Source organism: Methylobacterium sp. Leaf93, from assembly GCF_001422345.1.
Classification (GTDB): domain Bacteria; phylum Pseudomonadota; class Alphaproteobacteria; order Rhizobiales; family Beijerinckiaceae; genus Methylobacterium; species Methylobacterium bullatum.
In genome coordinates this window covers 56,090-113,760 of the sequence record NZ_LMMS01000003.1, presented here as the reverse complement: position 1 = coordinate 113,760, position 57,671 = coordinate 56,090, and the positions used below count along the sequence as shown (strand labels likewise).

At 67.9% G+C, this 57,671-nt stretch carries 50 protein-coding genes (2 of these 50 running past the window's edge); 28 read left to right on the top strand and 22 right to left on the bottom strand.

What is annotated here, in order from left to right; translation table 11 throughout:
• The 5 genes from argF to ASF26_RS04885 all read left to right on the top strand — a co-directional run.
• Positions 1–652 carry the 3' portion of an ornithine carbamoyltransferase gene (gene argF / locus ASF26_RS04905; protein ID WP_244475829.1) on the top strand. Its footprint begins 317 nt before the window's first position, so the window shows 652 of its 969 coding nt (coding positions 318–969); the start codon falls outside the window, past its left edge; its stop codon occupies positions 650–652.
• Positions 653–1,051: 399 nt separating this feature from the next.
• Positions 1,052–2,056 carry an Hsp33 family molecular chaperone gene (locus ASF26_RS04900; RefSeq protein ID WP_056250525.1) on the top strand — a complete coding sequence of 335 codons (1,005 nt, stop codon included), beginning with the start codon at positions 1,052–1,054 and terminating at the stop codon, positions 2,054–2,056.
• Between the two features lie 415 nt (positions 2,057–2,471).
• Positions 2,472–2,687 (top strand): hypothetical protein, encoded by a 216-nt coding sequence (locus ASF26_RS23035; protein WP_200925883.1) that lies wholly within the window; start codon positions 2,472–2,474, stop codon positions 2,685–2,687.
• A gap of 531 nt (positions 2,688–3,218) precedes the next feature.
• A complete protein-coding gene (locus ASF26_RS04890; protein ID WP_156462867.1) occupies positions 3,219–4,628 on the top strand; it encodes a calcium-binding protein in 1,410 nt (469 codons plus the stop codon).
• Positions 4,629–5,269: 641 nt separating this feature from the next.
• Positions 5,270–6,118, top strand: a complete 849-nt coding sequence (locus ASF26_RS04885; protein ID WP_082477515.1) for a hypothetical protein — start codon at positions 5,270–5,272, stop codon at positions 6,116–6,118.
• A gap of 99 nt (positions 6,119–6,217) precedes the next feature.
• On the opposite strand, the gene ASF26_RS04880 is transcribed toward ASF26_RS04885, so the two are convergent.
• Both ASF26_RS04880 and ASF26_RS04875 read right to left on the bottom strand, forming a co-directional pair.
• On the bottom strand, positions 6,218–7,348 hold the full coding sequence (locus ASF26_RS04880; protein WP_056250334.1) for a 2'-deoxycytidine 5'-triphosphate deaminase: 1,131 nt from the start codon (positions 7,346–7,348) through the stop codon (positions 6,218–6,220).
• A 102-nt stretch (positions 7,349–7,450) separates the two neighbouring features.
• A complete protein-coding gene (locus ASF26_RS04875) occupies positions 7,451–7,864 on the bottom strand; it encodes a hypothetical protein (RefSeq protein WP_056250333.1) in 414 nt (137 codons plus the stop codon).
• A 132-nt stretch (positions 7,865–7,996) separates the two neighbouring features.
• Between ASF26_RS04875 and apaG the strand changes: the two genes are divergently transcribed.
• The 3 genes from apaG to speG are packed head-to-tail and all read left to right on the top strand — an operon-like array spanning position 7,997 to position 10,150.
• Complete coding sequence (gene apaG, locus ASF26_RS04870; RefSeq protein WP_018044100.1) at positions 7,997–8,389, top strand: Co2+/Mg2+ efflux protein ApaG; 393 nt, start codon at positions 7,997–7,999, stop codon at positions 8,387–8,389.
• Between the two features lie 4 nt (positions 8,390–8,393).
• Positions 8,394–9,569, top strand: coding sequence for an acetylornithine deacetylase (gene argE, locus ASF26_RS04865; protein ID WP_056250331.1), 1,176 nt, complete (start codon positions 8,394–8,396; stop codon positions 9,567–9,569).
• Positions 9,566–10,150 carry a spermidine N1-acetyltransferase gene (speG, locus tag ASF26_RS04860; protein ID WP_018044098.1) on the top strand — a complete coding sequence of 195 codons (585 nt, stop codon included), beginning with the start codon at positions 9,566–9,568 and terminating at the stop codon, positions 10,148–10,150. Before argE ends, speG begins: the two co-directional genes overlap by 4 nt.
• Before the next feature lie 60 nt (positions 10,151–10,210).
• On the opposite strand, the gene ASF26_RS04855 is transcribed toward speG, so the two are convergent.
• From ASF26_RS04855 to ASF26_RS04820, 8 genes are all read right to left on the bottom strand, one after another.
• A complete protein-coding gene (locus tag ASF26_RS04855; protein ID WP_056250329.1) occupies positions 10,211–10,534 on the bottom strand; it encodes a type II toxin-antitoxin system PemK/MazF family toxin in 324 nt (107 codons plus the stop codon).
• Positions 10,531–10,755 (bottom strand): antitoxin MazE family protein, encoded by a 225-nt coding sequence (locus ASF26_RS04850; RefSeq protein ID WP_056142461.1) that lies wholly within the window; start codon positions 10,753–10,755, stop codon positions 10,531–10,533. Before ASF26_RS04850 ends, ASF26_RS04855 begins: the two co-directional genes overlap by 4 nt.
• 94 nt (positions 10,756–10,849) lie before the next feature.
• Positions 10,850–11,581, bottom strand: a complete 732-nt coding sequence (pgl, locus tag ASF26_RS04845) for a 6-phosphogluconolactonase (protein ID WP_056250327.1) — start codon at positions 11,579–11,581, stop codon at positions 10,850–10,852.
• 48 nt (positions 11,582–11,629) lie between these two features.
• Positions 11,630–12,604, bottom strand: coding sequence for a phosphogluconate dehydrogenase (NAD(+)-dependent, decarboxylating) (gene gnd, locus ASF26_RS04840; protein WP_056250325.1), 975 nt, complete (start codon positions 12,602–12,604; stop codon positions 11,630–11,632).
• A gap of 223 nt (positions 12,605–12,827) precedes the next feature.
• Complete coding sequence (locus ASF26_RS04835) at positions 12,828–15,680, bottom strand: bifunctional transaldolase/phosoglucose isomerase (protein WP_056250323.1); 2,853 nt, start codon at positions 15,678–15,680, stop codon at positions 12,828–12,830.
• Positions 15,681–15,900: 220 nt separating this feature from the next.
• A complete protein-coding gene (gene tkt / locus ASF26_RS04830; protein ID WP_056250321.1) occupies positions 15,901–17,976 on the bottom strand; it encodes a transketolase in 2,076 nt (691 codons plus the stop codon).
• 36 nt (positions 17,977–18,012) lie between these two features.
• Positions 18,013–19,917, bottom strand: a complete 1,905-nt coding sequence (locus ASF26_RS04825) for a glycoside hydrolase family 15 protein (protein ID WP_082477514.1) — start codon at positions 19,915–19,917, stop codon at positions 18,013–18,015.
• A 160-nt stretch (positions 19,918–20,077) separates the two neighbouring features.
• A complete protein-coding gene (locus tag ASF26_RS04820) occupies positions 20,078–20,737 on the bottom strand; it encodes a hypothetical protein (protein ID WP_056250318.1) in 660 nt (219 codons plus the stop codon).
• Positions 20,738–20,986: 249 nt separating this feature from the next.
• On the opposite strand from ASF26_RS04820, the gene ASF26_RS04815 reads away from it, so the two are divergent.
• From ASF26_RS04815 to cysG, 10 genes are all read left to right on the top strand, one after another.
• Positions 20,987–21,574, top strand: a complete 588-nt coding sequence (locus tag ASF26_RS04815) for an ANTAR domain-containing protein (RefSeq protein ID WP_056250316.1) — start codon at positions 20,987–20,989, stop codon at positions 21,572–21,574.
• Positions 21,571–22,587, top strand: coding sequence for a CmpA/NrtA family ABC transporter substrate-binding protein (locus ASF26_RS04810; protein ID WP_056250314.1), 1,017 nt, complete (start codon positions 21,571–21,573; stop codon positions 22,585–22,587). The genes ASF26_RS04815 and ASF26_RS04810 overlap by 4 nt, the downstream gene beginning before the upstream one ends.
• 321 nt (positions 22,588–22,908) lie before the next feature.
• On the top strand, positions 22,909–24,198 hold the full coding sequence (locus ASF26_RS04805; protein ID WP_056250312.1) for a CmpA/NrtA family ABC transporter substrate-binding protein: 1,290 nt from the start codon (positions 22,909–22,911) through the stop codon (positions 24,196–24,198).
• Positions 24,198–25,064, top strand: a complete 867-nt coding sequence (gene ntrB / locus ASF26_RS04800) for a nitrate ABC transporter permease (RefSeq protein ID WP_056250311.1) — start codon at positions 24,198–24,200, stop codon at positions 25,062–25,064. The genes ASF26_RS04805 and ntrB overlap by 1 nt, the downstream gene beginning before the upstream one ends.
• A gap of 75 nt (positions 25,065–25,139) precedes the next feature.
• Positions 25,140–25,934: an ABC transporter ATP-binding protein gene (locus ASF26_RS04795; RefSeq protein ID WP_056250305.1), complete on the top strand. Its 795-nt coding sequence runs from the start codon at positions 25,140–25,142 to the stop codon at positions 25,932–25,934.
• Positions 25,935–25,950: 16 nt separating this feature from the next.
• Entirely contained in the window at positions 25,951–27,174 is a 1,224-nt protein-coding gene (locus tag ASF26_RS04790; RefSeq protein ID WP_056250303.1) for an FAD-dependent oxidoreductase, read from the top strand.
• 11 nt (positions 27,175–27,185) lie between these two features.
• Entirely contained in the window at positions 27,186–28,973 is a 1,788-nt protein-coding gene (locus ASF26_RS04785; RefSeq protein ID WP_056250520.1) for a NirA family protein, read from the top strand.
• Entirely contained in the window at positions 28,970–30,568 is a 1,599-nt protein-coding gene (locus ASF26_RS04780) for a sulfite reductase subunit alpha (protein WP_056250302.1), read from the top strand. Before ASF26_RS04785 ends, ASF26_RS04780 begins: the two co-directional genes overlap by 4 nt.
• 315 nt (positions 30,569–30,883) lie before the next feature.
• Positions 30,884–33,562, top strand: a complete 2,679-nt coding sequence (locus tag ASF26_RS04775; RefSeq protein WP_056250300.1) for a nitrate reductase — start codon at positions 30,884–30,886, stop codon at positions 33,560–33,562.
• 15 nt (positions 33,563–33,577) lie between these two features.
• A complete protein-coding gene (gene cysG / locus ASF26_RS04770; RefSeq protein ID WP_056250298.1) occupies positions 33,578–35,071 on the top strand; it encodes a siroheme synthase CysG in 1,494 nt (497 codons plus the stop codon).
• Between the two features lie 9 nt (positions 35,072–35,080).
• Here the strand turns inward: cysG and ASF26_RS04765 are convergent, their stop codons facing one another.
• A complete protein-coding gene (locus ASF26_RS04765; protein ID WP_056250297.1) occupies positions 35,081–35,563 on the bottom strand; it encodes a hypothetical protein in 483 nt (160 codons plus the stop codon).
• A gap of 78 nt (positions 35,564–35,641) precedes the next feature.
• Entirely contained in the window at positions 35,642–36,544 is a 903-nt protein-coding gene (locus tag ASF26_RS04760) for an acyl-CoA desaturase (RefSeq protein WP_056250295.1), read from the bottom strand.
• 102 nt (positions 36,545–36,646) lie between these two features.
• Here ASF26_RS04760 and ASF26_RS04755 point away from each other — a divergent pair, with 102 nt between their 5' ends.
• The 3 genes from ASF26_RS04755 to ASF26_RS04745 all read left to right on the top strand — a co-directional run bounded on the left by ASF26_RS04755 (position 36,647) and on the right by ASF26_RS04745 (position 38,926).
• Positions 36,647–36,970 (top strand): metalloregulator ArsR/SmtB family transcription factor, encoded by a 324-nt coding sequence (locus ASF26_RS04755; protein WP_056250293.1) that lies wholly within the window; start codon positions 36,647–36,649, stop codon positions 36,968–36,970.
• A 145-nt stretch (positions 36,971–37,115) separates the two neighbouring features.
• Positions 37,116–38,231 carry a D-alanyl-D-alanine-carboxypeptidase/endopeptidase AmpH gene (gene ampH / locus ASF26_RS04750; protein WP_056250286.1) on the top strand — a complete coding sequence of 372 codons (1,116 nt, stop codon included), beginning with the start codon at positions 37,116–37,118 and terminating at the stop codon, positions 38,229–38,231.
• Between the two features lie 116 nt (positions 38,232–38,347).
• A complete protein-coding gene (locus ASF26_RS04745; RefSeq protein ID WP_056250283.1) occupies positions 38,348–38,926 on the top strand; it encodes an SCO family protein in 579 nt (192 codons plus the stop codon).
• 4 nt (positions 38,927–38,930) lie between these two features.
• On the opposite strand, the gene ASF26_RS04740 is transcribed toward ASF26_RS04745, so the two are convergent.
• Complete coding sequence (locus ASF26_RS04740) at positions 38,931–40,799, bottom strand: glycosyltransferase family 2 protein (protein WP_156462866.1); 1,869 nt, start codon at positions 40,797–40,799, stop codon at positions 38,931–38,933.
• Between the two features lie 137 nt (positions 40,800–40,936).
• On the opposite strand from ASF26_RS04740, the gene ASF26_RS04735 reads away from it, so the two are divergent.
• A complete protein-coding gene (locus ASF26_RS04735) occupies positions 40,937–41,785 on the top strand; it encodes a transporter substrate-binding domain-containing protein (RefSeq protein ID WP_056250517.1) in 849 nt (282 codons plus the stop codon).
• Between the two features lie 37 nt (positions 41,786–41,822).
• On the opposite strand, the gene ASF26_RS04730 is transcribed toward ASF26_RS04735, so the two are convergent.
• Complete coding sequence (locus tag ASF26_RS04730) at positions 41,823–42,887, bottom strand: nitronate monooxygenase family protein (protein ID WP_056250280.1); 1,065 nt, start codon at positions 42,885–42,887, stop codon at positions 41,823–41,825.
• A gap of 249 nt (positions 42,888–43,136) precedes the next feature.
• On the opposite strand from ASF26_RS04730, the gene ASF26_RS04725 reads away from it, so the two are divergent.
• Genes ASF26_RS04725 through uraD form a run of 4 tightly spaced genes read left to right on the top strand, consistent with a single transcriptional unit; the run spans position 43,137 to position 46,015 of the window.
• Positions 43,137–44,504 carry an MFS transporter gene (locus tag ASF26_RS04725; protein ID WP_056250277.1) on the top strand — a complete coding sequence of 456 codons (1,368 nt, stop codon included), beginning with the start codon at positions 43,137–43,139 and terminating at the stop codon, positions 44,502–44,504.
• Between the two features lie 46 nt (positions 44,505–44,550).
• Positions 44,551–45,087: a hydroxyisourate hydrolase gene (gene uraH, locus ASF26_RS04720; RefSeq protein WP_056250275.1), complete on the top strand. Its 537-nt coding sequence runs from the start codon at positions 44,551–44,553 to the stop codon at positions 45,085–45,087.
• A 51-nt stretch (positions 45,088–45,138) separates the two neighbouring features.
• Positions 45,139–45,492: a hydroxyisourate hydrolase gene (uraH, locus tag ASF26_RS04715; RefSeq protein ID WP_056250273.1), complete on the top strand. Its 354-nt coding sequence runs from the start codon at positions 45,139–45,141 to the stop codon at positions 45,490–45,492.
• A 4-nt stretch (positions 45,493–45,496) separates the two neighbouring features.
• Positions 45,497–46,015: a 2-oxo-4-hydroxy-4-carboxy-5-ureidoimidazoline decarboxylase gene (gene uraD / locus ASF26_RS04710; protein ID WP_056250272.1), complete on the top strand. Its 519-nt coding sequence runs from the start codon at positions 45,497–45,499 to the stop codon at positions 46,013–46,015.
• 52 nt (positions 46,016–46,067) lie between these two features.
• Here the strand turns inward: uraD and ASF26_RS04705 are convergent, their stop codons facing one another.
• Complete coding sequence (locus tag ASF26_RS04705; RefSeq protein ID WP_056250270.1) at positions 46,068–47,573, bottom strand: calcium-binding protein; 1,506 nt, start codon at positions 47,571–47,573, stop codon at positions 46,068–46,070.
• Positions 47,574–47,850: 277 nt separating this feature from the next.
• Here ASF26_RS04705 and ASF26_RS04700 point away from each other — a divergent pair, with 277 nt between their 5' ends.
• Positions 47,851–49,554, top strand: a complete 1,704-nt coding sequence (locus ASF26_RS04700; protein ID WP_056250268.1) for a lysine--tRNA ligase — start codon at positions 47,851–47,853, stop codon at positions 49,552–49,554.
• On the opposite strand, the gene ASF26_RS04695 is transcribed toward ASF26_RS04700, so the two are convergent.
• Positions 49,479–50,441, bottom strand: a complete 963-nt coding sequence (locus tag ASF26_RS04695) for a LysR family transcriptional regulator (protein ID WP_056250266.1) — start codon at positions 50,439–50,441, stop codon at positions 49,479–49,481. The genes ASF26_RS04700 and ASF26_RS04695 overlap by 76 nt on opposite strands.
• A gap of 114 nt (positions 50,442–50,555) precedes the next feature.
• On the opposite strand from ASF26_RS04695, the gene ASF26_RS04690 reads away from it, so the two are divergent.
• On the top strand, positions 50,556–50,960 hold the full coding sequence (locus ASF26_RS04690; protein ID WP_056250264.1) for a DoxX family protein: 405 nt from the start codon (positions 50,556–50,558) through the stop codon (positions 50,958–50,960).
• Between the two features lie 16 nt (positions 50,961–50,976).
• On the opposite strand, the gene ASF26_RS04685 is transcribed toward ASF26_RS04690, so the two are convergent.
• From ASF26_RS04685 to ASF26_RS04660, 6 genes are all read right to left on the bottom strand, one after another.
• Positions 50,977–51,837 carry an SDR family oxidoreductase gene (locus ASF26_RS04685; RefSeq protein ID WP_056250261.1) on the bottom strand — a complete coding sequence of 287 codons (861 nt, stop codon included), beginning with the start codon at positions 51,835–51,837 and terminating at the stop codon, positions 50,977–50,979.
• Between the two features lie 46 nt (positions 51,838–51,883).
• On the bottom strand, positions 51,884–52,063 hold the full coding sequence (locus ASF26_RS04680; RefSeq protein WP_018044058.1) for a DUF1328 domain-containing protein: 180 nt from the start codon (positions 52,061–52,063) through the stop codon (positions 51,884–51,886).
• A 48-nt stretch (positions 52,064–52,111) separates the two neighbouring features.
• Positions 52,112–53,482 (bottom strand): chloride channel protein, encoded by a 1,371-nt coding sequence (locus ASF26_RS04675; protein WP_056250260.1) that lies wholly within the window; start codon positions 53,480–53,482, stop codon positions 52,112–52,114.
• Positions 53,483–53,755: 273 nt separating this feature from the next.
• Positions 53,756–55,174 (bottom strand): deoxyribodipyrimidine photo-lyase, encoded by a 1,419-nt coding sequence (locus ASF26_RS04670; protein WP_056250257.1) that lies wholly within the window; start codon positions 55,172–55,174, stop codon positions 53,756–53,758.
• Positions 55,175–55,613: 439 nt separating this feature from the next.
• On the bottom strand, positions 55,614–56,711 hold the full coding sequence (gene dctP, locus ASF26_RS04665) for a TRAP transporter substrate-binding protein DctP (RefSeq protein ID WP_156462865.1): 1,098 nt from the start codon (positions 56,709–56,711) through the stop codon (positions 55,614–55,616).
• A 121-nt stretch (positions 56,712–56,832) separates the two neighbouring features.
• Positions 56,833–57,671, bottom strand: partial view of a branched-chain amino acid ABC transporter substrate-binding protein gene (locus tag ASF26_RS04660; RefSeq protein ID WP_056250252.1) — the 3' portion only. 253 nt of this gene lie beyond the right edge of the window; 839 of the gene's 1,092 nt are visible here — the last part of the coding sequence; its start codon lies off the right edge, out of view; it ends in the stop codon at positions 56,833–56,835.

Here is a 57,671-nt window from a genome sequence, read left to right as displayed (position 1 = left end):
GGGCGACACCGCCCGCGTGCTGTCGCGCTACGTCGACGCGATCATGATCCGCATCCTCGACCACGACACGATGCTGGAACTGGCCGACTTTGCCGAGGTACCGGTGATCAACGCCCTGACCAAGGTCTCGCATCCCTGCCAGATCATGGCCGACGTGCTGACCTTCGAGGAGCATCGCGGGCCGATCCAGGGGCGCACCATCGCCTGGTCGGGGGACGCCAACAACGTGCTGGCCTCCTGGGTGCACGCGGCGGCGCGGTTCGACTTCACCCTCAACATCGCCGCCCCCCTCGAACTGTCGGCGCCGCCGGCCCTCCTCGCCTGGGCCAGGGCCGAGGGCGCGCGCATCAACGTCACCACCGACGCCTTCGAGGCGGTGGACGGGGCGGATGCCGTCGTCACCGATTGCTGGGTCTCCATGGGCGACGACGACGAGCATTACCGCCACAACCTGCTGTCGCCCTATCAGGTCAACGCCAAGCTGATGGCGGCGGCCAAGAACGATGCGATCTTCATGCACTGCCTCCCCGCCCATCGCGGCGAGGAGGTGACCGCCGAGATCATGGACGGCCCACGCTCGGTGGTGTTCGACGAGGCCGAGAACCGGCTCCACGCGCAGAAGGGCATTCTGGCTTGGTGCCTGGGGGCGTGAGGAACGGCCCGGACGCGCTCGCCCATATCCGCTGACGACGATCTCGGTCGAGACCTTCCGACTGCGCCGGTGGCGGATGTGGTGTTCGCGCGGGGCGGAAGGCCGTGTGAAACGGCGAGCTCATCCCTATATCCGGTCCTGGATGCACGGTAGGCGGTCGAGTGCCATACTCGACGATGCAGACAGTCGCGATCCTCGCAGCGTTGCTCATCCCCCGCGCGACGTCACCCTGAGGTGCCGCGAAGCGGCCTCGAAGGAGATTTCCAGTGTTCGTCGCGCGAACTGGAGGCCTCCTTCGAGGCCTTCGCTTTGCTACGGCGCCTCAGGATGAGGTCGAGATCGAGAATCGGGCCAATGCGTTCGGTCCGCGGACCGGATGGCAAGAGACATGGAGAGGCCATGACCTCCGGACACGAGATTTCCCCCACGATCATCGAAGGCGCCGACGACGTCGCCCTGCCGTTCTCTGTGGAGGCGCTGGACGTGCGAGGTCGCGTGGTCCGGCTCGGCCCCAGCGTCGACACCATCCTGCGCCGCCACGGCTATCCCGACCCGGTGGCGCGTCTGCTGGGTGAGGCGGCGGCGCTCACCGTGCTGCTGGGCTCGTCCCTGAAGTTCGAGGGCCGGTTCCAGCTCCAGACCAAGACCGATGGTCCGGTGGAGATGATCGTGGTGGATTTCGAGGCGCCGGACCGCCTGCGCGCCACGGCGCGGTTCGACGCCGCGCGGATCGAAGCTCTGGGGAGCGCCCCTCTCAAGGATGCCGACCTGATCGGGCAGGGCCACCTCGCCATGACCATCGACCAGGGCAACGAGTTCAGTCGCTACCAGGGCGTGGTGGCCCTGGACGGCCAGAGCCTGGAAGAGGCGGCCCACCAGTATTTCCGCCAATCCGAGCAGATCCCGACCCAGGTCCGCCTCGCGGTGGCCGAGCAATTCGCGGGCGGCGACAAGACCTACCGCGCCGGCGGGCTGCTGATCCAGTTCCTGCCGCAATCCATCGACCGCGCCCGCCTCGCCGACCTCCCCCCCGGCGACATCCCCGAGGGCCACGCCCATTTCGATCCGGGCGCGGCACCGGAGGACGATGCCTGGGTGGAGGCGCGCAGCCTCGTCAACACGGTGGAAGACCACGAACTGGTCGATCCAGAGGTCTCCTCCGAGCGGCTGCTCTATCGGCTCTTCCACGAGCGCGGCGTGCGAGTGTTCGAGCCGCAGGGCATCCACGAGCGCTGCCGGTGCTCGCCGGAGCGTGTGATGGGGATGATCCGCTCGTTCTCGCCCCAGGAACGCCGGGACATGATCGCCGAGGACGGGCGCATCGGCATCACCTGCGAGTTCTGCTCGCGCCGCTACGACATCGACCCGGCCGACATCGAAGCTGGGACCGACGATCCCGCCTGAGGCGTTTTCGCGATGGGGTCACAGGCACCGTGGACCTGAGTAGATGCGTACGACGGGTAACCGCCAACGAAATGTCGTGTCACCGCAAGTCGGCTTTCGATTCAGGGCGCCGCTCCGCAGGCCCGGAATCCAGAGCCGAGATCCGTACAACGACAAGACCTCGTTCGATCCCTCCGAACGACGAGGGGGTCGGACGTTCACACAGACCGACGTAATTTCATCGCGGAAACACGCCGGAGCCGCCCTTCTTGTCGGGAGACCAAAAGACACCGGTATCCTTGATCGGGGCCATGCATATCTACAGCATCGCCTTGATTTGACTATACTCCCTAACGCAAGCTCAAGTCTTTCTCATTGGCGACTTGATTCGAGTTTCTCATGAAAATCGAACCCTGGCCTGAGGGAAGGACGCCAGATGACAGCGAACACACCTCTGCCGGCATTGCGGTTGTTACGGCCCGACCAGCCCGCCGTCTCCCTCGGCCTCGCCGTCAGTTACCTCATGCTGAAGCCGGCCTTCGCCAATCTGCGGTTCTGCGAATGGTCTCGCATCCTCGTGGGCCAGATCGATCGGGGCCATTACTGCTTTGCCATCGATGACACGGGCCAAGTCCAGGGCTTCGTCGGCTGAGCTCTGACCATCCGAGACAAGGCCGAGGCATGGGTCGAGGGCCGGCTCGCGCTGTCCTACGAAGACAGCCTGGCAGGGGAATGCCTGGTGTTCAACGCCTGGTCGGCGAGGCCCGCAAGCTCATCAGCGACTAGCAGACACTATATTTCAAGCGCCACTACCCCGACGGAACGACCCGCCCCGTCCGTCTATCGGTGAACGATTTCGTCTCCGGTCACATTAATCGCAAGATGGACGCGAGTCGTCAATCAGGTTTGACAGTATCGCAACAGTGTCGATCCGATTGACGGCATGCTTCAATCACATCAATCGACGCACCATCGTCTTACGATGACGATTTCCATGAGAAGCTCCTCGACGGCTCCTCAAGTGATCTTACAGCATCGCCATTCCGACTGCTACATCAGCATATGTCGTGCATTCGCGCGGGCGCCGTCTTGCGAGCACGCACGGAGTGACGGTTACACAATATTCAACTTTCGCGGCGATATCTGACACCTACAAAAGAGGCGCTACGAATCAAGGCTCATCATGTCCACGATCAGATACACAAAAGGCGGCGACTACAACGAGGCATCCAGCTTCGAAGCTATTATACCCGATGGGCCAGTCGTTCTGACCAATCAAAACAATGTCCAAATTGCACCGAATTCTGATTTTGAATATTTCCTTACAAACGGCACTCAGGAATCGCTACTGGTTACGAATGCTCCGCCCGTCGAGCAACAGCCGCTCAATCCCAACGAGGACGGTATTTACGTCGATTTTTCCGACCTCACGAGTGGCCTGACGCTTTGGGGCGGCGATCCAGGGGACGTACTCATTGGCGGCTCCGGTGACGATTCCTTGAAGGGTGGCGGCGGCAGCGACATCCTGGAGGGTGGCCTGGGCGAAAATACCATCCAAGGCAACGGCGGAAACGATACGATCAGCTACGAACACTTTGCTGCGCCGACCCAGTATGAACCCGGACGCTGGTCCGGCATCAAGTTGGACATGGAAGACGGGCGCGCGACCGATTTCGACGAAGCCATTCTCGTCGATTCTTTCAGCGATATCTCGAATGTTCGAGGTAGCGCCTACGACGATGTTCTCTTCGGGAGCAACGATACGAATGACCTTTTCGAAGGTGGCGCTGGTGCGGATACCCTCTATGGCCGCAGCGGAATCGATACGGCAAGCTACGTTCATTCTCAATTCGGCGTGACCGTCGACCTTCTGCTTGGGACCGCGTCAGGAGGCGATGCCGAAGGTGATACCTTCCGCGGCATGGAGAATCTCATCGGCAGCAAACTCGCGGATAGCCTGACCGGTGATGATGAGGCCAACACCCTCAATGGGAATGGCGGTGGTGACAGCCTGAGCGGGATGGATGGTGATGACAGGCTTGTCGTGTCCGATACCCCCACCAGCATCGATGGTGGGGCTGGAAAAGACGTCCTCATCGCCATGGGCGGCGGTTCCGTGAGCCTCACGCAGGGCGCGTTCACCGGTGTCGAAGCCGTCTTCGTTCGCGGCGACACGCATCTCGACATGTCCGCCGTGAGCACCGGAACGAAGATCACCTCCCAGTCCACGGCAGACCACGGCGTGGAGCTCGTCGGCGGTTCCGGCAACGACCGCATCTACGCAGGCAAGGGTAGCGATACGATCGAGGGCGGGGCTGGCGCCGACAAGATCTTCGCCGGCTCGGGGGAAGACACCTTCCTTTTTCAGGCGGGATTCGGTCGCGACAACGTCTACGGCTTCAAGGCAGGGACCGATCACTTCGACGTGTCGGCACTCGTGAGCAGCTTCGACCAGATCCGGATCGGCCAGTTGAATGATGGGCCGCACACCCTGATCACGTTTACGGGCAGCGCAACCGGCAACAAGATCATCCTTCACGACGTGGACGCATCGTCCCTCCAGGCGGACGATTTCGGGTTCCTGACGATCTGACACATCGTCGCCGGTTGGTCTGACCGAGCCCGGCCGGGAATATTCCGCGCCGGGCTTTTTGCCGGGTTCATATGGCCTCTCGCGGCGCTACGACATCGACCCGGCGGCCCTACACGGCCTTCATCCAGGGACGGCAGGCCGGGACTGTGTGCAGCCCGGCGGCCGGGCATGATCGCCCCACGACAGCAAAGCTAAGCCTTACTCCGTGGATCATCAATACTCGCCACCCCAAATCAACAAGATACCCCCAAAATCCCTGGTTGCAGAGCAGCCAGACCACGCAAGGCACTCGATCATTCGCTCAATCGATTGAACGGTTTTGCCACGTGCGACGTTTCGATGGCTCGAAAGCTATGGGAGAAACGTCCATGACAAAATTCGGACTGGGTCTTGCAGCATTGCTGTTCTCGACATCTGTCTTCGCGCAGGGCGCGGCAGTCGGGGGATCGAGCAGTTCAGGCGCGGGATCGGCAGGCGCCGGCGCGCGCGAAAGTGTCGAAAGCGGGCAGGGCGGTCGCGGCGGTGCCGCGAATGCCGAACGGGGCGGGGCACAGCGCGCAACGGAAAGCCGCGACGCGAGCGCGGCGCGGAAGGAATCCTCCGGCGGCGATTCGACTGGGGGCGGATCACGGAACCAGGACATGACCCGCCAGGGCGGGCGTGATGGCGGAGACCGTCAGGGCATGCGCGACGAGGGCCGGTCGATGCGGACCGAGTCCCGGGGACGCATGAGCCGCGATCGTTCCGACATGCGTGAGAGCCGCAGCATCGAGCGGAACACGACCCGCGTCAGCGGCCGCTTCGACGGCGGCCAGCGGTCCGGCCGGTACGTGACGATCCGCGGGCAGAGGGTCGTCTACGGATCGCCGCAATACCGCCGGCTCGTCGTGGTCGAGCGCCGGGGCGGGGATCGTTATGTCCAGAACGGCCGTCGGCGCTACGTGGTCATCCGCGGTCAGCGCGTCGTCTACGGCTCGCCCGAATACCGGCGTCTGGTCACGATCCAGCAGACGGGTCCGCGGCGCTCGGGGGGCCGCTACGTGGTCATCCGTGGTCAGCGGGTGGTCTACGGCTCACCCGAGTACCGGCGCCTCACCGTCACCACCGTGCGGAGCGGTCGTGACAGCGTCTCGGTGAGCGGTCGCACCACCGAGCGCTACCGTGGCGGCGGGGAGCGGGTGTCCGGCCGCGCGACGATGCGCAGCGAGAGCGGCATGCGCCGCGACGACAATCGCGCCGGCGAGGCCAATCGTACGGCCGGCGCACGCAACGGCATGCAGGGGAACGAGGCCGAGCGAGGCGGCACGCGCAATGCCGGTCGCGAAGACGGCCAGGCGGGTAGCCGGGATGGCGGCATCCGCAATGCGGCGGATCGTGGCGAGAGCGGCGCCGCAAAGCCGGCCGGCATGAACGGCCGGAGCGGTGGCGCGGAGCGCAGCAGGAGTGAGGGCGGCAGAAGCGAGGGTGGCATGCCCGGCGGACGCAACTGATCCGCACGTGCCTCCGACGATGATACGACGGTAAGGGGGAGGGGGCACATCGTGCCGCCTCCCCCTTTCTCGTGACCCGCCTTCGGGCCGGTGGTCGAGTCAGGCGAAGTGTTTCGACAGTTTCAGCCCCTGCGCCTGGTAGTTCGACCCGGCATCGGCGCCGTAGAGGGTGGCGGGGCGCTCGGCCATGCGCTCGTAGACGAGGCGGCCGACGATCTGACCGTCCTCCAGCAGGAACGGGACGTCGCGCGAGCGCACTTCGAGCACCGCCCGCGCGCCGGCTCCCCCTGCCCCGGCATAGCCGAAGCCGGGGTCGAAGAAGCCGGCGTAATGGACCCGGAACTCACCCACCAGCGGATCGAACGGCACCATCTCGGCGGCGAAATCCGGCGGCACCTGCACCGCTTCCTTGGAGGCGAGGATGTAGAACTGGCCGGGATCGAGGATCAGCGCGCCAGAGCCGTCGGCGGCCAGCGGCTCCCAGAAATCCGCGGTCCGGTGCCGGCCCGGCGCGTCGACATCGACGAGGCCTGTATGGCGCTTGGCGCGATAACCAATGAGCCCTTCGAAGCCGGCGAGATCCACCGAGACGGCGATGCCACCCTGGAAGGACGGGTTGGCTGAGCCCACGAGCGGCGTGGCCGCATGAAGCGAGGCGAGTTCGGCGTCGGTGAGGCGTGGCTCTCCCCGGCGGAAGCGGATCTGCGACAGGCGTGACCCGGTACGGACGCGCACCGGGAAAGTGCGCGGCGAGATTTCGGCATAGAGCCGGCCCCGGTATCCCGCCTCGACCTGGTCGAAGGCCTGGCCCCGGTCAGTGATGACGCGGGTGAACACGTCGATGCGGCCGGTGGAGCTTTTCGGGTTCGCGCTGGCCGCCACGTCCGCCGGAAGGGCCAGGGTCTCCTGCAATTCGGCGATGTAGACGCAGCCGGTCTCCAGCACCGCGCCGGCGGTCAGGTCGATCTCATGAAGGGCGAAGGCCGCGATACAGGCGGAGACCGGGCGGGCACCGGGCAGGAAGCTCGTGCGGACCCGGAAGGCGCGGGACCCCAGGCGCAGATCGAGGCTCGCCGGCTGGACCTGATCGGCGGCGAAGGGGGTTTCGGGGAGGATGGCGCCGGCGGCATGCAGGGCCTGGATCCCTTGCGCCGCCAGAATGCCCCCGGACCGGTCGCTGAGGGGAGAGGGCGGGCTCGTCGGCGCCGTGTCCTGGTTGGTATCCGGCATGGTCTCGCGTCGCCCGCTCCGCACTGGGCCGCCTTCCCCGGCTGGGGTTCAGGAATGCCGCATGGTTCGACGCACCATCCTACCGCATCGCTGAAGGCGCGGTTAAGCCTCCTCGTGATCGATCCGCAGCACGATCCAGGCGACGACGAGGCGGGCGATGGCCCCCATGGCGATCAGGCCCGCCAGCGCGCTGGCCAGAGGGGGAAAGCCTGCGGGCCAGAGCAGGAGCGCCACGGCGAAGAGCACGGCGCCGAGCCCGGCCGCCGGGCCGAAGGCCAGGACCAGCGAGGGCAGCCCGGCGATCCGGGGCGCCGGGCCGCGCCGGGCCAGCAAGGCGCCCGCCAGCAGCGCGAGGCCGTCGAGCACCAGCGCTCCCCCCAGGGCGAGCGCCGCCCAGCCGTTCCGCTCCGGCGCGTTCCAGGCGAAGGCACCGGCCAGGAGAGCGATGGCGAGGCTGGCGAGGACGGCCCGGCTCGGAAACGGGGCGGGCAGGGGCGAGACGGTCTCCTCGACCACGGGGCACGACCTTCCCATTGGAGCGGGCAGCCCCGCATTCAGCATGATTGACGCGATTTCGCCCGGGACGTACCACGGCGAAAAGGCTATGTCGCTTATTGGTGGGCGACGGCACGGGAGGCTTTGAAGGCGATGTACAAGGCCCAGACGCGCGGCATCAGCGTGACCGTCCAGCCCCGCTTCGTCGAGGAGGAATCCTCGCCCGACGAGAGCCGCTACTTCTTCGCCTACACCGTCGAGATCGTGAATAACGGTTCCGAGCAGGTGCAGCTGCGCTCGCGCCACTGGCGCATTGTCGATGGGCGCGGCGAGACCCAGGAGGTGCGCGGCGCCGGCGTCGTCGGCAAGCAGCCCGTGCTCGGCCCCGGCGAGTCGTTCAGCTATACCAGCGGTTGCCCGCTCACCACGCCCGATGGGCTGATGGCCGGCAGCTACACCATGTCGACCACCGCCGGAGAGAGCTTCGAGGCCGAGATCCCCGCCTTCTCCCTCGATTCGCCGCACGTCCGCCGCAGCGTCCATTAAGCCGATGTCGGGCGGCGGAGAACGGTTGAGCACGCTCGACCTGCTGGCGCGCCTCGTCGCCTTCGACACGGAGAGTTCGCGCTCCAACCTCGCACTCATCGACGGCGTCTGCGCCTATCTCGACGGCTGGGGCGTGAGCCATGTGCGCATCCCCAATGAAGCGGGCGACAAGGCAGCGATCTTCGCGACGATCGGCCCGATGGTGGATGGCGGTATCGTCCTCTCTGGCCATACCGACGTGGTGCCGGTGACGGGACAGACCTGGAGCAGCGACCCCTTCACCCTGCGGATCGCGGATGGGCGCGCCTATGGGCGCGGCTCCGTGGACATGAAGGGCTTCTGCGCCCTGGCGCTCTCCGCCGTGCCGGACATGCTCGCCGCTGACCTCAAGCGGCCGATCCATATCCTGCTCTCCTACGACGAGGAGACCACCTGCCTCGGCGTCGCCGACACTATCGCCCGCTTCGGCAAGGACCTGCCCCGCCCAGGCGCGGTGATCGTGGGCGAGCCCACCGATCTCGAAGTGGCGGACGCGCACAAGAGCATCGTGACCTATCTCACCACCGTCCACGGCCACGAGGCGCATTCGGCCAAGCCCATGCTCGGCGCCAACGCGGTGATGGCGGCAGCCGAGCTCGTCTCCGAATTGAACCGCATCGCCGATGCGATGATCGAGCGGGGCGACGCATCGGGCCGCTTCGACCCGCCCTCCACCACCGTGCATGTGGGCACGATCTCCGGCGGGACGGCGCGCAACATCCTGCCCAAGATCTGTACCTTCCACTGGGAGTTCCGCGGCCTGCCCGATCTCGACATGGCCGAGATCCCGGCCCTGTTCGCCGCCAAGGTCGAAACGGTGCTGAAGGACCGGCTCAACCGCTACGGGAATTACGGGCGGATCGAGACCATCGAAGAGGTGGCGGTGCCGGGCCTCGCCCCCGAGCCGGGCTCCGAGGCCGAGCGCCTGACCCTGCGGGTGGCGGGTCGCAACCACACCATCTCCGTCTCCTACGCCACCGAGGCGGGACGCTTCCAGAAGGCGGGCATCCCCACCGTGGTCTGCGGACCCGGCTCCATCGACCAGGCCCACCAGCCGGACGAGTACATCACCCTCGCCGCCCTCGAGGCCGGCGAGGCGTTCATGCGCCGTCTCATCACGGAATGCGTCGTGACTCCATGAGCAAGTTCGCTCCCCGCACCATCGCGGCCGACGGCCCGGTGAAGCTCCGGCCGCTGGAGCGCGAAGACCTGATGTTCGTGCATCAGCTCAACAACAACGACAGCATCATGCGCTACTGGTTCGAGGAGGCCTACGAGTCCTTCGCCGAACTGGCGCAGCTCTACGAGCGCAACATCCACAACCAGACAGAGCGGCGCTTCATCATCGCCAATTCGGAGGGCGCGCCGGCCGGCCTCGTGGAGCTCGTGGAGATCAACCACCTGCATCGGCGCTGCGAATTCCAGATCGCGATCCATCCGGCTTTCCAGGGCCAGGGCTACGCGCCGCGCGCCACCCGCATCGCCATGGATTACGCCTTCAGCGTCCTCAATATCCACAAGCTTTACCTGCATGTGGACAAGGACAATGCGCGTGCCGTCCGCATCTACGAACGCTGCGGCTTCGTGCCCGAGGGCATTTTGAAGGACGAGTTCTTCGTCAACGGCAAGTACCGCGACGCGGTGCGCATGTGCCTGTTCCAACCGGAATACCTGGCCCGGCGCGGCAGCGGCGATATTTCGGAGCCGGTGCTGAAGTCGTAGCCGTCGGTCCCGGACGGTCTCTGATCGGCCTCGTGCGATCGCCCAGGCAGCGATCCGCGCTCAGGCAATGGCGAAGAACACAGCCAGCGCCCGCGTCACCGCCAGCATCGTTTCGGCATCGAGATAGCCGATCCGTGCGCCAATCTTCTCACGCTTCACGGACATGGCCTTGTCCACCCTGACCTGTGAGCGTTTCTTCAAGCCATTGGCCTCAGTCGGCTCGATGGTCGTGCGGATCAGGGGAGCCTCGACCAGCGTGCCGGATATCAGCAGCACCGTGACCGTGCCGGTTTCAACGAACGCGTCAGATTGGATGATGAGAGCTGGACGAAGTTTGCCGAAATCGCCGGGCATGGCGATGGTGACGAGATCGCCCCGCTTCATGCCTCGCGCTCAGGGAGCATATCGAGGAGCGCCGCCTCCATGAAGGCATCAAGTTCCCGATCGGCCGCATCTATCGCCGCGACGACCCGAGCCTGCCGCGCGCATTCTTCGGCAAAGCCCGCCCTTCGGGTGTCGGGCACCCAGATTTGGATGGGCCGGAGGCCGGCTGCCCGGAGCGCATCACGACGCTTGCTGACGCGCTGACCGACAGTTGCCGACATGACGAGTCCTTTCCCGACCCGTTACATGTAACGTAGGCTACGCATGCGACCATGCCAAGGGGCCAGGACGTTGACGGACTGCCTGTCCTCGGTCTCAGCCGAAATCGGCCGCCGCACGGTCGAGCAGCCATGTCAGGGTGCCGGTGCTGGAGATATGGCGCGCGGGCAGGTCCTCGCCCCCGGCGATGCGGGTGAGGGGCTCGCGCTTGCCCGCCCCCGTCACCAGCACGAGAAGCTGACGCGAGGAGGCGAGCGCCGGGAAGGTCAGGGTGACGCGCGGCACGAATGGCGTGAGCCCGGCCTCGGGCACGGCGGCGACCCAGGATTCGCGTTCATCCACGGCGGGCTTGCCCGGAAACAGGGAGGCCGTGTGTCCGTCCTCGCCGAGGCCGAGGAGGACGAGGTCGAAGAGCGGACGGGCGGGGTCGAGGCTATCGGCTCCGTAGAAGCCCTTCAGGGTCTCGGCATAGGCGGAAGCCGCCGATTCCAGCGTCCCGTCGGTGGGAATACCGTGGAGATGGCCATCGGGGATCGGGGCGTCCCCGAACGCCGCGCGGGCCATGTGCATGTTGCTGGCCTCATCGGTCCAGGGCACGAACCGGTCGTCGCCGAAGAACCAGTGCAGCCGGTCCCAGGGGAGGGCACCGACATAGTCGGGTCCGCCCAGCAGGGTGTAGAGCCGCTTCGGCGTGGACCCGCCGGAGAGGCAGATGGCGATGCGCTCCTGCTTGCTCTCGGCGCAGAGGGACACAAGGCGGTCCGCCGCCGCGCGGGCGACGCTCTCGCCATCGGGAAAGATTTCCGCGTTGTTCGGTAGCGGGATCATGCGGAGACGCCTCCTTCTGGTCTGGTCCTCGATCGTCTGCCCGGCAAATTACTTCGGTTCGACGTGGCCGCCGAAGCCCTTGCGCATGGCCGAGAGCAGCTTGTCCGCGTAGGAGGCGTCCTCGCGCGAGCGGAAGCGGGCGTAGAGGGCGGCCGAGAGAACATTGGCCGGCACCGATTCCTCGATGGCCGCGTTCAGCGTCCAGCGCCCCTCGCCGGAATCGGCGACGAAGCCGGAGAAACCGTCCAGGGCTTCGTTGCCCGCCAGCGCCCCGGCGGTCAGGTCGAGGAGCCAGGACGAGACCACGCTACCGCGCCGCCAGACTTCGGCGATGTCACCGATATTGAGGTCGAAGCGCTGGTCCTCGGCCAGATCCTTCGAATTGGCGTGTTTCAGGATGTCGAATCCCTCGGCATAGGCCTGCATCAGCCCGTATTCGATGCCGTTATGGACCATCTTGACGAAATGCCCGGCCCCGCTCGGCCCGGCATGGATGTAGCCCTCCTCGGCGCGGGTATCGCGGCCCTCGCGGCCAGGCGTCTTCGGGATGGTGCCAACACCCGGTGCCAAGGTCTTGAAGATCGGGTCGAGCCTGTCGAGGGCGTCGTTGCTCCCCCCGATCATCATGCAATAGCCGCGTTCCAGGCCCCAGACGCCACCCGACGTGCCGACGTCGACGTAGTGGATGCCCTTCGGCTTCAGGGTCGCCGCCCGCCGAATGTCGTCCTTGTAGAAGGAGTTGCCGCCGTCGATGATGACGTCGTCCGCCTGCATGAGGTCGCCGAGCTTGGCCACCGTGGCCTCGGTGATCGCGCCCGCCGGCAGCATCACCCAGGCCGCGCGCGGCGCCTCGAGTTTGGCGACGAACTCCTCCAGGCTCGCCGCCCCGGTGGCCCCCTCGGCGACCAGGGCCGCCACGGCCTCCGGGTTCTGGTCGAACACCACGGCCGTGTGCCCGTCCCGCAGCAGGCGCCGGACGATGTTGCCGCCCATCCGGCCGAGGCCGATCATGCCGAGTTGCATTGGGGATCTCCTGATTGAGGGGGCCTCGTCAGCCCGAGCACCGATGCGTGGTCCTATCAACCCACCTCATCCTGAGGCGCCGCAGCGCAGCGGAGGCCTCGAAGGAGCCCTCCAGCCGGCACGGTGATCTCTGGAGTCCTCCTTCGAGGCCCGCAGGAGCGGACACCTCAGGATGAGGTAGTAGGTTGGAATGATCCGGCGATTCCGGGTCATCCCGCTGTCCTCACAACACCGCCGCCTTGATCGCCGCCGCGATGCGCTTGAGCCCGGCCTCCACGTCGCCGCCCTTGATGTGGACGCGCAGGGCCCGGCGGCCGCGCTCGGCCAGGACCGCGAAATCGCCCCGCGCCTGAGCCGCCACCACGGTGCCGAAGCCCAGCGCCCGACCGGGGATCGCGAGATCCTCCGACGGGTCGGCGGTGATCTGCAGGAACACTCCGGTATCCGGACCGCCCTTGTAGGCCTGGCCGGTGGAGTGGAGGAAGCGCGGCCCGAATTCGAGGCAGGTCGCGACCTTGCGCTTGTCGCGCAGAGCAATGCGCGCCTCCTGCAGGATGGCGTGGTGCACCTCGTTACGGGCGACGTAAGCCAGCAGCGCGGCGTAGTCGCCGTCCTTGATCCGCGCGAGATGAGCTCTCAGGGCCGCCTCGAACCCTTCCGCCGTCTGCGGCAGCGCCCCGGCATTGGCCGGGTCGGCGTAGAGGGCGATGGTCTCGTCTTCGACGAGCGGCGTCTCGGAGGGCAGCGCGCCGCTCTTCTCGGCCGCATCGAACAGCTTCTTCGTCTCGATCTTGCTCGCTTCCACGTCCGGCTGGTCGAACGGGTTGATGCCGAGCAGGGCGCCGGCGACGGCGGTGGCCATCTCGAAGCGGAAGAATTCCTGCGGCAGTTGCTCCTCGTTCACCATGGTGATGTGGACAACGGGATGGCCCTCGCGCTCCAGGCTGCGCACGGCCTCGTCCTGCTGCGCGTCCGCCCGGTTGTCGAGGCGCAGGTAGACGAAGAAGCGGTCGCGGCCATAGACCGCCGGCACGCCCACCGGCTCGCCGTCGATGGGGATGAGACCCCGGCCGTCCTTGCCGGTGGATTCGGCGATGAGCTGCTCTGCCCAGGCCCCGAACGTGTCGATGCCGGGGGAGGCGATGAACGTCACCTTGTCACGACCGTCATGGAGTGCCGCTGCCGCCATGGCGGTGCCCAGCAGAACGCCGGGATTCTGGGCGGGCGGCACGGCCGGGCCGCAGGAGCGGACCATGGTCCGCGCCGTGTCGAGGAACTGCTTCACGTCGATGCCGGACGCCGCCGCCGGGACCAGCCCGAAGGCCGAGAGCACCGAATAGCGCCCGCCGATCTGCTTCACCCCGTAGAAGATCCGGCGGAAATTGTCGGCCTTGGCCGCCGCCTCCATGGCCGAGCCGGGATCGGTGACGGCCACGAAATGCGCCCCGGCCCGCTCGCCGACCAGCGCCTTCATCCGGCCGAGGAAATAGTCGCGGAACACGTTGGGCTCGAGGGTGGAGCCCGATTTCGAGGCGACGATGAACAGAGTCGTCTCGAGGTTCACCGCGCTTTCCACGGCACGGACCTGATCGGGATCGGTGGAATCGAGGATGCGCAGCGTCGGGAAACCGTCGCGGCTACCGTATGTCTCGGCCAGCACTTCCGGGCCGAGGCTCGACCCGCCCATGCCGAGGACGACCACGTCGGAGAACCCGGTCTGGCGGACGTCCTCGGCGAAGGCCTGGTATTCGGAGACGCGGGCGAGTTCGTCCTCGACGATGCGGAGCCAGCCGAGCCACTGGTCCTCGTCGGCATTCGACCAGACCGTCTTGTCGTGCGCCCAGAGCCGGCGGATCGAGCCCGAGGCGCGCCAGGATTCGACGGCCTTCTTCGCCTCAGCGCCGATGGCATCGCCGAGGATGAGGGTCTGGCCGTCAAGCTTGGCGCCGAGGAAATCGGCGCGCTTGCCCGCCACCGCACCGAGGAGCTTGTCGGCAGCGTCGATGAAGAGCTGGACGCCTTCCTCCACGAGCTGCTTGGCCACCGCCCCGATATCGATGCCGGCCCTGGCCAGACGGGCCATCACGGCCTCGGCGTCACCGACATTCTCCTCGATGGCGGGCTTGACCGTGCCGTGATCGCGGAACGCGTCCATCGTGGCCGGCGGCATGGTGTTGACCGTATCCGGCCCGATCAGCTCCTCGACATAGAGCACGTCGGAATAGGCCTTGTTCTTGGTCCCCGTGGAAGCCCAGAGCAAGCGCTGCGCCTTGGCGCCCTTCTGCGCGAGCGCCTGCCATGTCGGCTCGGCGAAGATGCGCTTGTAGCGCTGGTAGGCGAGCTTGGCGTTGGCGATGGCGACCTTGCCCTTGAGGGCTTCCAGTTCCGCCTTCTCGTCGGGATCGTTGGCCTCCGCGATCTTCGCGTCGAGGGCCTTGTCCACGGCGACGTCGATACGACTGATGAAGAAACTCGCCACGCTGGCGACCTTCGAGACGTCGCCGCCCTTGGCGCCGAACTCTTCGAGGCCGGCGATGAAGGCGCGGGCCACCTCCTCGTAGGCATCCTGGCCGAAGAGCAGGGTGACGTTGATGCTGATCCCGTCGGCGGTGAGGGCGCGGATCGCCGGGATGCCGGCCGGGGTGGCGGGCACCTTCACCATCAGGTTGTCGCGGGCGACCGTCTTGTGCAGGCGGCGGGCCTCGTCGAGCGTATCCTCCGTCGAGAGGGCGAGGTAGGGCGAGACTTCGAGGCTGACATAGCCGTCGGCGCCGTAGCTCGCCTCGTAGACAGGGCGCAGCACGTCGGCCGCTGCCTGGATGTCGGCGATGGCGCAGCCCTCGTAGAGATCGATGACGCGGGCATCGCCCGCATCCATGACCTCCTTCAGCGCCCCGTCATACTCCGTAGAATCGCCGATCGCCTTCTCGAAGATCGACGGATTCGAGGTCACGCCCCGCAGGCCGTCCTCGTCCACCAGCGTCTTGAGGCGTCCATCGGCGATGAAACCGCGGGCGACGAAGTCGAGCCACACGGCCTGGCCCTGTTCCGGGAAGAGAGCCTTGAGCGGGTTCATGCGAAAACTCCTCGTCGTGGTCGTCGTGCCGCTTGGGAACGGGCGGCGTCGTTCAACACTCGTTGTCAGGATGCGCGCCTCTCCTCCCCCTTGTGGGGAGGAGCCGGAGGTGGGGGTGGCTCCGCTGGCCTCCGCGGCCCGCGGGTCACCCAACCACCCCCACCCCTCCCCACAAGGGGGAGGGGGACGTGCGTTCCGTCCTTCAGGGAACCCTCGATCCCTACTTCTTGTGCCGTGCGATCTGGTCGCGGGCGGCCTGCGCCACTTTTTCGGGAGTGAAGCCGAACTTGGCCTGCAGGTCCTTGATCGGCGCCGAGGAGCCGAACGTGTGCATGCCGATGATCGTCCCGGACGAGCCGGAATAGCGGTCCCAGCCGATCACCGAGCCCTGCTCGACGGCGACGCGGGCCAGAACGTCGGGGATCAGGACACTGTTGCGGTAGGCCTCGTCCTGGCGCTCGAACAGCTCCCAGGACGGCATCGAGACCACGCGGGCCTTGATGCCTTCGGCCTTCAGGGCCTCGTAAGCGGAGACGCAGAGTTGCACCTCCGATCCGGTGCCGATGAGGATCACGTCGGGCGTGCCCTCGCTGTCGGCGAGCACGTAGGCACCCTTTGCGGTGCCGGCGGCACTGGCATAGGTCGAGCGGTCCATGGTCGGCAACGGCTGCCGGGAGAGGGCCAGCACGGCCGGCTGCTCCTTCAGGCCCATGATGACCCGATAGGCTTCCGCCACCTCGTTGGCATCCGCCGGGCGGAGCGTGATGAGGCCCGGAATGGCGCGGAGCGTCAGCAGCTGTTCCACCGGCTGGTGGGTCGGCCCGTCCTCGCCGACGCCGATCGAATCATGGGTGAAGACGTGGAAGACCGGCAGTTCCATCAGCGCGGCGAGGCGGATGGGTGGACGCATGTAGTCGGCGAAGACCAGGAAGGTCGCGCCGTAGGCCCTGAGGCCCACGAGCCCCAGACCGTTGACGATCGACCCCATGGCGTGTTCGCGCACGCCGAAATGGATGTTGCGGCCACCCGGCTCGAAGGGCGAGAGGGTACCGGCTCCCTCGAATTCGAGCTTGGTCTTGTTGGAAGGCGCAAGATCCGCCGAGCCGCCGAGCAGGTGGGGCACGTTCTTGGCAATGGCGTTCAGCACCTTGCCGGAGGATTCGCGAGTAGCCATGCCCTTGGCATCCGCCTCGAAGACCGGGATGTCCTTGTCCCAGCCGTCGGGCAGGCGACCTGTGAGGAGGGCGTCGATCTTTTCGGCCAGGGCCGGCTCGGCGGACTTGGCCTCGGCCATGAACCGCTCCCAATCGGCGTAGAGCGTAGCGCCGCGCTCGCCGATCCCGGCCTGGAAATTCTCCCTGACCCCGTCCGGCACCAGGAACTGGGCGTCCTCGGGCCAGCCATAGGCTCGCTTCGCGGCCTTGACCTCGTCCACGCCGAGCGCGTCCGAATGCGCCTTCGAGGTATTCTGCTTGTTCGGGGCGCCATAGCCGATGATCGAGTTGACCACGATCAGGGTCGGACGGTCGCCGGACTGGAGGAAGGTCTCCAGGGCGGAGGCGACGGCGTGGACGTCGTTGGCGTCGGCCACCCGCAACACCTGCCAGCCATAGCTGAGGAAGCGCGTCGCCACCTCTTCGGAGAAGGCGAGTTCGGTGTGCCCCTCGATGGTGATCGTGTTGTTGTCGTAGATCCAGCACAGGTTCGACAGGCGCAGATGCCCGGCGATGGAGGCGGCCTCGGCGGCCACGCCTTCCATCAGGTCGCCGTCCGAGCAGATCGCGTAGACGTTGAAGTCGAACAGCGGCAGGTCTGGCCGGTTCAGGGTCTCGCCGAGGAAGCGGCCGCCCATCGCCATGCCGACGGAATTGGCGACGCCCTGGCCGAGGGGCCCGGTCGTGGTCTCGACGCCGGTGGTGAAGTGGTATTCCGGGTGGCCCGGCGTCTTGCTGTCGAGCTGGCGGAAGTTCTTGATGTCCTCGATGGAGACGGCCGGCTCGTTGCCGCCATCGGTCTGGGCGACCCCGGCGAGGTGCAGCAACCCGTAGAGCAGCATCGAGGCATGACCGGCCGAGAGCACGAAACGATCGCGGTTGGGCCAATGCGGATGCGCCGGGTCGTAGCGCAGGTAGCGGTTCCACAGGGTGTAGGCCACGGGCGCCAGCGCCATCGGCGCGCCGGCATGGCCGGAATTCGCCTTCTGCACCGCGTCGATCGCCAGGGTGCGCAGGGTGTCGATGGAGAGCTTGTCGATCTCGCTCAGGTCGCCCTTCGGCTTGGTCTCGGCTCCGCTCATGGTCTCGTCTTCCTACTCTTTACGGGGCTGCGGCGATCAGCTGTGCTGGGCCGCGGCGCCTTCTAGATTTGCGCCACCCTGGCTGGGAGAACTCGCCTGGCCGGGAGAACTCGCCCGGTTCGGCGATGTGGCCCGGGCGAGGGCGGATTTCTCACTGCGCTCCCGCGCCGGCCCGCTGGCACGACTATAATTCAAAATCGTGTTCACCAACGTGACGTGACTGAACGCCTGGGGGAAATTGCCCACAAGGCGCTTGGCTCCCACGTCGTATTCCTCGGCCACGAGTCCGAGATCGTTGCAGACGCCGATGAGGCGTTCGATCAGCTCCCGCGCCTCGTGGCAGCGGTCGAGGCCGATCAGATTGTCGGCGTACCAGAAGCTGCAGGGCAGGAAAGCCCCCTCGCCGCCGGGCAGACCATCGGTATTGTCATCCTCGGTGTCGTAGCGCAGCACGAATCCGTCGCGCATCAGGTGTTTGCCGATGGCCTCCACCGTGCCGACGACACGAGGATCGTCCTGGGGCAGGAAGCCCATATGGGCGATGAGGAGCAGGCTCGCATCGAGGGTCTTGGCCCCGTAATACTGGACGAAGCTGTTCAGCTCCTTGTCGAACCCCTTCTCGCAGACCTCCTCGTGGATATGGTCGCGGATCGCACGCCAACGATCCACGGGGGCGGGCGGCCCGTCGCCCATCTCGAAGGAGCGGATGGCCCGGTCGAAGGCGACCCAGGCCATGACCTTGGAATGGACGAAGTGGCGGCGCCCGCCGCGCACCTCCCAGATGCCCTCGTCGGGCTCGCTCCAGACCTTCTCCAGATGCTCCAGCAGGGCGAGGCCCACGCGCCAGCCATCGGCATCGCCGAGCAGGCCGCGCTGGCGGGCCTGGTAGAGTGCGTCGAAGATCTCGCCGTAGACGTCGAGCTGGAACTGGTCGACCGCGGCATTGCCGATCCGCACCGGCTTCGACCCCTCGTAGCCGGGAAGCCAGTCGAGCTCGATCTCGGGCAGGAGACGCTCCCCGGCGATGCCGTACAGGATGTGGGCCTGCTCCGGATTGCCGGCCACCGCGCGGATCAGCCAGTCTCGCCAGGCCCGCGCCTCGTCGAGAAAGCCGCCATCCATCAGTGCGATCAGGGTGAAGGTCGAATCCCGCAGCCAGCAGAACCGGTAATCCCAGTTGCGTACGCCGCCGAGCTCCTCGGGCAGGGAGGTGGTGGGCGCGGCCACGATCCCGCCCGTCGGCGTGTAGATCAGCGCCTTCAACGTGAGCAGCGAGCGTTTGAGGATGGCGTCCCACGGCGTGCCGGACGCGCAGCGGCTTGACCAGTCGCGCCAGTAGCGGTCGGTCTGGAACAGCACCTTGCGCGGCTCGATCGGAGGCGGGTCGTCCTCGTGCGAGGGGCCGTAGCTCAGGCAGAACGACAGGCTCTCGCCCTTCGCCACGGTGAAATTCGAGACTGTGGTCTGGCCGACCCCATCGAGGCGCGCGCGGGTGCGGAGAACCACCTTATGGGGGCCGGAAATCGCCCGCAGGTCACCAAGTTCGTTGTGAGACACCCACGGAACCGCGAGCCCGTAATCGAAGCGCACCGCCAGGACCATGCGCATGTCGATCGAGCCGGACAGACCTTCGACGATGCGCACCATGTGCGAGCCATCGTTGGCCGGCATGTAGTCGATCACCCTGGCCTCGCCTGCGGAGGTCACATAGCGCGTCTCGAGGACGAGGCTGCCCTCACGGTAGCAGCGCGAGATCGTGGCGGCGCCGTCCGCCGGGGACAGTTTCCAGAACCCGTGCTCCTCGGTGCCGAGGAGGGAGGCGAAACACGCCGCGGAATCGAAGCGGGGCCAGCAGAGCCAGTCGATGCTGCCGTCGCGCCCGATGAGCGCAGCGGTGCGGCCATCGCCGACCAGCGCGTAATCCTCGATCCGTCCCGCCATGCCCATCCTTGCCGCCGGGCCCCCGCGGCAATGCGGTCCTCGCGCCCGTCTCGTCGACGAAGGCTCACCTAGTCCCCGACAGGGGGAGAATCCAGCGGCAAAGCTCTGAAAGACTGGCCGGACCGGCCCGAAACCGCGCGTGATGCGTGAGCCGGTGCGATCAGGGCCGCAACGGCAGGCGGTCGACGAGCCCGGTCACGACATTGCCGAGGGCCAGGGCCTCGGCGCCCACCGCCGCGCTCTGGGTGCCGACGAAGCTGCCGGCCCGGCTGATCGCGGAGATCGCCGGCGCGAAGGGCAGGGCGAGATGCGGAATGAGTTCCTCGTCCGCCTCGGCCTCGACCCGGAACGGCTCGGGCGAGACGGCGGCCTTCGCGGCGGCGACCGACGGAACCCGGTTGGCGTCGGGCCTCGCCGCTTCGGTCTTCGCCATTTCGGACCGCGCGGAATCGGGCCGGCGTTGAGACGGCTTCACGGCGGCGGTGCGGGATGTCGCGCGGCGCGGCGCGACGCTGGCGGTCGTCGTCACGAGGTCGCGCAGCGGAAACTGATCGCGGAAGGCGAAGGCGGCTGGGACGAAGGCCGTGCCCAGATCGGCGGTCTCGATCGGGCTCACCTGCGCCGTCCGGCTTTCCATCTCGACGATCCGCGTGCTGGCGGACGTCTCGGGAATGGGCGCGGAGGGCGTCTGGCAGAGGAAGGAGGCGGCGGACACGATCGCCGCGACGACGATCGTCGGCAGCAGGGGAAGCGCCATGCCGGTCCCGGCCTCGGCGGCGAGGGCGTTCTCGACAGGCTGCGATATACGGCACTCCACCATCCGAACACCTCACCCGCGCCTCGACACCGCCATTAGCGCTCGCGTTTGCGGCGGAAGCTGGGCCATTTCCTTTCCCGATCGTATCAAAACATACCGGAGACGATGAATCGGTGGCGCTGCTTTTCCGCGCCACCGGTCCTGGGTAGATCCGTGCCGCCGAACGGCCTGTTCGGCGAGGGGCTCATTCGGTATGCGTCTTGCCCTCTCCCGCCGGCAGGCACCGGCCGTACCGCCGCCCATTGGGCCCCGATGACAGACCCATCCCTCACCGTCGCCGTGATCGATCCGAGCCGAGCCCGCGCCGCGATCCTGGAAGAGGGGCTGCGCGCCGCCGGAATCGCGGATGTGGTCATCATCCCCGACACCGCCGACCTGCCGGCGCAGGTGGCCGCCCTCAATCCCGACGTGGTGGTGATCCATCTGGAGAGCCCCAGCCGGGACATCCTCGAACAGATGTCGGGCCTGTCCCGCCATGTGGAGCGGCCGGTGGCGATGTTCGTCGACCGCTCGGACGCGCCGATGATGCAGGCGGCGGTGGATGCCGGGATCTCGGCCTATGTGGTGGACGGACTGCATCCCCAGCGCATCCGGTCGATCCTCGACATCGCCATCCTGCGGTTCCAGGCCTTCGCCCGGCTGCAGCGGGAGCTGGTGGAGGCGCGGGGCGAACTCGCCGACCGGAAGATCGTGGAGCGCGCCAAGGGCATCCTCATGGCCGCCCGCTCCCTCTCCGAGGAGGAGGCCTACAAGCTGATGCGGCGCAAGGCCATGAACGAGAAGAGCAAGATCGCCGACATCGCCCGCGCCATCGTCACCACGGCGGACCTGTTCGGATGAGGCTCGCACTCGGATACGTCCCCCTCGTGGATGCGGCGAGCCTGATCGCGGCGGCGGAGCTCGGCTTCGCCAAGGCCGAGGGGCTCACCCTCGACCTCGTGCGCGAGCCGTCCTGGGCGACCCTGCGCGACAAGCTGGCGGTGGGCCATCTTGATGGCGCGCATATGCTGGCGCCCCTCGCCATCGCCAGCGCGCTCGGGCTGAGCGGGCCGCAGACCCGGCTTTGCGTGCCGATGGCGCTCAACCTCAACGGCAACGCGATCACGGTGTCCCGCCCCCTGTGGGAGGCGATGGAGTCCGCGGACAACGAGGTTGACACCGTGGCCGCCGCTTTCGCGCGCATCGCCACGCGGCGGGAGCGGGAAGGGAGGCCGTTGACACTGGGCACGGTGCATCCGTTCTCCAGCCACACCTACCAGCTTCGGATCTTCGCCGAGCGCGGCGGCCTCGACCTCGACACGCAGACGCGCCTCGTGGTGATCCCGCCACCACAGATCGCCGAGGCGCTGCGGCGCGAACTCATCGACGGGTTCTGCGTCGGCAGCCCCTGGAACAGCGTCGCCGTGGCGGAGGGGTATGGCCGCATCGCGGTCCTCGGCAGCGAACTCCTGCCCGATTGCCCGGAGAAGGTTCTGGCCCTGCCGGAATCGGAGGCGCCGCGCTGCGCCCCCCTGGTGCGGGTCCTCGACCGGGCCGGGCGCTGGTGCGCCGATCCCGGCAACAGCGCCGAACTCGCCTCCCTCCTTTCGCGCGATGGCTACCTGAATGTACCGGCGCCGATTCTCGAACGGGCGCTCACGGGGGACGTGGTCGTCGATTCCGACGGGCGCCGGCGGCGGGACCCGCATTTCGCCCTATTCGGCGAGCGGGCACACCGGCCGGACCCCGCCCATGCGGATTGGTTCATCGGCGAGGCGGAGTTGTCCGGACAGCTTGTCGCCTCCGACGATCTCCGCGCCGCCGCCCGTGCGATCTACCGCCCGGACCTGTTCGATGCCGCTCTGAGCGGCTGATCGGGGCTGGACGCCGCTTTTGGCGGCACGACAAGCCTTTCGATTGTGCAACGCACGCCCCACCGCCGCGCCCGGGCCGTATGCCCCCTCGCGCCGTCCGAACCGCCTTCGGCCTTAGAGCCGTTACAGGCTGAGCGGCGTTTGGCACGGAACCTGCTGTGCCTATCACGCTCGTCAACGGCGACGGGCACGAATGTCGGCAGAGCCGCTGACCCAAGTAACCCGTTGGCGCGCTATCGCGGCTGCCTTCGGTTGCGTTTGGGCGGCGGTTTTTTTTCGTCTTCGGGTCGAATGCTTAAGCTTCGGGGGATCGAGTTTTCCATGACTGACGGGTTTCAGAACAGCCGCCGCAGCCTCTTGAAGGGCGCCGCCGCGACCTTGTCGCTGGCAGCCCTGGCGCGCACTGCGCTGCCCGGCGGCGCCTTCGCGCAGGGGGCCGGACCCGAGGTGAAGGGCGCCAAGCTCGGCTTCATCGCCCTCACCGACGCCGGCCCGCTCTTCGTCGCCAAGGAAAAGGGGTTCTTCGCCAAGCACGGCATGCCCGACGTGGAGGTGCTGAAACAGGCGAGCTGGGGCACCACCCGCGACAACCTCGTGCTCGGCTCGGAGGGCAACGGCATCGACGGCGCGCATATCCTCACGCCGATGCCCTACCTGATCTCGGCCGGCCGGGTGACGCAGAACAACGTCCCCGTGCCGATGCAGATCCTGGCCCGGCTCAACACCAACGGCCAGTGCATCTCGGTGGCCAAGGAGTATCTGGACGCCAAGGTCGCCCTCGATTCCAAGGTGTTCAAGGCGGCGATCGAGAAGAAGAAGGCCGCCGGCAAGTCGGTGAAGGCGGCCATGACCTTCCCCGGCGGAACCCACGACCTCTGGATCCGCTACTGGCTCGCGGCCGGCGGGATCGACCCCGACAAGGACATCGAGACCATCGTCGTGCCGCCGCCCCAGATGGTGGCGAACATGAAGGTCGGCACGATGGATTGCTTCTGCGTCGGCGAGCCGTGGAACGCGCAGCTCGTGCAGCAGGGCCTCGGCTACACCGCGCTGACGACCGGCGAATTGTGGAAGGACCACCCGGAGAAGGCGTTCGCCATGCGCGCCTCCTGGGTCGAGAAGAACCCCATCGCCGCCAAGGCCCTGACCATGGCGGTGCTGGAAGCGCAGATGTGGTGCGACAAGCCCGAGAACCGGGACGAGTTCTCGGCAATCGTCGCCAAGCGCCAGTGGATCAACATCCCCGTCGGCGACGTCGCCGGCCGCATGAAGGGCACCATCGATTACGGCGACGGCCGCGTGGTCGAGAACAGCCCCTACGTCATGAAGTTCTTCGCCGACAACGCCTCCTACCCCTACCAGAGCCACGACCTCTGGTTCCTCACCGAGGACATCCGCTGGGGCAAGTTCGACGCGCAGACCGACACCAAGGCGCTCATCGCCAAGGTGAACCGCGAGGACATCTGGCGCGACGCCGCGAAGGCGCTGGGCGTCACCGCGATCCCGAGCTCCACGTCGCGCGGCAAGGAGACCTTCTTCGACGGCAAGGTCTTCGATCCCGCCGATCCCGCCGCCTACCTGTCCAGCCTCGGCATCAAGAGGATCGCGTGATGGCCAACACCTCCAGCATCGCCGTGACGGGAGCCGCCGCGAAGCCGGCGGCCAAGGCCCCGCGCAAGCCCCTCGTGACCCTGGCGACGTTCCGCCAGATCGCCGTCAACCTGATCCCGCCGGTCGTGGTTCTGATCGCCTTCCTGGTGATCTGGGAGCTGCTGTGCTCGCGGCCCACCGCCGGGCTGCCGCCGCCCTCGCGCGTCGTCACCGAGGCGTGGGACATCATCGCCCACCCGTTCTACGACAATGGCGGCACCGACAAGGGCCTGTTCTGGCACATCTATGCCAGCATCCAGCGCGTTGCCTTCGGCTTTGCCCTCGCGACCGTGGTCGGCATCCTGGTCGGCACCCTGATCGGCCAGTCGGACTGGGCCATGCGCGGCCTCGACCCGATCTTCCAGGTGCTGCGCACGATCCCGCCGCTCGCCTGGCTGCCGCTCTCCCTCGCGGCGTTCCGCGACGGCCAGCCCTCCGCCATCTTCGTGATCTTCATCACCTCGATCTGGCCGATCATCATCAACACGGCGGTGGGCATCCGCAACATCCCGCAGGATTACCGCAACGTGGCGGCAGTGCTGCGCCTCAACCCGCTCGAATTCTTCGTGAAGATCATGCTGCCCTCGGCGGCTCCCTACATCTTCACGGGGCTTCGCATCGGCGTCGGCCTGTCCTGGCTCGCCATCGTGGCGGCCGAGATGCTCATCGGCGGCGTCGGCATCGGCTTCTTCATCTGGGATGCCTGGAACTCGTCGCACATCTCCGAGATCATCGTCGCCCTCGTCTATGTCGGGGTGATCGGGTTCTTCCTCGACCGGTTCGTGGCCTTCATCGGCACCCTCGTCACCCGCGGCGCCACCGCCTGAACGCCTCCGCGCGGCGCGTCGGGGCTTCACCCCGCGCCGTGCCCCGACCGCCTCTCGCAGAGGGACACGAGACCCATGAGCTATCTCAGCATCGAGAATGTCGGCATCAGCTTCACCCGCTCCGGGCGCACCAACGAGGTGCTGCGCGACGTGAGCGTGAAGATCGACAAGGGCGAGTTCGTCTCGCTGATCGGCCATTCCGGCTGCGGCAAGTCGACGGTGCTCAACATCGTCGCCGGGCTGCTCAAGGCCTCCACCGGGGGCGTCCTCCTGGAAGAGAAGGAGGTGAACAGCCCCGGCCCGGACCGCGCCGTGGTGTTCCAGAACCATTCCCTGCTGCCCTGGCTCACCGTGCGCGAGAACGTGGCGCTGGCCGTGGAAAAGGTGCTCAAGGGCAAGAAGTCCAAGGCCGAGCGGTCCGAATGGATCGACCACAACCTCGCCCTCGTGAACATGACCCATGCCGCCGACCGGCGCCCCAACGAGATCTCGGGCGGCATGAAGCAGCGCGTCGGTATCGCCCGCGCGCTCGCCATGGAGCCGAAGGTGCTCCTCCTCGACGAGCCGTTCGGGGCGCTCGACGCGCTCACCCGCGCCCATCTGCAGGACTCGCTGATGGACATCCATGCGCGGCTGAAGAACGCCGTCATCATGATCACCCACGATGTCGACGAGGCGGTGCTGCTCTCGGACCGGATCGTGATGATGACCAACGGCCCCTCGGCCACGGTCGGCGAGATCCTGAAGGTCGATCTCGAGCGTCCCCGCCGCCGCCTCGATCTGGTGGAGGACGCGACCTACACCCATGCCCGCGCCGCCGTGCTCGAGTTCCTCTATGCCCGCCACGCCAAACCCGCCATGGCGGCGTGAGGATCGGACGCAGGTCATGAAGGAGCGTCTGGTGGTGATCGGCAACGGCATGGCGTCGTTGCGCTTTCTGGAGCGGCTGACCGAGCGCGCGCCCGGTCGCTACGACGTCACCGTCGTGGGTGCCGAGCCGCAGGCGGCCTATAACCGCGTGTTGCTCTCGTCGCTGCTGGGCGGCGAGGTGGATGAGGCGGCCTGCGCCTTCCGGGGCCTCGACTGGTACGAGGCGCACGGCATCCGCCTCATCACCGGAGCGCCGGTGACGCAGGTCGACCGGGAAAACGCCCTCGTCATCGTCGGCGAGACCCATGTCCTGCCCTTCGACAAGCTGGTCCTCGCGGTCGGCTCCCTGCCGATCCGGCTGTCGAAGCCCGGCATGGACCTGCCCGGCATCATCACGTTTCGCGATCTCGCCGATGTGGCGGCGATCCGGAAAGCGGCGGTCACCGGCGCCAAGGCCATCGTCATCGGCGGCGGCCTGCTCGGGCTGGAAGCCGCCGTCGGCCTCGCGCGGCTCGGGGTCGACACCACGCTGCTTCACGTCATGGACCGGCTGATGGAGCGCCAGCTCGACCACCACGCCGCCGGCCTGGTGAAGCGCGCCATGGAATCGCGCGGCGTGCGCGTCCTGCTCAAGGCCGATACCGCCCATGTGGAGGGCGACGGGCGGGTCGAGCGCCTCGTCCTGTCGGACGGTACGGTGCTGCCGGCCGATCTCGTGGTGATGTCGGTGGGGGTACGCCCCAATGCCGTCCTCGCCCAGGGCGCCGGGCTTGAAGTCGGGCGCGGCATCAAGGTCGACGACCGGATGACGAGCTCCGATCCGCGCATCTTCGCGCTCGGCGAATGCGCCGAGCATCGCGGCATGGTCTATGGCCTCGTGGAACCCGCCTACGACCAGGCCGAAGTGCTGAGCCGCCACCTCGTCGGCGAGGAGGCCGCCTATCTCGGCACCTCGCTGGCCACCAGCCTCAAGGTCTCGGGCCTGCCGGTCTTCTCGGCCGGCGAGATCGAAGCACCCGAACATGCCGAGACGGTGGTGATGTCGGACCCTGGCCTCGGCCTCTATCGCAAGCTGATCATCGGCGACGGCAAGCTCCTCGGCGCCGTCTTCGTCGGCGACATCGCCGAACAGGGCTGGTGCAAGACGCTGATCCGCACCGGCGAACCGATCGCCGATCACCGTGACGACCTGATGTTCGGGCGCGTCCACGCCCCCGATTCCCAATCCCTGGCAGCATGATGGAGGCTTCCATGGCCGACGACTTCAACGCCGAGCAGAAGCGCTACCTCGAAGGCTTCGCCTCGGGCATCGCCGCCGCCCGCCTCACCGGCGGCCTCGCCCTCGGGCAGGGTGCCGCCGCGCCCTCCGAGCCCACCGGCCCGGACGCCATCCACATCAAGGCCCAGGACGCCACGGTGAAGGCCGGCGGCAAGCTCTGCGACCAGGAGAAGTGGAAGCGGGCCGAGAACCCGTTCGACGGGCACAACCGCCTCATCGCCGAGGCCGCCACCGGTAAGGCCCCGAAGCCGGAGGACAATTTCCGCTGGCGCTATCACGGCCTGTTCTGGCTCGCCCCGGCCAGCGGCGACTTCATGTGCCGCCTGCGCATCCCCAACGGCATCCTGCAGCACTGGCAGTTCGCCGGTATCGCGGATCTCGCCGATGCCCATGGCGGCGGCTACAGCCACGTCACCACCCGCGCCAACCTCCAGGTCCGCGAGATCACGGCGGAGCACGGCCAGCCCTTCCTCGACGGGCTGATCGATCTCGGCCTCACGGCGCGCGGCTCGGGCGCCGACAACATCCGCAACGTGACCGGCTCACCCGTGGCCGGCATCGACGCCCAGGAACTCCTCGACACGCGGCCCCTGGCCAAGTCCTGGCACAACTGGATCATCAACGACCGTTCGCTCTACGGCCTGCCGCGCAAGTTCAACGTCGCCTTCGATGGCGGCGGCGTGATGCCGGTGCTGGAGGAGACCAACGATATCGGCTTCCAGGCGGTGAAGGTCCTCGATGGCGCGGCCGTGGAGCCAGGAATCTGGATGCGCCTCGTGCTCGGCGGCATTTCGGGCCACCGCGATCTCGCCCGCGACACCGGCGTGGTGCTGAAGCCCGAGGCCTGCAACAAGGTCGCCGACGCGATCCTGCGGGTCTTCATCAAGAACGGCGACCGGACCAACCGCAACAAGAGCCGGATGAAATACGTCCTCGATGCCTGGGGCTTCGACAAGTACCTCGCCGCCGTGGAAGACGAGCTCGGCTACAAGCTCGACCGGGTCGACCCGGCCCATCTCGCCCCGCGCGGACCCATGGACCGCTTCTCCCATGTGGGCGTCCACAAACAGGTCCAGCCGGGCCTGAACTGGATCGGGGTGATCCTGCCTGTCGGCAAGATGACCTCCGACCAGATGCGCGAACTGGCAAAGATCTCGTCGGAATGCGGCGATGGCGCCATCCGCATGACGGTGTGGCAGAACTTCCTGTTCTCCGGCGTGCCCGATGCCAAGGTGGCCGAGGTCCAGGCCCGCGTGGCAGCGCTCGGCCTCACCACGGAAGCCTCCAGCATCCGCGCCGGCCTCGTGGCCTGCACCGGCAACAAGGGCTGCAAGTTCGCCGCCTCGGACACGAAGGGCCACGCGCTCGTCATCGCCGATTACATGGAGGCCCACCTGCCGGAACTCGACGTGCCCGTGAACGTCCACGTTACCGGCTGCCACCATAGCTGCGCCCAGCATTACATCGGCGATATCGGCCTCATCGGCGCGAAGGTCGTCGTCTCGGAGGAGGGCGACACCGTCGAGGGCTACGACATCGTCGTCGGCGGCGGCTTCGGCGACAGCCCGAAGATCGGCACCGAGATCTGGAAGGCGGTGAAGGCGGAGGATTGCCCCTCGCGGATCGAGGCGCTGCTGCGCAGCTATCTCGGCCGCCGCGAGAGCCGGGAGGAGAGCTTCCAGGCCTTCACCGCGCGCACCGGCCCCGAGACCCTCCGCAACCTCGCCGAAGATCAACCCGTCCTGAAGGCCGCAGCATGAGCGAGCACGTCATCCCCCCGCTCGTTCTCATCCCCGAGAACGCCCCGTTCAACCCGGATCAGCGTTCCTGGCTGTCGGGCTATTTCGCCGCCCTGCTCGGCCCCGCCGTGGAGGGCGCGACGGCCCTCGCGCCCGGCGATACGGGCAGCGGCCCGAAGCTCGCCGACAATGACGACGCGCCCTGGCACGATCCGTCGATGCCGCTGCCCGACCGGATGGAGCTCGCCAAGGAGCGTCCCGAGCCCCAGAAGCTCATGGCCGCCATGGCCCAGCAGGATTGCGGGCAGTGCGGCTACAATTGCGCCGACTACGCCAACGCTCTGTTCCTGAAGAAGGAAGAGCGTCTGAACCTGTGCCAGCCGGGGGGCAAGGACACCCTCCGCATGCTCAAGAAGCTGGATGAGGAATTCGGCGCGGGCGGCGGCGCGAAGGCGGCCGAAGCGGGGGAGGGCGAGGCCAAGGCGGAGGCGCCCCTCGGACCGCTCGGCTATTGCCGCGAGAACCCGGTGGAAGCCGTGTTCCTGTCCCGCACCCGCCTCAACGAGCCGGGCGGCGAGAAGGAGACCTGGCATGTCGAGATCGATCTCACGGGCACGCCCATCGAGTACGTGGTCGGCGATTCCCTCGGCCTGTTCCCCTCGAACCCGCCGGCCCTGGTGGATGCGGTGATCGCCGAACTCGGCACCCGGCCGGAACGGATCATCGGCGGCCAGACCCTACGGAACCGGCTGATCAGGGATTACTCCCTGGGCGCCGCGCCGGACGGGCTCTACCAGCTCCTCTCCCTCCTCACCTCGGGGGAGGCCCGCAAGAAGGCGCGGGCGCTCTCGGCGGGCGAGGACCCGGACGGCGACGCCGCCTATCTCGACGTGCTCGGCGCGCTCCACAAGTTCCCCGGCGCCCGGCCCGACGCGGAGGTCTTCCTGGAAGCCCTCGACGAGCTGCAGCCGCGACTCTACTCGATCTCCTCCTCGCCCAAGGCCGATCCGGGCCGGGTCTCGCTGACCGTCGACGCGGTGCGCTACAACCACCGCTCGCGGCTGCGTCTGGGCGTCGCCTCGACCCATCTCGGCGAACGCATCGCCGAGAAGACCACGGTCAAGGTCTACCTGCAGAAGGCGCACGGCTTCGCCCTGCCGGAGGACCTGTCGAAGGACGTGATCATGTGCGGGCCGGGCACCGGCATCGCGCCGTTCCGCGCCTTCCTGCGCGAGCGCGCCGCGACCCAGGCGCCGGGACGCAACTGGCTGTTCTACGGCCACCAGCGCCAGGCCAGCGACTTCTTCTACAAGGACGAACTGAACGCGCTGAAGGACGGCAAGGTGCTCACCCGCCTGTCCCTCGCCTGGTCGCGGGACGGGACCGAGAAGACCTATGTGCAGGACCGCATGCGCGAGAACGGCGCGGACCTGTGGAAATGGCTCGAAGGCGGCGCCCATTTCTACGTCTGCGGCGATGCCAAGCGCATGGCCAAGGATGTGGAGCGGGCGATCATCGACGTCGCCGGAACCCATGGCGGCAAGAATCCCGACGAGGCCGTGGCCTACCTCGCCCATCTGAAGAAGACCGGGCGGTATCAGGCCGACGTGTACTGAAAACGGGAATAGCCTTCGCCTCATCGGGCAAGGCTCTCTGGGGAGGCCTCTCGCAGATGCCTGTCCGCTCGTGCGGAGGCCTCTGGCATCGGCCCGTCATCCCGGGGCCGCGCAGCGGAACCCGGGATCCAGAACCACAGGCGGTGCAAAGTCCGGCACCGCCGGTGCGTCTGGCTTCCGGGCTCGCCTTCGGCGCCCCGGAATGACGGTGCGCCTCATCGTCAATTGTTCCGCCCTGCGGGGAAGGGTTCGGCCTCGCGATCCGGCCCGACTCTTGCTGCCCTTCGAACCCTGGAATTCGCCGAGGATTTCGCCATGAACGCGCACGTCCAGGCACCCGCCGCCGCCGTGAAGACCACCTGCCCGTATTGCGGCGTCGGCTGTGGCGTGATCGCCACACCGGACGGGCAGGGCGGCGCGGGGATTGCCGGCGATACCGAGCACCCGGCCAATTTCGGCCGCCTCTGCTCCAAGGGCTCCGCCCTCGGCGAGACCCTGTCCCTCGACAACCGCCTGCTGCATCCCGTCGTCGACGGCGTGCGGTCGAGCTGGGAATCGGCACTCGGCACCGTGGCCGGCGGGCTACGGAAGGTCGCCGAGCAGTACGGCCCGGATTCGATCGCGTTCTACCTGTCCGGCCAGCTCCTCACCGAGGATTACTACGTCGCCAACAAGCTCGCGAAGGGCTTCCTCGGCACGCCCCATGTGGACACCAACTCGCGCCTCTGCATGTCGAGCGCGGTGGCGGCCCACCGCCGTGCCTTCGGTTCGGACACGGTGCCGGGCTGCTACGAGGATCTCGACGAGGCCGACCTCATTGTGCTGGTCGGCTCCAACACCGCCTGGTGCCATCCGATCCTGTTCCGCCGCATGGTCGATGCCCGCGCCAAGCGCGGCACCAAGCTCGTCGTGATCGACCCGCGCCGGACCCAGACGGGGGAGGAGGCGGACCTCTTCCTCGGCCTGAAGCCGGGCACCGACACCGCCCTGTTCTCAGGCCTCCTCGTGCATCTCGCGAGCGCGGGCGCCTTCGATTACCGCTTCGTTCTCGACCACACGACCGGCCTCGACGGGGCCCTGGAGCGCGCCCGTTCGATCGCCCCGGACATCGCCGCCACGGCCGCCGCAACCGGGCTGTCGGAGGCGGATGTCGGCGCCTTCTTCGCGCTGTTCACCCGCACGAAGCGCGTCGTCACCGCCTTCTCGCAAGGGGTGAACCAGTCGGCGCAGGGGACCGACAAGGGCAACGCCATCATCAACTGCCATCTGGCCACCGGCCGCATCGGCAAGGCCGGCGCGGGGCCGTTCTCCCTCACCGGCCAGCCCAACGCCATGGGCGGGCGCGAGGTCGGCGGCCTCGCCAACATGCTGGCCGCCCACATGCATTTCGCGCCCGAGGAGGTGGACCGGGTCCGCCGCTTCTGGTCGGCGCCCAACATCATCACCGGCGAAGGCATGAAGGCCGTCGCCCTGTTCGAGGCGGTGGAACGCGGCAAGATCAAGGCCCTCTGGGTGATGGGCACCAACCCCGTCGTGTCGATGCCCCGTGCCGACGCGATCCGCGAGGCGATCAAGGGCCTCGACCTCTACGTCGTGTCCGAGGCCGTCGCCGACAGCGACACCGCCATGGCGACAGGCCGCAAGACCGTTCTGCTGCCGGCCCAGGCCTGGGGCGAGAAGGACGGCACCGTCACCAATTCCGAGCGGCGCATCTCGCGCCAGCGCAGCTTCCTCAAGGCCCCTGGCGAGGCACGGGCGGATTGGGCGATCATCAGCGACGTCGCCAAGCGCCTCGGCCACGGCGAGGCCTTCGCGTATCCGAACGCCGCCGCGATCTTCCGCGAGCACGCGTCGCTCTCGGCCTTCGAGAACAACGGCACCCGCGACTTCGACATCGGCGCGGTGAGCGATATCTCGGACGCGACCTATGCCGGCGCGAAGCCGCTGCAATGGCCGCTGACGAAGCGCGGGGCCAAGGACGGCAAGCCGCGCCTCTTCGCCGACGGGCAGTTCTTCACCTTCGACAAGCGCGCCCGCTTCGTCGCCGTGCAGCCCCCGGCCCTGGCGCAGGCCGTGAGCCCGGACTTCCCCTTCGTGCTCAATACCGGACGCGTGCGCGATCATTGGCACACGATGACGCGCACGGGGAAGAGCCAGCGCCTCTCGGCCCATCGCGACGTGCCTTTCGTGGAGATCCACCCCGACGACGCAACCGCGATGGGCGTGGTCCATGGCGGCCTCGCCACGGTCTCCACCGCGCATGGCGCGGCGGTGCTCGAGGTGATGGTGGGGGAGGGTATGCGCCGGGGCGACCTCTTCGCGGCTTTCCACTGGAGCGGGGCCACCGCGTCGGAGGGACGCGTCGGCGCCCTCGCACGCGGCATCCCCGATCCGGTCTCCGGGCAGCCCGAGCTGAAGGCGACGCCGTCCGCCATCGCGCCGGCCGTCTATCGCAGCCGCGGCTTTTTGCTGACCCGCGAGCAGCGGTCGCTTCCGGCCGGTTGGTGGTGGGCGCGTGCCACGATCCAGGGTGGATCCGGGCTGCACTTCGCCACCCAGGAGAGCTCGCGCGAGGTCGCGCTGATGCTGAGGGGAATGTTCCAGGGCCTCGAGATCGCCGAATATGCCGACCATGCCCGTGGCCGCTACCGCTTCGCCGCCTATGACGGGGAGCGTCTCGTCGCATGCTTGGCCCTGACGCCCGGCGACGCGAAGCCCGGCTGGGAATCGGAGAAGGCCTATTTCGCCGCCTCCGACCTCGAACCCTCCGCTCGACGCGCCCTGCTCTCAGGCCGGGCCGAGACGGCGTCGGCCGGGCCGACCGTCTGCGCCTGTCACGGGGTCGGCCTCGACGTCATCACCGCCACCATCGCGGCCGGCGCTCACAGCGTCGAGGCGGTGGGTGCCGCGTGCAAGGCCGGCACGAATTGCGGCTCATGCATCCCAGAGATCCGCAAGCTGCTGCCGCAGGCGCTTGCGCGCGACGCCGCATAAGCTCATTTTCACGCCATGAGCACGCCCCGCCAGCCCCGGGAAACCCGACCCGCCGGAATCGCCGCCCGTGAGGGCGCCGGACATGCCGGCCTCGAACCGCTGGCGGTCCTGCCGGTCTTCGTGCCGCTGCAGGGCAAGCGCGCAGTGCTGGCCGGGTCCAATGGCGGCGCGCCGTGGAAGGTGAAGCTGCTCGCCGCCGCCGGGGCCGATGTCGACGTCTACGCACCCGAACCCAGCGACGAGCTGCGCGCGGTGCCGGGCGAGATCGTCGCCGGCAGCGTCACCCTGCACGAGCGCCAGTGGCAGCCCTCCGACCTCCAGGGCGCCGCCTTCTGCATCGGCGCCATGGAGGACGAGGCCGATTGCATCGCCTTCGTGGCCGCCGCGCGGGCGACCGGCGCCATCGTCAACGCCGTCGACCGGCCGCATCTCTGCGACGTGAAGTTCGGCGCCATCGTCAACCGTTCGCCGATGGTGGTGGGCATCTCGACGGAGGGCGCGGCTCCCGTCTTCGGGCAGACGGTGCGCGCCCGGATCGAGGGCATGCTCCCGCGCGGGTTCAAGGCCTGGATCGGCGCCGCCCGCGACTGGCGCGAGGAGGTCACCTCCCGCTTCCACGCCTTCTCCGACCGCCGCGCCTTCTGGGAGCGGTTCACGGATCGCGCCTTCGCCGAGCCGGACCGGGCTCCCACCGAGGCGGATCTCGCCGAGCTTCTCGGCCAGACGGAGGTGGCCCCCAAGGGGGGGGCGGTGACGCTCGTCGGCTCGGGACCGGGCGATGCCGAACTCCTGACGCTGAAGGCCTTGCGGGCGCTCCGCAACGCCGACGTGATCCTCTACGACGATCTCGTGGCGCCCGAGATCCTCGATTATGCCCGCCGCGAGGCGCGCACCATGCTGGTCGGCAAGACCGGGCACGGCCCCTCCTGCCGCCAGGACGACATCAACGCGCTGATGGTGCAGCTCGCCAAATCCGGCAAGCAGGTGGTGCGCCTGAAATCCGGCGATCCCCTGGTCTTCGGCCGGGCCGGCGAGGAAATCGACGCCTGCCATCAGGCGGGAATCCCCGTGAGCGTGGTGCCGGGCATCTCGGCGGCACAGGGGGCGGCCGCCTCGCTGGGCGTCTCATTGACCAACCGCGACTCGGCGCGACGCCTGCAATTCGTCACCGGCCACGACCGGCGCGGTGCCCTGCCGTCCGACCTGAACTGGGGGGCGCTCGCCGATCCGAGCGTCACCACCGTGGTCTATATGCCGAAGAAGACCCTGCGCGAGCTGCTCGACCGCGCCGTCGCCGAGGGTCTGGCACCGGCCACCCCCGCGCTCCTCGTCTTCAACGCCACGCGGCCCAACCAAGCCGTCGTATCGGGCACAGCCGCCGATCTGGCGGACCGTGTGGAGGCATCGGGCTTCGACGGGCCGGCCTTGCTGATGGTGGGCGAGGCATTGCGGCGACAGGGGGCCGCCCTGGTGGACGAGACCGGGGAACGAGATCAGATCGCCGTGTGACAGGGTTCGTCACACCGGAGGCGTCCGCTTTCGCGGCACCGACAAGCCATAGAATGCGAGGCCCGACACGAGGGGCCCCAACAGGAAGAGCAGGTTTTCCGCCGACCCCATGGCGGCGGCGAGCCGTTGGAAAAATCCCTGCGGCCTGGAGGCGGATTCCGTCATCACGACGAGGACGAGACAGGCGAACAGCCATACCGCGACCGGCGAGCCGAGGCTCCATGGCAGGAGATGCCGCTCGATCGAGGGACGGAAGGCCGCCCCGGCGAAAATCGCGATGAGGATCAACGGACCGGCAAAGAGAAGTCCGGCCACCATCAGGGCCATCGTCCTGCCGAAGCCCCTCGACAGGGCTCGGGCCATCGTCTCCGTCGCGGCCCCTTCCGGCAAAGCCGGCCAGAGCAGCATCTGAATGACCAGAACCGATCCGACGAGGCCGATGATGCCCGCCAAGGCGACGCGCAGGGTGATCGGCCAGGAGGCGGATGACATGATCGTGTTCCTTTCGTCGGTCGAGGCGGCGAGGAGATCGCGGTAATCTCGGAGCGGACGGGTGCCGGGGGAGGGGTTTTAGGCCGCGACGCGGCGCAATCCCTCCCTGGGCGTCAGCTCGCCCGGCTGCTTGAGACCCCATACCAGCCCGAGCCGGCGCATCGCCAGCAACACCCACCAACCGGGATCGTGCTGACCCGGCTCGATGCCGAGGCGGGCGGATTCCGGCCAGGCATGGTGGTTGCCGTGCCAAGCCTCCCCGAAGGTGACGAGCGAGGCCGCCGGCAAGTCGTGGCCCTGCACCGCGACACCATCCACCGCCCAGCCCTGCGGCCCGCGTCGGTGGGTGAGATGGCCGACGAGCCAGTGCCCGGTGAGGCTCACGGCGATCCGCACGGGGACGCCCCAGACCAGCCACGGCAATCCGCCGAGCGCGTAGAACAGGATCGCCCACGGGATCTGCTGCGCCATCCAGGTCGCCTCCAGCCAGCGCAGGAACCCGTCGCGGGCGATCCTGTCCTCCGGCACGAAGCGGGGCGGGCGGTCGAGATCGAGGCGGCAATGCATCTGCCACCACGCATCGCGCAGAAACGGTGCGCGGTGGGCATGGAGGTCGTGGCACGCGGCCTGACGCTGCGCCCAGTCCCGGGTGTCGTGGAGCCGCACCATGCCGAGCGGTCCCGCCATGCCGACCAGCGTGCCGAGATAGACCAGCACCCGCTCCACCCAGAGCGACGCCGACAGGCTGCGATGGATCAGGAGCCGGTGTAGGCCGATGGAGTGCCCGAGACAGAGGGTGACCGCGCTCGTCGCCAGGAACAGCAACACCGCGCCGGGCGTGACGAAGACCGGCGCCAGGGAGACGGCCGCCAACGTCATGCCACCGGTCCAGAGCGAGCGGGACGGCGCCCAGCGGACCCGCCCTTCCGTGACGGAGGTGTCCGGCCCCGCAATGAGGCGGGGTGTCGAGAGAAGCGTCATGTCGGCCTCCTGCAGTTAGGTGTTTACCTAATTACGCCAGTGACTGATTTGTCAATCGTTAGCTCATCACCTAAATGTCGGGTGAAGTGAGGCAACGATTCCATGCAGCGCGTCTTCGAGGCCCTGGCATCCCCAGTGCGACGGAAAATCCTCGCCTATCTGGCGCATGCCGAGTTGAGCGCGGGCGAGATCGCCTCACGCTTCGAGATGTCGAAACCGTCGATCTCGCAGCATCTCTCGATCCTGGAGAATGCCGGCCTGGTGGCGAGCGAGAAGCGCGGCCAGTTCGTGTTCTACCGACAGGTGGAGGACAATCTCGCCAACACCCTCGCCGGGTTCGTGCAGGAGGTCTGCCCCATCGGTCGCCCACTCCGGCGCGAGAGCGCCTCCCTTTCCGGCGACCGTGGGAAGGTAGGGGAGGGCTGAAACTCGGGGTTCCCGATGCGGGAACGTCCGTCTGAACGGTATTGCCTATGAAACACCTGTGAATCGATGCGGCGGCCCCACCCGCCCGATGAGCTTGCACCATGTGCGATACGTGTAGAGTTCCGCCCGGAATCGGAGCCGCGCCGTGATCAAGCGATTCGCTGTCCTCGCCCTCGCCCTGTCGCTCGCGGCGACGACACAAGCGGCGAGCGCCAACGATCCGGTGATCGCGGCGGCGACGGACCTCACCGGCGAGATCCTGTTCCTCGAATCCGGCGCGCCCGGCATGATCCTGGTGGTCGTGCGCGGGGACGGGACCTTCATTCGCGGCTACGGCGAGACCGAGAAGGGCAACGGGATCACGCCCGACGGCACGAGTCTGGTGCGGCTCAACTCCGTCACCAAGGTCTTCACCACGGAGGTGCTGGCCTCCCTCGCCGCGCAGAGAAGGCTCGCCCTCACCGATCCGCTGCAGAGCTTCGCCCCGGAGGCGAAGGTGCCCGCCTTCGAAGGGCGGCCCATCACCCTCCTCGATCTGGCGACCTATTCCGGCGCCCTGCCGCGCGAGATGGGACACGCGCCCGAGGGCACGAACCCTCGCGCCTGGCCGACCCGCGACGAGCGCTGGTCCTGGCTCGGCCGATACACGCTGCCTTGGGCCCCCGGCACCGTCACGTCCTACTCGAATGTGGGGTTCGACCTCCTGGCCGATGCCGTCGGCGCGGCGGGGGGCGCGCCCTATTCCCAATTGCTGCGCAGCCACGTCACCGCGCCCGTCGGAATGCCCGATACGGTCCTCTCGCCGACGCCGGAGCAATGCGCCCGGCTGATGATCGGCTCAGGCCTCGGCGGCCCGGCCACCTGCGTCGACACGCAGGCGACGGGCGGAAGCGGCGGCCTCTACAGCACGGGCAACGACATGGCGCGCTGGCTCCGGCACAACGTCGCCGCCACGAGCGGCGCACTCGCCCTGAGCCACGCGGTCTACCGCCAGCGCCAATCGATGCCGGCGGCGATCGGCTTCGACGAAGCCTCGCCGATGGCGGGACTCGCCCTCGGCTGGGTGGCCCTGGCGGCCAAGGGGAACGAACCGGCGATGCTGGCCAAGAGCGGGGGTGGCGCCGGCTTCATGAGCTACGTCGCCTTCGCGCCGGGGCGCGATGTCGGGGTCTTCGTCGTCATCAACAGCATCGATTTCGCGGCGTTCTCCGCCTTGACCAGCACGACCCACAAGCTGATCGCCGCCCTCGCGACCCGCTGACCCCGCGTGGTGAAGCCGGTCTCACGCAGCCCCCCGGCGACACATTGACGGTTGCCCGCATCCCCGGCCCATGCTCTTGCCGCAGCGTCCCTCCGGAACCGGCTTGAAGGCTCCCCATGCGTCGCGCCCTTCCCCTCATCCTCTTCGCCGTCGGCCTCGTAGCGCTCGGCGTTGCGGCCACCGTGATGCTCGTGCCGAAGGCGGGGCAGGTGGCGACCAGCAGCGTCGGCGGCCCCTTCACCCTCACCGACCAGGACGGACGGCGCGTCACCGAGCGGGATTTCGCCGGGGCGACCCATCTCGTCTTCTTCGGCTTCACCCATTGCCCCGATGTCTGCCCGACCACGCTGCAGCAGATCGGCGACGTGCTCCAGGCGCTCGGACCCAAGGGCAAGGACACGAAGGCGCTGTTCATCGCGGTCGATCCGGAGCGCGACACGCCCGAGGCCCTGAAGACCTACCTCGCCAGTTTCGATCCCCGCATCGTGGGCCTCACCGGTTCGCAGGAGGAAGTCACCGCGGCCGTGAAGGCCTACCGCGCCTATGTCCGCAAGGTGCCGACCAAGGGGGACGATTACACGATGGAGCACACCGCGCTCGTCTACATCATGGATGGGCGCAACCGCTTCGTGAACGCCCTCAACCTGACGAAGCCCGCCGACCAGACGGCGGCGGAACTCGCAAAGGCGTTGTGACCCGTCATCGCGGCGAGTGCCGTGTCAGGGCCCCGCTGCGCGAGGTGCGGGACAGGCCGTGCTCGGTCTTGTTCCATCGGTCGGGCGCCAGGATCAGCTCGATCACCCCGCGCCAGGCCGCGAGGCTGACGAAGAGGAAATAGACCGGCAGCAGGGGCACGAAGGGGACGAGATCGTGCCAGCCCCGGCGCCGGGCGCCGATATAGGCGGGCAGCAGCATCGCCACGAAGCCCGAGACGAGGACCGTGATCGCCGTGCCCGTGGGTAGGTTCGACCAGAAGTCGCTCCCCGCCTGGATCCGGCTGGGCCAGAGGGAGACCACGGCCGGAAGCATCAGAAACGGATAGGCCAGGGCCGAGGCCACCGTTCCGGGGATGAGGGCGATGGCGCATAGGCTCGCCAACGGACCGAGCTCGCGGAACGTGACCATAGGAGTGCGGCCATGGGTGAGGCTGGTCTGGAGGAAGCCCTTCATCCAGCGGGTGCGCTGGTTGAGCCAGGCCTTGTAGCGGGCTGGCGCCTCCTCGATCGTACTGCTTGGCAGATCGCCGACATCGTAGCCGGCCCTCGCCAGCCGCAGGCCGAGATCGGCATCCTCGGTGACGTTCCAAGAATCCCAGCCATGGACGGCGCGCAGGATGTGGGTTCGGAAATGGGTGGAGGTCCCACCCAGCGGCGTCGGCAGCCGCCATGCGGCCAGCGCCGGGCCGAGCACGTCGAACAGGGCGGTGTATTCGAGGGCGAAGCACCGGGTCAGCCAGGAATCGCGGGCATTGTCGATGACGAGGCGACCCTGCAGGCAGGCGGTGCGCGGGGAGGCGCGGGCGAAAGCCTCGGCAGCCGCCCGCAACTGGCCGGGATCGGGCACGTCCTCCGCGTCGTAGACCACGAGGCAGCTTCCCCTTGCCAGGGGCAGGGCGGCGTTGAGGGCGCGCGGCTTGGTCCTGGGCAAACCCGGCGGCACGACGACGACCTCCACATGCGCCGGCAGGGTGAGGCGGGCGAGCGCCCCCGCCGTGGCGGCATCGTCGGCTTCCGTGAGGAGTTTGATGTCGAGCTTCGCCACCGGGTAATCGAACCGCGTCAACGCCTCCAGCAAGCGCGGCACCACCGCCGCCTCCCGGTAGAGGGCGACGAACACCGTGTAGACCGGCAGGTCGACGTCCGACATCCTTTGCCCGGGCGTATCCTCCGGCACGATCCTGCCGGTGGGGCCGATGGCGGCCACGCGAAAGGTGAGCAGGACGAGAAATCCGACCTGCACCAGGACCCAGGCCGCCGTGACGAGGAACGCCGGCAGGCAGGCCAGGGCGAACAGGAACGCGCCGAAGACGAGGCCTGCCAGCGCAAGGAGCGGCGCCACGGGGACGGCGTTGTAGGCCCAGTCCGGCCTCCGCCTGAGGAGGTCGTCCGAGGCATGGGCCGCGACCCCCACCGAGCGCTGGGCGAAGATCGCGTGGCGCAGGACCGTCGGGGCGGTGATCGCCGGCATCAGACCGGTGGGGCTGCGTCCCTCCAGCAATTCGACGACGGCGCGTCCCCGCGGCGCGTAGACGAAGGCCGCCCCCGTCCCCGGATCGAGGGGCGCGACACCCGCGACCACACTGTCGGGAAACCGCGCCCCGGCGCCGAGGGGCAGGGGCGCGCCGAAATAGCGCGCGCCGAGGGTGACGGCGAGGGCGCGGTAGAAGCGTTCCTCGTCCATCAGCCCGGACTGGATCAGGGCGGTGGCGGCATCGGTGCCGCTCGCCCGCGCCAGGGCGGCGGCCTTCGCCAGCAGCATCGGGGAGGCGGCGTGGCTCAAGAGAAACGCGATCTCCGGCGGCAATGCCACCGTTTCGCCGCGCAGGCTCCTGAAACCGAGGATCGACACCGGAACCGGCTCCCCGAGGCCCGGGAACGTGATAGGGGAGAGCCGTGAGCCAGACGATTCCCGCGCACAACCAGTGCGCCACAGATACAACCACACCGTCAAGCCGCCTCGCCTGGTGTGCCGCCGCTTTGCTGGTGATGGCGCTGTTCTCGGCTTGGCCGGCGGCAGCGCAAGACTCGACAGCGCACGATACGGCCTCGCGGGACACGGCCTCGCCGAGCGTGACGATCCCGAATTTCTGGAATCCGCGCAGCCGGCTCGAACGGATCGAAGCGCCGCAGACGGCGCGCGCCGTCCGCTTCCTCACCGACGACGAGTTCCCGCCCCTGCATTTCGCCGGCCCGGACGGCGCCCCCACCGGCTTCGTGGTGGAACTCGTCCGGGCGGTCTGCGAACGCCTGTCGCTCAGCTGCACGATTCAGGCGCGCCGGTTCGATACGCTGCTCGACGCGCTGGCCGAGAGGCAGGGCGACGTGGTCGCCGCCGCCATCCCCCTGACGCCGACCCTGCGCAGCCGGTTCCTCGCCACCCGTCCGTATTTCCGCTGGCCGGCGCGCTTCGCCGCCCGCACGGACAAGGGCCTGCCCGCCCCCTCGGCCAAGGCGCTGGCCGGCAAGTCCGTCGGAATCGTCGCGGCAAGCGCCCATGCGGCCTATCTGAAGGCGTTCTTCCCCCAGGCGGAGGCACGCGACTTCACCGACCTCGCCACCGCCGAAGGGGCGCTCCGGCGCGGCGATGTGGATTACGTCTTCGCCGACGGGCTCAACCTCGCCCTGTGGATCGGCGGCATCGATTCCTCGAATTGCTGCGCGCTGGTGGGCGGCGACTACCTGGAAAACCGCTATTTCGGCGAGGGCATCGGCCTTGTCACCCGGCGCGAGGACACGGCCCTCTCGCGCGCCCTCGACGAAGCCCTCCAACGGCTCTGGGACGAGGGGAAATACGCCGAGCTGTACCTGCGGTTCTTCCCCGTCAGTCCGTTCTGACTCGCCGGCCCATCCCCCTCGGAGCGCCGGGCTGGCCTTACATCCTCAGCATCCCGCGCGCCTCCTCCGCCAGCCGCAGGGTCAAATCCGCAGCCCCCGTTTCCCACGCCAGGGACGCCGCCTGTCCCGACCAGAGCGGCGAGAAATCGCCCGAGCCTGCAGCCTCCGCGCGCCGGCGCAGCGGCTGAAGCGCCATGGCGGCGGAAGGAAAGGCCGGCGCGTCGGCGCTCAGCGGGCCGAGTTCCGCGACGGCGCGGTTGACGAGACCTCGGGCGGGACGGCCCGTGAAGACGTTGGTGAGCGCGGTATCCTCGTCGCGGGCGGCCCTTAGGGCGGCGAGATGGACGGCGGAGGTGCCGGCCTCCGGGCAGAGGAGATAGGCCGTGCCGATCTGGACGGCGGACGCGCCGAGGGTGAGCGCCGCGGCGATCCCGCGCGCATCGGCGATGCCGCCCGCCGCGATGACCGGCACGCGCACCGCGTCCACCACCTGCGGCACCAGGGAGAAGGTGCCGACCTGGGACTCCACCGCATCGGTAAGGAACATGCCGCGATGGCCCCCGGCATCGGACCCTTGCGCGATGATCGCGTCCACGCCGCGCGCATCGAGCCAGCGGGCCTCACGCACGGTCGTGGCGGACGAGACGACGAGGCAACCCGCATCCCTGACGCGGCGGAGGAGGGCGGCCTCGGGAAGCCCGAAATGGAAGCTGACCACCGCCGGGCGCAAATCCTCCACGACGGCGCACATCGCCTCGTCGAAGGGCGCGCGGTTGGCCATGGCGACGGGTGCCGCCGGGTCGAGGCCGAGTTCGCGGTAATAGGGTGTCACGCGCTGGAGCCATGCGGCCTCGCGGGCCGGATCGGGGGTGGCCGAAGCGTGGCAGAAGAAATTCAGATTGAACGGACGATCCGTGCTCTCGCGGATCGCCGCGGCCTCGCCGCGCATCTGATCGGCGTTCAGGGCGGCGCAGGCCAGCGACCCGAGGGCGCCGGTAGTGGAGACGGCGGCCGTGAGCCGGCCCCGAGGCCCGACCATCGGGGCCTGGACGATGGGATGATCCAGACCGGCGAGATCGAGAAAGCGTCTGTCGGGCCACATGGCATGGTCTCCTTGGCAAGGCGTCGATCACCGTCTGTCTACACCATCGAAGTGCGATGGTTTCCGGCTGGCTCCGCGCCCCGTGAGGAACGCGATGGAAAGCCTCGCTCGGGGTGGATAACCCCGCTCGCAGACGAGTTTCGCGGCCCGTCCGGATGTCGGATCGTGCGGGAACATGGTCCAACTATTGCTGGTGTTTCGGCGAGGTTTGCATCGGCGCCGATGGAGTGACGGACCTCGAGGCGATCCATGGCGATCCGGTCATATCCCGTTCCCGATGCGTCATCGACCCGGCCTCGTCCGTCGCTCGACGCGGCTTACCGCCGGATTACCTGGCGCCTGCTGCCGTTCCTGATGGCGCTCTGGATCCTGTCCTGGATCGACCGCGTCAATATCGGCTTTGCCAAGCTGCAGATGCTGTCCGATCTCAAATTCAGCGAGACGGTCTACGGCATCGGGGCGGGCATCTTCTTCATCGGCTACTTCCTCTGCGAGGTGCCGAGCAATCTGCTGTTGGAATATATCGGCGCCCGCAAGACCATCGCGCGGATCACCTTCCTCTGGGGCGCCTGCTGCGTGGCGATGATGTTCGTCACCACACCGGCCTTCTTCTACGTGCTGCGCTTCCTGCTCGGAGTGTTCGAGGCCGGCTTCTATCCGGGCGTGATCCTGTACCTCACCTACTGGTACCCGAGCGAGCGGCGGGCGAAGGTGTTCGGGCTGTTCATGTCGGCCTCGGCGATCGCCGGCGTGATCGGCGGGCCGCTGGCCGGCGCGATCCTCACCGGCATGGACGGCGTGAACGGCTGGGCCGGCTGGCAATGGGTGTTCCTGCTGGAGGGTATCCCGTCGATCCTCGCAGGGTTCGTCACGCTCCTCTACCTGACCGACCGCCCCGCCAAGGCCACTTGGCTGACTCCGAAGCAGCGGGCGCTGATCGAGACCGACCTTGCCCGCGACGCCGAGGCCCTCGGCCCGCGCGAGCACCGCATCCTGGCATCCCTGAAGGATGTCCGGGTCTGGCAGTGCATCGCGATCTTCTTCTGCATCATCATGGCGAACTCGGCCCTGACCTTCTTCGGGCCGAGCGTGGTGCGCGATGCCGGCTTCACCGATCCGCTCACCGTCGGCTGGATCATGTCGGCGGCCTATCTGTGCGGTGGCATCGGGATGATCCTCAACGGGCGCCATTCCGATCGCACCGGCGAGGCCCGCCTGCATTGCGGCGTGCCGGCGACGATCGGGGCGCTGGCCATCGCCCTCGTCGGTTTCCTGGTCCCGTCGAACCCGGTCCTGGCCATGCTGGCGCTCGCCGTGGCGATCGTCGGCACGATGAGCGCGATCCCCGTCTTCTGGCAGATCCCCGGGCGGTTCCTGGCAGGCTCGGCCGCCGCGGCCGGCATCGCCCTGATCAATTCGGTGGCCAACCTCGCAGGCTTCGGCGCCCCCGCCCTCATGGGCTACCTGCGCGAGCATACCGGCTCGGCCTCCGCCGGCCTGTGGCTGGTCGCGGCCTTCGAGCTGGCGACGATCGTGCTGATCCTCGCCTTCGTCCCACCCGCCACCCCGGCGCTGGAGCGCCGGGCCGCCGCCCGCGCCGCCCATGAGCCGGCCTGAACCCACCCCCGGTCACGCCGGGACCGGCCCTCTGCAGGAGACACAGTTGAACCACCCCCCTGAGCGACCCGACCTCACGCGCCGCAGCCTGGTAGGCGCCGGCCTCGCCGGAATCGGTCTCGGCGGCACGGTCGCCGCCACCGGCACCGTGCTGGCCCAGGGCGCGCCCGCCCCGGCGCCTGCGCAGCCGGGTGCCCTGACCACCGGCCCGACGATGCAATCGGGCCTCGGCCCGCGCCTCACCATGCACGCCATCGACAATTTCCACGGCACACCGGGCGCGGGCATGGTCTGCGACCTCTCCGTGCGCGACGGCGACGCCTACCGGCCGCTCAAGACGATCACGACGGGTGCCAACGGCCGTTCGCCCGAGCCGCTCCTCATCGACGACGCCCTGAAGACCGGGCGCTACGAGCTGCTGATGCATGTCGAGGAATACTTCGCCCGCATCGGCGTGGCGCTGCCGAGCCCGAACTTCCTGAGCCTCGTCCCGATCCGCTTCCACATCCGCGACGCGAGCCAGCGCTACCACCTGCCGATCCTGTTCACGCCCTGGGGCTACTCGTATTATCGCGGCAGCTGAAAGCCCCGACCGTCCGCAACCGCTTACCCACGAAACGATCCGAGAAACCCGATGGCCGGCATCACGACACATATCCTCGACTCGGAGCGCGGGCGCCCCGCGCCCGGCGTGCGCATCGACTTTTCGGTGATGGAGGAGGGGCACTGGCGCCTCGTGAAGAGCGTCGTCACCAATGCCGACGGGCGCACCGACGCACCGATCCTGCCGGCGGCCGAGGCGAAGATCGGCCAATATCAGCTCGAATTCTTCATCGACGGCTATCTGAAGAGCCGGCCCGGCATCAGCGAGGCGGACATCTTCGTGGACAACCCGGTGGTGCGGTTTTCGGTGTTCGACGCCAAGCAGCATTACCACGTGCCGATGCTGTGCACGCCCGGCAATTGCACGACCTATCGCGGGAGCTGAGCCTTTGCCGGATCTCGCCGCCATCCACCGTCTCGACCGGGACGCCTTCGTCGCCCTGCTCGGTGGGGTGTTCGAACACGCGGCCTGGGTCGCCGAGGCGGTGGCGCCGGCCCGCCCCTTCGCCAGCGTGGCCGACCTGCACGCCGCGATGATGGACGTGGTGCGCCATGCGCCCGAGGCGCAGCGCCTCGCCTTCCTCAACGGGCATCCGGAACTCGCCGGCCCCGAGGCCCGGGCCCGGGCGATGACGGCCGACTCGGCGAGCGAGCAGGGCAGCGCCGGCCTCGACCACCTCCCGCCCGAGGATGCGGCGGCCTTCGACCGCCTGAACGCCGCCTACCGGAAGAGGTTCGGCTTCCCCTTCATCATCGCCGTACGAGGCCGCAGCCGGGCCCAGATCCTCGCGGTGTTCGAGGCCCGACTCCGACGGGAGCGGGCCGAGGAGGAGGCCACCGCCCTCGACGAGATCGGCGCGATCACGCGGATGCGCCTGGACATGCTGATCGCAGGGGCGGGCGCCTGAGCGCGCCCGAGAGTTGCCACGGAGGAACCGGATATCGCATTCGCGACCCCGATCAGATGATGAAGTCCCGTTCGGCGAGCGAGGACGCGACCACATCCTCCAGGATGATGCGGTGCTCGATACCGGTGTATTTCTTGAAGCTGACGAGGGTGTCTTGGCCGTCATGGACCGACGTGATGACGACGTTGTCGAAATTCGTCGTCAGCGGCAGCAGAGCCAGCTTGTCCTTGCCGAGCTCGAAATTATGGATTTCGGTACGGCCCTTCTCCGAGCGGAAGATGAACTGGTCCTTGCCCACACCGCCCAGGACGGTGTTGTCCCCGCTCCAGGCGTCGATCCTGTCGCCGCCGCTTCCCGCCCTGATGCGATCGTCCCCGGCAGTGCCGATAATCTTTCCGTGATCGCCCTCGACGCTCTGTGAGATGATCGACGTTCCGAGCGTGACATCCGCCATATAGATGGATCCGTTGCTGCGGACCGCCACCTTCTCGATGCCCTTGAACGTTTCGTCGCTGAAGTTGAGCGTATCGAGGTAAGGGTTCAGCTCGACGATCAGGACGTCCTGCCCCGTGCCGCCATCGACCGCGACGGGGGTAGACGAGGCGATAAGGCGGTCGTTTCCGCCGTTGCCGTGAAGCGTGTCGGAGCCCCCGTTCCCGTCGAGGGTGTTGTCCTTACCGTCGCCCGCGATCCAGTCGCCATCGAGGCTGCCAATCACGTTGGTGAAATCGTAGAGCGTGTCTTCGCTCGCATCACCGCCACTGACCTGGTCGTTTCTATAGAGATTGATCCTGACCCCGGACGAGGAATGCTCGTAGCTTACGGTATCGATCCCGCCGCCACCGCGCAGGGCATCCGCTCCGGCGCCGCCTTCGATGAAATCATCGCCGCTGCCACCATCGATGCCGTCATCCCCGGCGCCACCGATGAGGGTATCGCCGCCGCCGCCGCCGCCGATGCCGTCCTCTCCCGCGCCGCCCTCGATGCGGTTGGCGCGACCGTCTCCCGTGAGTATGTCGCCAAAGCGTGTGCCGCGCACGTTCTCGATGCCCGACAGCGTGTCCGTGTCACCGGTGGGAGCGGTGGCGGCGAACGAATCCTCGAGATACACCTCGATGCTATACCGGGCATGCTCGTAGCTGACGGTATCGGACCCGGCGCTGCCCTTGATGACGTTGTCGCCCTCGCCGCCCTCGAACACGTCGTTGCCGCCGCCACCGCTGAGGACATCGTCGCTGCTTCCGCCCCGGAGCACGTCTCCGAAGATCCCGCCGGTCAAGCTCAGCGATGCCGTGTTGTCGGACATGTCCAGGAAGACCGAGTAACGGTCGCTCGTCAGGACGGCGTAGCCCCCCGGGACGGGTCGCGCGGCATCGGTGAAGGTCACGCCGCCATCGTCAATGGCGCCGGTGTCGGTCAGGATGAAACGGCCCTCGTCGTCGCGGCCGAAGGCGTGGCTGCTGGCCGGCCCGGCATAGGAGGCGAGGGGGTTGCGATCCAGGCGAACGGTCTTGGCGGAATCGTAGTCGTCGTCGAGAGTGAAGGAAACGGATGCCATCGGGGTCGCCTTTCCGCTGGATATGCCGGGATCGGGCCGCGGCAAGATTCCCACCCGTATCGGTCGCCGCAAGGGTCAGGGATGCCCGCTTGCATACGGCACCGAGCATTAAGGCCTGATTTCGGGCGACCCCGGCCCGGGCCTCGCCGGAGACTTGCGTCGCCCCTCCGCATTGACCCTGCGCGTTGACCCTCCCCGGCCCGCTCCCTAGGGTGCCGGGCCGCATCCGGCCGGTTGCGGCCTTCCTGTTTCTCCTCACAGAACTGACGCTGTTCCCATGTCCCCCCCGCCTGCTTCGTCTCCCCTCACCTTCGACCCCGCCCTCGTGGAAGCCGCCGCCAGCGCGGCCGCATGGCCGTTCGAGGAGGCGCGCAAGCTCGTGGCGCGGCTGGAGCGCAAGCCGAAATCGGAAGTGCTGTTCGAGACCGGATACGGGCCGTCGGGCCTGCCGCATATCGGCACGTTCGGCGAGGTGGCGCGCACCTCCATGGTGCGCCACGCCTTCCGCGTGCTCACCAACGACAGCGTGCCGACCCGCCTCATCGCCTTCTCGGACGACATGGACGGCCTGCGTAAGGTGCCGGACAACGTGCCGAACAAGGAGATCCTGATCCCGGCGCTGAACCAGCCGCTCACCCGCGTGCCCGATCCGTTCGGCACGTATGACAGCTTCGGCGCCCACAACAATGCCGAGCTGCGCCGCTTCCTCGACGCGTTCGGGTTCGATTACGAGTTCCGCTCTGCCACGGAATGCTACAAGGCCGGCCTGTTCGACACGGCCCTGCTGACGGTGCTCGACCGCTACGAGGCCGTGATGGCGATCATGCTGCCGTCGCTCCGGGCCGAGCGTTCGGCGAGCTATTCGCCGTTCCTGCCGCTGCACCCGGAGACCGGGGAGGTGATGCAGGTGGCCATCGACGAGGTGCGGGTCTCCGCCGGCACCCTGGTCTGGCGCGACCCCAAGACCGGCACTGCCTACGAGACTCCGGTCACAGGCGGCCACGCCAAGCTGCAATGGAAGCCCGATTGGGCGATGCGCTGGGTGGCGCTCGGCGTCGATTACGAGATGGCCGGCAAGGATCTGATCGATTCGGTGAAGCTGTCGGGCGAGATAGCCCGCGCCCTCGGCGGCGAGCCACCGGAGGGATTCAATTACGAGCTCTTCCTCGACAAGGAGGGCAAGAAGATCTCGAAGTCGAAGGGCAACGGCTTGTCCATCGACGATTGGCTCGTCTACGGCACCGCCGACAGTCTCGCCCTGTTCATGTACAACAAGCCGCGCGAGGCCAAGCGCCTGTTCGTGGAGATGATCCCGCGTCAGGTCGACGATTACCTGAACTTCCTCGAGAAGTTCCCCGGCCAGGAGCCGGCGCAGCAACTCGGCAACCCGGTCTGGCACCTGCATGCGGGCCATCCGCCGGCGGCAGAAGCCGTGGGCAAAGGCGGCTCGTTGAACTTCGCCATGCTCCTCAACCTCGCGGCGGTGGCCAATACCGAGGATCCGGCGGTGCTGTGGGGCTTCATCCGCCGCTACGACCCGGAGATCGGGCCGCGGACCCATCCGGTCCTCGACAAGCTCGTGGGCCATGCGCTCGCCTATTTCCGCGATCTGGTGCGTCCGGCCAAGACCTACCGGACGGCGACGGAGGAGGAGAGGGCGGCCCTCGCCGACCTGTCGCGGACGCTGGACGCCCACAAGGGCTCCACCGATCCGGAGGGGCTGCAGGCCGTGGTCTACGAGGTCGGGCGGCGGCACTTCCCCGACCTCTCCGGCAAGGCCAAGAGCCCGGACGGACGGCCCGGCGTGTCGCAGGCTTGGTTCACCACCATCTACAACGTGCTGTTCGGCGAGGCACGCGGACCGCGCTTCGGCTCGTTCATCGCTTTGTACGGGGTAGCAGAGACTCAGTCGCTCATCGCGCAGGCATTGTCCGGCGCGTTCGTTACCGCCTCGTCCGACGAGGCCGCGCCAATCTCGTAGCCTTTGATGTGCTCGATCATCCAGCGCCCCGCCGGACCCGGCGGGGCGTCGGCACGATAGATCGCGTAGACCGGCATCTCCGGCATGGCCGTCTCCGGCCCGGCCGCGATCTGCAGTGGGACTAGCGTTCCGGCAGCGATGTCCCGTTCCACCGCGGAGAACGGCATGCCGCCCCACCCGAGCCCGGCGAGAAGAAAGGCGTGCTTCGCGCCGAGGTCGGATAATCGCCACGTTCGAGGCGAGAAGACCCCGAATTCGCGTCCTTCCGACAATCGCGAGCGATCGCTGAGGACCAGTTGAGTGTGCCGGGCGAGAATCTCAGCGGGGATCGGACCGCGCTCCGTCGCGAGGGGATGCGTCGGGGCTGCCACCATCAGCAGCTTCACTCGTAGCAGCGCCTCCTTCATGAGCCCCGTGGGCAAGAGAGGCAGGCTCACGAAGAGTCCGATGCGGCATCGCCCTTCGATCACCGGTTCGGCCACCGCCCCCAAAGCTTCGACCTGCAGCCGCAAGGGGACCGATGGAAATGCCTCCGCGAAGGCACGGGCGGCCGATGTCAGCACTGGCATCGGAAACATCACGTCGGCGACGAGCGAGAGTTCCGGTTCGAGCCCGGCATTCATGCCCTTGGCGCGGACTTTGAAGGCATCGATGCTGTCCGCCACCGCCCACGCATCGGCGAGAAGGCTGCGTCCTCGCTCGGTCAGAACCGGCACGCGGCCCGTTCGCTCGAACAGGAGGAGGCCGATCTGCCCCTCGAGATTGGCGATCGTCTGACTGACGACCGATTGCGCCCGCCCGAGCTTGCGCCCAGCCGCCGAGAAGCTTCCCGTTTCCGCTGCAGCGATGAACGTCCGGAGCTGGTCGAGAGAGAAACCGTCGAGCATGGTATCGGTAAAACCGATGGATGGGATCGAGATTGATAGACTACGACGGAGGGTAGGGAGAAGCTAGACCGTCGACGGAGCTTATCCGAGCCCTCCAACGCGAAGGTCTTTTCCATGTCGACGATCACCGCCAACCCCGTTTCCAAGACTTCGAAGAGCACTCTCCTCACTTCATGGGTGGTGCGGCTGCTCCTCGCGGCGGCGTTCCTTGCCGCAGGTGGCGCCAAGATCGCCGGCGCTCCGATGATGGTCCAGACCTTCGACGGGATCGGTATCGGCCAATGGTTCCGCTATCTCACCGGCGCCATTGAGGTGGTGAGCGCGGTCTTGCTGCTGCTGCCGTCGACCCGTCTCCTCGCCGCAGCCGCCTTGGCTTGCACCATGGTCGGAGCCATCGTCACCCATCTGGCCATCATCGGCGGCACGCCCCTGCCGGCTGGGGTGCTGCTGGTGCTGACCCTCGTGGTGATGGCCCTCCACCGTTCGGACCTCGATGGGTTGAAGGCACGCCTGCGCTAAGCGAAGGCGAATCCGCTTATTCCGCCCGTCCGAGCTGCCGCAGGCTGAGTGTCCAGACTTGCTCCTGAAGCGCCTCGTCCCGTCCGAGGGACGAAGTCGGCACGGGGCGGCGCTTCGAAAAATACAGGCCGCTGACGCTGTCCACCTCCGGCGAGGTCGCCAGATGCAGGGAGGTCGCCGCCCCATCGGCCGGGTTGCTGAGGAAAGGCCGGATCAGCGACCAGCCAAAGCCGAACCATCCTCCGGTGCCGCCGGCGAACCCGCTGGCGATCACGCCGGGATGGAGGGAGTTCGCGGTGACACCCGTGCCGGCGAGGCGACCGGCGAGGGCGGCGGTGAACAGCACGTTGCCGAGCTTGGCCTGAGAATAGGCCTTCAGCGCCCCGTAGCGGCGCGCCCCGTCGATATCCTCGAGATCGATCCGGCCGCGCTTATGCGCCATCGACGCGACGTTGACGATGCGGGCCGGCGCGCTCGCCTTCACCAGGTCGAGGAGCTCCAGGGTCAGTTGCATGTAGGCGAGATGGTCGAGTGCCCAGGTCCGCTCCAGGCCATCGACTGTCACGTGCCGGGCATCAAAGATGGCTCCGGCATTGTTCACCAGCACGTCGAGGCGCGGGTAGAGCGCCCGCACCTCTGCGGCGAGACGCCGGATTTCCGTCTGTGAGGAGAGGTCGGCAAGGAACACGTCGATGACGGCGCTCGGCACGGTCTCGCGGATGCGGGACGCCGCCGCGTCGGTGCGGCCGGCATCCCGGCCGACGATCCCCACACGGGCCCCCGCCCGTGCCAGGCCCAGGGCCGTCTCGTAGCCGATGCCCGAGGTGGCGCCGGTCACGAGACAGATTTTGCAGGGGATGGGTGCGGCGTTCGCCATGGACGTCACGAACTCCCGCAGACCCGGTTACCGATCGGATGACCGTTCAGAAGACCGCCTGACCGACAGCCAGGGCGAGCACCACGATCACGATGGCGATCACCAGGAACACGCCGAACAGGATGCGCGACAGGGAGCGAGCGCCCGAGGCGATGCCGGTGAAGCCGAGGCCGCCCGCCAGGAGCGAGATGACGAAACAGATGAGGGCCCATTTGAGAAGGGTCATACGCGCAAAACTCCAGCGTGCGGAACGACCGATAACCCTCCCGTAGGGTCAAGCGTTCCGCTCAAGCTTGTGCGGCGTCGCGATGACGGGCGCGGCACTGGATTCGGCCTTCTCCAAGATGGTGGCGGCCAGCGCGTGATAGAGCCCTTCGCGGCAGATCAGCTTGGAGACCGCATCGGCGATGAGGGCGGTGACCATGAGTGGGATCATCATCGCATGGTCCTGGGTCATCTCGGTGACGATGACGAAGGCGGTGATCGGCGCCTGCAGGGTACCGGTGAGGTAGGCAGTCATGCCGATGAGCACGAGGGCGCCGATGGGCACGTCCGCGAACAGGCCATGCAGCCAGACGCCCATCCCCGCCCCGACGCTGAGGGAGGGGGCGAACAGGCCGCCGGGTATGCCGCTGATGGAGGAGAACACCGTCGCGAGGAATTTCAGCGGAGCATAGGCCGGATGCCCGGTATCGGTGCCGTGGAGCATGGCGCGGGCCTCCTCGTAGCCGGTGCCGTAGACCGTGCCGCCGGAGGCGAGGCCGCAGAGGGCGACGCCGAGCCCGCAAAGGGCACCGAAGACGATGGGGTGGCGGCGGATGGCGGCGCCGATCCGGCCGGGCAGTCCCCTGGCGAAGAGGAGGGTGACGCGGCCGAACAGGCCGCCCGCCATGCCCCCGACCACGCCGAGGATCGCCACGGCGAGCCATCCCGGCCCGAAGGGCAAGGCGACCTTCGTGGTGCCGAAATACGTGTAGTCGCCCTGGATCGCCAGCGCGGTCAGTCCGGCCGCAATGACGGTGGCGACGATGAGGCCGCTGGTCCGCGCCTCGTAGGTCCGGCTCAGTTCCTCGATGCCGAAGACGATGCCGGCGATGGGCGTGTTGAAGGCGGCGGCGACTCCCGCCGCGCCACCGGCGAGGATGACACCCGGCAGGCGTTCCGCGTCGAGCCGGCCGACGGCCGCCATGATCGCGGCCCCCACCTGGACCGTCGGCCCCTCGCGCCCCGTCGAGGCGCCGCAGACGAGGCCCAGCGTCATGACCAGGATCTTGCCGAACGCGGTCTTCAGGGAGACCAGGGCGTTGCGGATCGCCGGGTCCTCCGTATGGCGCGCGGCGATCACCTGGGGGATCCCCGAGCCTTGCGAATTCGGAAATACCCGGATGGCGAGCAGGATCGCGATGGCGAAGCCCAGCGGCGTCAGAACCAGGGCGACGAGGGGGGAGGGCGAGACGATCCAGCGGAACGCCTCGTGCGCGAGGTCCGCGAGCTTGGCCATCGCCACGGCGGCGAGCCCGACGCAGAGGCCCCCGAACAGGAACAGCAGGCGCTGCCGCCACAGGGGCGCCGCATCGGAGGCCGCGCCGCGCAAGCGGTCCAGTCGCCTGCGCGGCGGAGGGGAGGCGGGAGCGGGGTCAAGCATGATCGCCGGCCTCAGCGGGCGATCGATCGTCGGATGGGCGACACGTCCGTGAACCGACCCCGTCTTTCCGGGGCTCCGCGGCAGAGCCCGGATTCCAGAACCAGAGGTCGATCGTCATTCTGCTCCACCGGTGGTTCTGGATTCCGGGCTCGCCTCTGGCGCCACGGAAAGACGGGAAGGATCATGAGCGTGCAGGGCGCTTGTGCCGACACGAACTGAAGGCCCGTGGACACTCGCCAAGCGAGGCAGGCGACGCAAGGTGCGTACCGCCCCTCAGCTCTTCCTGCGCGGTGTCTTTCCCGCCTTCTCCTCGGCCCGGCAGAGTTCGCCGACGGTCTTGAGATAGGCCTTGGCGTTGAATTTCCGGAGCGAGTTCTCGCTTTGATAGCGCACCGTCCCGAAGATCGGACGGCGCGCCCAGGGACGGTCGTGCAGGCCGTAGACCCAGGCGACGTTGGTGAAGGAATTGGCGTCGCGCCCGTCGAGGAAGTAGCGGTTGTTGAGGCGCAGGGTCCGCAGGAACCCTTCCTCCGCACTCGGGGACCATTCGAGGATCTTCTTGCCCCAGTACATGCGCAGGTGGTTGTGCATGTAGCCGGTCACCCGCATCTCGGCCTGGGCGGCGTTCCAGTATTCGTCGTGGGTCTTGCCTTCGGCGAGTTCGGCCTCGGTGTAGAGGATGGGCCGGTCGTCATCGGCGTGTTCGGCCAGGGCCTTGCGGGCCCAGTCCGGCACAGCGTGCTCGAAACTGTCGTAGCGCTCCGTGTAGTTCACATGGTTCATGGCGAGCTCCCGCCGCACCACGAGCTCCTCGAGATAGGAGGCCTTGTCCTCCGACGCGCCCGCCTTCGAGGCCCGTACCGCCAGGGCGATCTCCACCGGGGAGATCTGCCCGAAATGCAGGTAGGGACTCATATGCGAGGCGGCCCCCGCTTCGGGTCTATTGCGGTCGGTGCCATAGGAGCCGAACGGCCCGGCGAGATAGGCCTTCAGGCGCCGGCGCGCTTCCGTCTCGCCGCCGATGAAGCGCGTCACCGGAGCGACCTCGCGGTCGAGGCTCATCCCCGCCAGCACCGCCTCCGGGTCCGAGACGTCGATCTCGTTCTTCGGCAGGCCGCGCCCGGCCTTGTGCTTCACGGCACGGGGTTTGAGCTCCTCCACATACTCGTCGAGGAGCTTCAGGATCTTGGGGCGCAGGGTGCGGGCCGCGAATTCGTGCTTGGGGGAGGCGGCCTCCACCGGCACCACCACGTCTCCCTCCACCTGGACGACGCGGGTCTTCACCGCCCCTACGATCTTCCCGTACCAGCGCTTCTGGATGGCGAGGTAGCCTCGGTCGAGGACGAGGAGGGCCGCCTTGGCCGAGAGGTCGATGGCGATCTCGGCCGGCGAGGCCTTTCGCATCACGAAATGGATGCCGCGCGCCTCCAGCCCTGCCCTCGCGTCGGCGAGCCCCTGGAGCAGGAAGGCGTAGTGGCGCGCATTGGCTTCGGGAAACCCGTTGGCGCCGTCGAGAAGTCCGAAACAAACGACGACGGGAAGCCCGAGACGGTTGGCCTCCTCGATGGCGAGTTCGAGCGCCGGGTTGAAATGGGCGCGGTTGGCCTGCTGCAGCAGATAGAGGACGTAGGATCCGTCCGCATCCGGTTCCAGATCGTTCAGCTCCCGAACCCGCTTCGCCTGTATCGCCATCGTATGAAACCGCCCTGCCACCGTCGAAGTTTATGCCCCCGCCAGGCGGGAATCAGGAATTATCGATCCTGCAAGCAGGTCGTCGGGGAGACGACTGCACCAGAATTCGCGACCGCACGGTCAATGCAGTGGGGGCGCAACCCATCGCGTCCATTGCCTCCGGCGGCGCCGACCGGCGTAAAGACTGAACTGATCTTGACCCGCGACATTTTCGACACAGAAGGATTACGAAGTGCGGCGTCACACGAAAACTCATGGCGCCGTTGCACGAACGACCTTGCAATTCCGTGCGGGACGCTCAGATTGTGCATTGCGGGAACGCGATGGCGTCGCGGTCCTGCTGCCCTTCTTGGGCGTTTCCTCCCTAGACTTCGGGCCGCTCTTCGGAGCGGCCTTTTTTCTGGCAAGAGCCCCGCAGCGCTCGTAAGCCACGCGGCGTTCATCCGCGGGCGCGCGCCCGGATCATGAAATTGTCGTAGGTGTATTCCGCCACCTGGAACCAGAGGTATTCCTCGTTCCGAAAGGTCTTCATCGCCTCGTAGATGCGCTTGAAATCGGCGTTCTTGGCCGAGATCTCGGCATAGACGTCGTTGGAATGCTTCAGGGCCGTCTCCATGACGTCCTGAGGGAAGGGCCGGAGCTGCGCGCCGGCGGCTACCAGGCGGCGCAGAGCACGGGGGTTGCGAGCATCGTATTTCGCCAGGACCTCGGCATGGGCCTGGGCGGCGGCGGCCTGCAGGATCGCGCGATAGGCCTTCGGCAGGGCCTTCCACGCCTCGGCGCCGATCCAGAAATGCAGCATCGCGTTGCCCTCCCAGAAACCGGGGTAATGGTAGGTCGGCGCCACCTTCTGCAATCCGAGCTTTTCGTCGTCGTAGGGGCCGATCCATTCGGCCGCATCGAGGGCCTTCGATTCGAGGCCGGCATAGATCTCCGGCCCGGGCGTCGTCTGGGGCACCGCGCCGAACTTCGCCAGAACCTGACCCCCGAGACCCGCGATTCGGATCTTCATGCCCTGGAGGTCGGCGGCGCTCTTCACCTCGCGGCGGAACCAGCCGCCCATCTGGGCACCGGTATTGCCGCCGGGAAGGCTCACGAGACCGTGCTTGGTGAAGACCTCCGCGAACAGGTCGGACGCGCCGCCCTGGAGCCACCATGCATTCTGGCCGCGGGCATTGAGGCCGAAGGGAAGGGCGGAGGCGAGAGCGAAGGTCGGGTCCTTGCCGCTGCCGAGGGTGGCCGGCGCATGCCCCATCTCCACCGTCGCGGCCGACACCGCGTCGATCACGCCCTCGGCCGGCACCGGCTCGCCCGGCGGAAGCACCTGGATCTGGAAACGGCCATCGGTCGCCTCGGCCACGAGACGCGAGAGCGTCTCCGGCGCGCCGAACAGGACATCGAGGGATTTCGGATAGTGGGAGGCCAGCCGCCAGCGCGTCTCGGGCATCGTCTCGGCCCGGGCTCCCCCCATCGACAGGGCGGCGGCACCGCCCAATCCGGCGGCGAGCAGGCTGCGGCGCGCTGGGTGTGAGGCCATGACAACTCGCTTCAAAAACTCGCTTCCCCCGTCTCTTGGTCCGTTCACGAACGGGGCAGGAGGCAAATCGATCCGATATTCGTCCGCGCGCCGTCGTTTCCGCGTCGCTGGCCGAATTCCGTCACGGGGGAGGCGCGTAGGTGAAAGTCCCGTCCTTCCAGACATAGAGGACGTAGCCCTGTGCGGTGACGTCGCCCTTACCGTCGAAGCCGACCGAACCGAGGACGAGGTCGAACCGCTCCGTATGAAGCGCGGAGACGATGCGACGCGCATCCGTGCTGCGGGCGAAGTTCCCCGCCTCCACCAGGGCCTGAAGGGCGGCGTAGCCATAGATCGTCGAGCCCTCCACGTCGCCGCCCTGCGCCTTGAGCGCCTGGACCACGGCGGCCGCCTCCGGCTTGCGGCGCGGATCGAGGTAGAAGGTCATCAGCACGCCGTTGCTGGCCGGCCCGGCCGCGGTGGCGAAATCCTGCGTGGCGATGGCGGAGGTGCCGAACCATTGCGGCCGGAAGCCCCGCTCCGCCGAGATCCGCACGAGGCGGCCCATCTCCTGGGCGTCCCCACCGTAATAGGCCACCGCGATCCCCGCCTCCTTCAGCCGGTCGGCGAGGGCCGCATCGTCCGCGTCGCTGGCGACGAAGGCCGTCGCCAGGGCTTCGTTGATGCCGATCCGGTTGAGATTGTCCTTGGTGGCGGCGGCGAGCGCCCGGGAGCCGGGGCTCTGGTCGTTGAGGATGGCGATCTTCTTGTCGCGGAAGCGTTCCGCCAGCACCGTGGCCGAGAGCTTGGCCTGATCGTCGTCGCGCCCGCAGACCCGGAACACGTTCTGCAGACCGCGATCGGTGAGCTTGGCGGCGACGGACGCCGCGGTGACCATGGTCATGCCGTTGGCGGCATAGACTTCCGAGGCGGCGAGCGAGGCGTTGGAACAGACATGGCCGACGACGAGGCGCACGTCGC

Coding starts and splice junctions, on each gene's coding strand:
- ASF26_RS04900 (WP_056250525.1), top strand. CDS start 1,052: ATGACCTCCGGACACGAGATTTCCCCCACGATCATCGAAGGCGCCGAC.
- ASF26_RS23035 (WP_200925883.1), top strand. CDS start 2,472: ATGACAGCGAACACACCTCTGCCGGCATTGCGGTTGTTACGGCCCGAC.
- ASF26_RS04890 (WP_156462867.1), top strand. CDS start 3,219: ATGTCCACGATCAGATACACAAAAGGCGGCGACTACAACGAGGCATCC.
- ASF26_RS04885 (WP_082477515.1), top strand. CDS start 5,270: ATGACCCGCCAGGGCGGGCGTGATGGCGGAGACCGTCAGGGCATGCGC.
- ASF26_RS04880 (WP_056250334.1), bottom strand. CDS start 7,348: ATGCCGGATACCAACCAGGACACGGCGCCGACGAGCCCGCCCTCTCCC.
- apaG (WP_018044100.1), top strand. CDS start 7,997: ATGTACAAGGCCCAGACGCGCGGCATCAGCGTGACCGTCCAGCCCCGC.
- argE (WP_056250331.1), top strand. CDS start 8,394: ATGTCGGGCGGCGGAGAACGGTTGAGCACGCTCGACCTGCTGGCGCGC.
- speG (WP_018044098.1), top strand. CDS start 9,566: ATGAGCAAGTTCGCTCCCCGCACCATCGCGGCCGACGGCCCGGTGAAG.
- ASF26_RS04855 (WP_056250329.1), bottom strand. CDS start 10,534: ATGAAGCGGGGCGATCTCGTCACCATCGCCATGCCCGGCGATTTCGGC.
- ASF26_RS04850 (WP_056142461.1), bottom strand. CDS start 10,755: ATGTCGGCAACTGTCGGTCAGCGCGTCAGCAAGCGTCGTGATGCGCTC.
- pgl (WP_056250327.1), bottom strand. CDS start 11,581: ATGATCCCGCTACCGAACAACGCGGAAATCTTTCCCGATGGCGAGAGC.
- gnd (WP_056250325.1), bottom strand. CDS start 12,604: ATGCAACTCGGCATGATCGGCCTCGGCCGGATGGGCGGCAACATCGTC.
- ASF26_RS04835 (WP_056250323.1), bottom strand. CDS start 15,680: ATGAACCCGCTCAAGGCTCTCTTCCCGGAACAGGGCCAGGCCGTGTGG.
- tkt (WP_056250321.1), bottom strand. CDS start 17,976: ATGAGCGGAGCCGAGACCAAGCCGAAGGGCGACCTGAGCGAGATCGAC.
- ASF26_RS04825 (WP_082477514.1), bottom strand. CDS start 19,917: ATGGCGGGACGGATCGAGGATTACGCGCTGGTCGGCGATGGCCGCACC.
- ASF26_RS04820 (WP_056250318.1), bottom strand. CDS start 20,737: ATGGTGGAGTGCCGTATATCGCAGCCTGTCGAGAACGCCCTCGCCGCC.
- ASF26_RS04815 (WP_056250316.1), top strand. CDS start 20,987: ATGACAGACCCATCCCTCACCGTCGCCGTGATCGATCCGAGCCGAGCC.
- ASF26_RS04810 (WP_056250314.1), top strand. CDS start 21,571: ATGAGGCTCGCACTCGGATACGTCCCCCTCGTGGATGCGGCGAGCCTG.
- ASF26_RS04805 (WP_056250312.1), top strand. CDS start 22,909: ATGACTGACGGGTTTCAGAACAGCCGCCGCAGCCTCTTGAAGGGCGCC.
- ntrB (WP_056250311.1), top strand. CDS start 24,198: ATGGCCAACACCTCCAGCATCGCCGTGACGGGAGCCGCCGCGAAGCCG.
- ASF26_RS04795 (WP_056250305.1), top strand. CDS start 25,140: ATGAGCTATCTCAGCATCGAGAATGTCGGCATCAGCTTCACCCGCTCC.
- ASF26_RS04790 (WP_056250303.1), top strand. CDS start 25,951: ATGAAGGAGCGTCTGGTGGTGATCGGCAACGGCATGGCGTCGTTGCGC.
- ASF26_RS04785 (WP_056250520.1), top strand. CDS start 27,186: ATGGCCGACGACTTCAACGCCGAGCAGAAGCGCTACCTCGAAGGCTTC.
- ASF26_RS04780 (WP_056250302.1), top strand. CDS start 28,970: ATGAGCGAGCACGTCATCCCCCCGCTCGTTCTCATCCCCGAGAACGCC.
- ASF26_RS04775 (WP_056250300.1), top strand. CDS start 30,884: ATGAACGCGCACGTCCAGGCACCCGCCGCCGCCGTGAAGACCACCTGC.
- cysG (WP_056250298.1), top strand. CDS start 33,578: ATGAGCACGCCCCGCCAGCCCCGGGAAACCCGACCCGCCGGAATCGCC.
- ASF26_RS04765 (WP_056250297.1), bottom strand. CDS start 35,563: ATGTCATCCGCCTCCTGGCCGATCACCCTGCGCGTCGCCTTGGCGGGC.
- ASF26_RS04760 (WP_056250295.1), bottom strand. CDS start 36,544: ATGACGCTTCTCTCGACACCCCGCCTCATTGCGGGGCCGGACACCTCC.
- ASF26_RS04755 (WP_056250293.1), top strand. CDS start 36,647: ATGCAGCGCGTCTTCGAGGCCCTGGCATCCCCAGTGCGACGGAAAATC.
- ASF26_RS04745 (WP_056250283.1), top strand. CDS start 38,348: ATGCGTCGCGCCCTTCCCCTCATCCTCTTCGCCGTCGGCCTCGTAGCG.
- ASF26_RS04735 (WP_056250517.1), top strand. CDS start 40,937: ATGGCGCTGTTCTCGGCTTGGCCGGCGGCAGCGCAAGACTCGACAGCG.
- ASF26_RS04730 (WP_056250280.1), bottom strand. CDS start 42,887: ATGTGGCCCGACAGACGCTTTCTCGATCTCGCCGGTCTGGATCATCCC.
- ASF26_RS04725 (WP_056250277.1), top strand. CDS start 43,137: ATGGCGATCCGGTCATATCCCGTTCCCGATGCGTCATCGACCCGGCCT.
- uraH (WP_056250273.1), top strand. CDS start 45,139: ATGGCCGGCATCACGACACATATCCTCGACTCGGAGCGCGGGCGCCCC.
- ASF26_RS04705 (WP_056250270.1), bottom strand. CDS start 47,573: ATGGCATCCGTTTCCTTCACTCTCGACGACGACTACGATTCCGCCAAG.
- ASF26_RS04700 (WP_056250268.1), top strand. CDS start 47,851: ATGTCCCCCCCGCCTGCTTCGTCTCCCCTCACCTTCGACCCCGCCCTC.
- ASF26_RS04695 (WP_056250266.1), bottom strand. CDS start 50,441: ATGCTCGACGGTTTCTCTCTCGACCAGCTCCGGACGTTCATCGCTGCA.
- ASF26_RS04690 (WP_056250264.1), top strand. CDS start 50,556: ATGTCGACGATCACCGCCAACCCCGTTTCCAAGACTTCGAAGAGCACT.
- ASF26_RS04685 (WP_056250261.1), bottom strand. CDS start 51,837: ATGGCGAACGCCGCACCCATCCCCTGCAAAATCTGTCTCGTGACCGGC.
- ASF26_RS04680 (WP_018044058.1), bottom strand. CDS start 52,063: ATGACCCTTCTCAAATGGGCCCTCATCTGTTTCGTCATCTCGCTCCTG.
- ASF26_RS04675 (WP_056250260.1), bottom strand. CDS start 53,482: ATGCTTGACCCCGCTCCCGCCTCCCCTCCGCCGCGCAGGCGACTGGAC.
- ASF26_RS04670 (WP_056250257.1), bottom strand. CDS start 55,174: ATGGCGATACAGGCGAAGCGGGTTCGGGAGCTGAACGATCTGGAACCG.
- dctP (WP_156462865.1), bottom strand. CDS start 56,711: ATGGCCTCACACCCAGCGCGCCGCAGCCTGCTCGCCGCCGGATTGGGC.